At 55.8% G+C, this 54094-nt stretch carries 68 protein-coding genes and 1 pseudogene (1 of these 69 cut by a window edge); 16 read left to right on the top strand and 53 right to left on the bottom strand.

The features are described from left to right. On the top strand, positions 1–1057 hold the 3' portion of the coding sequence (locus WBY09_RS07595; RefSeq protein WP_197145309.1) for an NnrS family protein. It extends 176 nt beyond the left edge of the window; 1057 of the gene's 1233 nt are visible here — the last part of the coding sequence; its start codon lies beyond the left edge, outside the window; its stop codon occupies positions 1055–1057. Between the two features lie 11 nt (positions 1058–1068). On the opposite strand, the gene WBY09_RS07590 is transcribed toward WBY09_RS07595, so the two are convergent. From WBY09_RS07590 to amrS, 3 genes are all read right to left on the bottom strand, one after another. Then, a complete protein-coding gene (locus WBY09_RS07590; RefSeq protein ID WP_197145310.1) occupies positions 1069–1533 on the bottom strand; it encodes a GNAT family N-acetyltransferase in 465 nt (154 codons plus the stop codon). Positions 1534–1645: 112 nt separating this feature from the next. Further along, a complete protein-coding gene (locus WBY09_RS07585; protein WP_197145311.1) occupies positions 1646–2044 on the bottom strand; it encodes a (R)-mandelonitrile lyase in 399 nt (132 codons plus the stop codon). 49 nt (positions 2045–2093) lie between these two features. Further along, complete coding sequence (gene amrS / locus WBY09_RS07580) at positions 2094–3191, bottom strand: AmmeMemoRadiSam system radical SAM enzyme (RefSeq protein ID WP_197145312.1); 1098 nt, start codon at positions 3189–3191, stop codon at positions 2094–2096. A gap of 117 nt (positions 3192–3308) precedes the next feature. On the opposite strand from amrS, the gene WBY09_RS07575 reads away from it, so the two are divergent. Beyond that, the gene (locus WBY09_RS07575; protein ID WP_064780535.1) at positions 3309–3815 is read left to right on the top strand and encodes a hypothetical protein; all 507 of its coding nucleotides are present in this window, start codon (positions 3309–3311) and stop codon (positions 3813–3815) included. Next, a complete protein-coding gene (amrB, locus tag WBY09_RS07570; RefSeq protein WP_286793015.1) occupies positions 3812–5275 on the top strand; it encodes an AmmeMemoRadiSam system protein B in 1464 nt (487 codons plus the stop codon). Before WBY09_RS07575 ends, amrB begins: the two co-directional genes overlap by 4 nt. On the opposite strand, the gene WBY09_RS07565 is transcribed toward amrB, so the two are convergent. Both WBY09_RS07565 and WBY09_RS07560 read right to left on the bottom strand, forming a co-directional pair. Next, positions 5234–5737 carry a GNAT family N-acetyltransferase gene (locus tag WBY09_RS07565; protein ID WP_286793011.1) on the bottom strand — a complete coding sequence of 168 codons (504 nt, stop codon included), beginning with the start codon at positions 5735–5737 and terminating at the stop codon, positions 5234–5236. The two genes, amrB and WBY09_RS07565, sit on opposite strands and share 42 nt — an antisense overlap. A 73-nt stretch (positions 5738–5810) precedes the next feature. After that, the gene (locus WBY09_RS07560; RefSeq protein ID WP_063087068.1) at positions 5811–6212 is read right to left on the bottom strand and encodes a rhodanese-like domain-containing protein; all 402 of its coding nucleotides are present in this window, start codon (positions 6210–6212) and stop codon (positions 5811–5813) included. A gap of 105 nt (positions 6213–6317) precedes the next feature. Here WBY09_RS07560 and ftrA point away from each other — a divergent pair, with 105 nt between their 5' ends. The 3 genes from ftrA (at position 6318) to cysQ (ending at position 8837) form a co-directional block, all read left to right on the top strand. Next, positions 6318–7376 (top strand): transcriptional regulator FtrA, encoded by a 1059-nt coding sequence (gene ftrA / locus WBY09_RS07555; RefSeq protein WP_336232393.1) that lies wholly within the window; start codon positions 6318–6320, stop codon positions 7374–7376. 166 nt (positions 7377–7542) lie between these two features. Further along, positions 7543–7926 carry a DUF2750 domain-containing protein gene (locus tag WBY09_RS07550; RefSeq protein WP_008892232.1) on the top strand — a complete coding sequence of 128 codons (384 nt, stop codon included), beginning with the start codon at positions 7543–7545 and terminating at the stop codon, positions 7924–7926. Positions 7927–8021: 95 nt separating this feature from the next. After that, on the top strand, positions 8022–8837 hold the full coding sequence (gene cysQ, locus WBY09_RS07545) for a 3'(2'),5'-bisphosphate nucleotidase CysQ (protein WP_286793002.1): 816 nt from the start codon (positions 8022–8024) through the stop codon (positions 8835–8837). A gap of 28 nt (positions 8838–8865) precedes the next feature. On the opposite strand, the gene WBY09_RS07540 is transcribed toward cysQ, so the two are convergent. Both WBY09_RS07540 and WBY09_RS07535 read right to left on the bottom strand, forming a co-directional pair. Beyond that, positions 8866–8994 (bottom strand): hypothetical protein, encoded by a 129-nt coding sequence (locus tag WBY09_RS07540; protein WP_336232389.1) that lies wholly within the window; start codon positions 8992–8994, stop codon positions 8866–8868. 171 nt (positions 8995–9165) lie between these two features. After that, positions 9166–10332, bottom strand: coding sequence for an MFS transporter (locus WBY09_RS07535; protein WP_286791416.1), 1167 nt, complete (start codon positions 10330–10332; stop codon positions 9166–9168). 270 nt (positions 10333–10602) lie between these two features. Here WBY09_RS07535 and WBY09_RS07530 point away from each other — a divergent pair, with 270 nt between their 5' ends. From WBY09_RS07530 to WBY09_RS07520, 3 genes are all read left to right on the top strand, one after another. Then, positions 10603–11598, top strand: coding sequence for an L-threonylcarbamoyladenylate synthase (locus tag WBY09_RS07530; RefSeq protein WP_286791419.1), 996 nt, complete (start codon positions 10603–10605; stop codon positions 11596–11598). 12 nt (positions 11599–11610) lie between these two features. Further along, the gene (locus tag WBY09_RS07525) at positions 11611–13023 is read left to right on the top strand and encodes an FAD-binding oxidoreductase (protein WP_286791421.1); all 1413 of its coding nucleotides are present in this window, start codon (positions 11611–11613) and stop codon (positions 13021–13023) included. 62 nt (positions 13024–13085) lie between these two features. After that, positions 13086–13835 carry a DUF4336 domain-containing protein gene (locus WBY09_RS07520; RefSeq protein WP_286791422.1) on the top strand — a complete coding sequence of 250 codons (750 nt, stop codon included), beginning with the start codon at positions 13086–13088 and terminating at the stop codon, positions 13833–13835. A 57-nt stretch (positions 13836–13892) separates the two neighbouring features. Here WBY09_RS07520 and WBY09_RS07515 read toward each other — a convergent pair whose 3' ends face one another. The 7 genes from WBY09_RS07515 to WBY09_RS07485 form a co-directional block, all read right to left on the bottom strand. Further along, positions 13893–14744 carry a 5'-nucleotidase, lipoprotein e(P4) family gene (locus tag WBY09_RS07515; protein WP_336232388.1) on the bottom strand — a complete coding sequence of 284 codons (852 nt, stop codon included), beginning with the start codon at positions 14742–14744 and terminating at the stop codon, positions 13893–13895. Positions 14745–14915: 171 nt separating this feature from the next. Next, on the bottom strand, positions 14916–15230 hold the full coding sequence (locus WBY09_RS07510) for an acylphosphatase (RefSeq protein ID WP_063087058.1): 315 nt from the start codon (positions 15228–15230) through the stop codon (positions 14916–14918). 39 nt (positions 15231–15269) lie between these two features. Next, positions 15270–15653: a DUF1244 domain-containing protein gene (locus tag WBY09_RS07505; protein WP_008892221.1), complete on the bottom strand. Its 384-nt coding sequence runs from the start codon at positions 15651–15653 to the stop codon at positions 15270–15272. Continuing rightward, positions 15646–16380: an HAD family hydrolase gene (locus WBY09_RS07500; protein WP_197145325.1), complete on the bottom strand. Its 735-nt coding sequence runs from the start codon at positions 16378–16380 to the stop codon at positions 15646–15648. The genes WBY09_RS07505 and WBY09_RS07500 overlap by 8 nt, the downstream gene beginning before the upstream one ends. Positions 16381–16661: 281 nt before the next feature. Further along, complete coding sequence (locus WBY09_RS07495; RefSeq protein WP_197145326.1) at positions 16662–17345, bottom strand: hypothetical protein; 684 nt, start codon at positions 17343–17345, stop codon at positions 16662–16664. An 80-nt stretch (positions 17346–17425) separates the two neighbouring features. Then, positions 17426–19426, bottom strand: a complete 2001-nt coding sequence (gene accC, locus WBY09_RS07490) for an acetyl-CoA carboxylase biotin carboxylase subunit (protein WP_197145327.1) — start codon at positions 19424–19426, stop codon at positions 17426–17428. A 21-nt stretch (positions 19427–19447) separates the two neighbouring features. Beyond that, entirely contained in the window at positions 19448–20980 is a 1533-nt protein-coding gene (locus tag WBY09_RS07485; protein ID WP_197145328.1) for an acyl-CoA carboxylase subunit beta, read from the bottom strand. Positions 20981–21330: 350 nt separating this feature from the next. Between WBY09_RS07485 and WBY09_RS07480 the strand changes: the two genes are divergently transcribed. Continuing rightward, positions 21331–22296 carry an ABC transporter ATP-binding protein gene (locus WBY09_RS07480; protein ID WP_197145329.1) on the top strand — a complete coding sequence of 322 codons (966 nt, stop codon included), beginning with the start codon at positions 21331–21333 and terminating at the stop codon, positions 22294–22296. Positions 22297–22321: 25 nt separating this feature from the next. On the opposite strand, the gene WBY09_RS07475 is transcribed toward WBY09_RS07480, so the two are convergent. Both WBY09_RS07475 and WBY09_RS07470 read right to left on the bottom strand, forming a co-directional pair. Next, entirely contained in the window at positions 22322–24493 is a 2172-nt protein-coding gene (locus WBY09_RS07475; protein WP_197145330.1) for a diguanylate cyclase domain-containing protein, read from the bottom strand. Positions 24494–24800: 307 nt separating this feature from the next. Beyond that, on the bottom strand, positions 24801–25514 hold the full coding sequence (locus WBY09_RS07470) for an ATP12 family chaperone protein (protein ID WP_252723936.1): 714 nt from the start codon (positions 25512–25514) through the stop codon (positions 24801–24803). A gap of 283 nt (positions 25515–25797) precedes the next feature. Between WBY09_RS07470 and WBY09_RS07465 the strand changes: the two genes are divergently transcribed. From WBY09_RS07465 to WBY09_RS07455, 3 genes are all read left to right on the top strand, one after another. Continuing rightward, positions 25798–26820 (top strand): ABC transporter substrate-binding protein, encoded by a 1023-nt coding sequence (locus WBY09_RS07465; protein WP_063087050.1) that lies wholly within the window; start codon positions 25798–25800, stop codon positions 26818–26820. Between the two features lie 98 nt (positions 26821–26918). Then, complete coding sequence (locus WBY09_RS07460; protein WP_197145333.1) at positions 26919–27704, top strand: ABC transporter ATP-binding protein; 786 nt, start codon at positions 26919–26921, stop codon at positions 27702–27704. 18 nt (positions 27705–27722) lie between these two features. Continuing rightward, a complete protein-coding gene (locus WBY09_RS07455; protein ID WP_008892212.1) occupies positions 27723–28493 on the top strand; it encodes an ABC transporter permease in 771 nt (256 codons plus the stop codon). A 78-nt stretch (positions 28494–28571) separates the two neighbouring features. Here WBY09_RS07455 and WBY09_RS07450 read toward each other — a convergent pair whose 3' ends face one another. Beyond that, positions 28572–29396: a dienelactone hydrolase family protein gene (locus WBY09_RS07450; protein ID WP_336232387.1), complete on the bottom strand. Its 825-nt coding sequence runs from the start codon at positions 29394–29396 to the stop codon at positions 28572–28574. Positions 29397–29677: 281 nt separating this feature from the next. Between WBY09_RS07450 and WBY09_RS07445 the strand changes: the two genes are divergently transcribed. Continuing rightward, positions 29678–30292, top strand: coding sequence for an HAD family hydrolase (locus WBY09_RS07445; protein ID WP_063087047.1), 615 nt, complete (start codon positions 29678–29680; stop codon positions 30290–30292). Between the two features lie 25 nt (positions 30293–30317). Here the strand turns inward: WBY09_RS07445 and WBY09_RS07440 are convergent, their stop codons facing one another. Continuing rightward, on the bottom strand, positions 30318–30791 hold the full coding sequence (locus tag WBY09_RS07440) for an SRPBCC domain-containing protein (protein WP_336232386.1): 474 nt from the start codon (positions 30789–30791) through the stop codon (positions 30318–30320). Further along, entirely contained in the window at positions 30778–31476 is a 699-nt protein-coding gene (locus WBY09_RS07435; protein ID WP_336232385.1) for an HAD-IA family hydrolase, read from the bottom strand. The genes WBY09_RS07440 and WBY09_RS07435 overlap by 14 nt, the downstream gene beginning before the upstream one ends. A 230-nt stretch (positions 31477–31706) precedes the next feature. Between WBY09_RS07435 and WBY09_RS07430 the strand changes: the two genes are divergently transcribed. Next, complete coding sequence (locus tag WBY09_RS07430) at positions 31707–31973, top strand: hypothetical protein (protein WP_063087045.1); 267 nt, start codon at positions 31707–31709, stop codon at positions 31971–31973. A 94-nt stretch (positions 31974–32067) separates the two neighbouring features. Here the strand turns inward: WBY09_RS07430 and WBY09_RS07425 are convergent, their stop codons facing one another. The 5 genes from WBY09_RS07425 to WBY09_RS07405 all read right to left on the bottom strand — a co-directional run bounded on the left by WBY09_RS07425 (position 32068) and on the right by WBY09_RS07405 (position 36439). Beyond that, a complete protein-coding gene (locus tag WBY09_RS07425) occupies positions 32068–33171 on the bottom strand; it encodes an RluA family pseudouridine synthase (RefSeq protein ID WP_336232384.1) in 1104 nt (367 codons plus the stop codon). Beyond that, positions 33168–33560: a fluoride efflux transporter CrcB gene (gene crcB / locus WBY09_RS07420; RefSeq protein ID WP_336232383.1), complete on the bottom strand. Its 393-nt coding sequence runs from the start codon at positions 33558–33560 to the stop codon at positions 33168–33170. The genes WBY09_RS07425 and crcB overlap by 4 nt, the downstream gene beginning before the upstream one ends. 130 nt (positions 33561–33690) lie before the next feature. After that, entirely contained in the window at positions 33691–34221 is a 531-nt protein-coding gene (locus WBY09_RS07415) for a DUF1499 domain-containing protein (RefSeq protein ID WP_336232382.1), read from the bottom strand. 180 nt (positions 34222–34401) lie between these two features. Next, positions 34402–35007, bottom strand: a complete 606-nt coding sequence (locus tag WBY09_RS07410; RefSeq protein WP_336232380.1) for an FMN-dependent NADH-azoreductase — start codon at positions 35005–35007, stop codon at positions 34402–34404. Positions 35008–35125: 118 nt separating this feature from the next. Further along, complete coding sequence (locus WBY09_RS07405) at positions 35126–36439, bottom strand: replication-associated recombination protein A (protein ID WP_336232379.1); 1314 nt, start codon at positions 36437–36439, stop codon at positions 35126–35128. A 206-nt stretch (positions 36440–36645) separates the two neighbouring features. Between WBY09_RS07405 and WBY09_RS07400 the strand changes: the two genes are divergently transcribed. Further along, positions 36646–37863 carry an MFS transporter gene (locus WBY09_RS07400; protein WP_336232377.1) on the top strand — a complete coding sequence of 406 codons (1218 nt, stop codon included), beginning with the start codon at positions 36646–36648 and terminating at the stop codon, positions 37861–37863. A gap of 67 nt (positions 37864–37930) precedes the next feature. Here WBY09_RS07400 and WBY09_RS07395 read toward each other — a convergent pair whose 3' ends face one another. The 29 genes and pseudogenes from WBY09_RS07395 to tuf form a co-directional block, all read right to left on the bottom strand. Further along, complete coding sequence (locus tag WBY09_RS07395; protein WP_008892199.1) at positions 37931–39388, bottom strand: DegQ family serine endoprotease; 1458 nt, start codon at positions 39386–39388, stop codon at positions 37931–37933. Between the two features lie 188 nt (positions 39389–39576). Beyond that, positions 39577–40008, bottom strand: coding sequence for a 50S ribosomal protein L17 (rplQ, locus tag WBY09_RS07390; RefSeq protein WP_008892198.1), 432 nt, complete (start codon positions 40006–40008; stop codon positions 39577–39579). A gap of 197 nt (positions 40009–40205) precedes the next feature. After that, entirely contained in the window at positions 40206–41222 is a 1017-nt protein-coding gene (locus WBY09_RS07385; protein ID WP_008892197.1) for a DNA-directed RNA polymerase subunit alpha, read from the bottom strand. A 123-nt stretch (positions 41223–41345) separates the two neighbouring features. Then, a complete protein-coding gene (gene rpsK / locus WBY09_RS07380; RefSeq protein ID WP_008892196.1) occupies positions 41346–41738 on the bottom strand; it encodes a 30S ribosomal protein S11 in 393 nt (130 codons plus the stop codon). Between the two features lie 15 nt (positions 41739–41753). Further along, positions 41754–42122: a 30S ribosomal protein S13 gene (gene rpsM, locus WBY09_RS07375; protein ID WP_008892195.1), complete on the bottom strand. Its 369-nt coding sequence runs from the start codon at positions 42120–42122 to the stop codon at positions 41754–41756. A 119-nt stretch (positions 42123–42241) separates the two neighbouring features. Further along, the gene (locus WBY09_RS07370; protein ID WP_008892194.1) at positions 42242–42886 is read right to left on the bottom strand and encodes an adenylate kinase; all 645 of its coding nucleotides are present in this window, start codon (positions 42884–42886) and stop codon (positions 42242–42244) included. A gap of 30 nt (positions 42887–42916) precedes the next feature. Beyond that, on the bottom strand, positions 42917–44263 hold the full coding sequence (secY, locus tag WBY09_RS07365) for a preprotein translocase subunit SecY (protein ID WP_336232375.1): 1347 nt from the start codon (positions 44261–44263) through the stop codon (positions 42917–42919). An 80-nt stretch (positions 44264–44343) separates the two neighbouring features. Beyond that, positions 44344–44829 (bottom strand): 50S ribosomal protein L15, encoded by a 486-nt coding sequence (gene rplO / locus WBY09_RS07360; RefSeq protein ID WP_008892192.1) that lies wholly within the window; start codon positions 44827–44829, stop codon positions 44344–44346. A gap of 29 nt (positions 44830–44858) precedes the next feature. Next, positions 44859–45053 carry a 50S ribosomal protein L30 gene (gene rpmD / locus WBY09_RS07355; RefSeq protein WP_007091489.1) on the bottom strand — a complete coding sequence of 65 codons (195 nt, stop codon included), beginning with the start codon at positions 45051–45053 and terminating at the stop codon, positions 44859–44861. Between the two features lie 6 nt (positions 45054–45059). Next, positions 45060–45635, bottom strand: coding sequence for a 30S ribosomal protein S5 (gene rpsE / locus WBY09_RS07350; protein WP_008892191.1), 576 nt, complete (start codon positions 45633–45635; stop codon positions 45060–45062). An 11-nt stretch (positions 45636–45646) separates the two neighbouring features. After that, positions 45647–46000, bottom strand: a complete 354-nt coding sequence (gene rplR / locus WBY09_RS07345; protein ID WP_008892190.1) for a 50S ribosomal protein L18 — start codon at positions 45998–46000, stop codon at positions 45647–45649. A gap of 11 nt (positions 46001–46011) precedes the next feature. Next, positions 46012–46545, bottom strand: a complete 534-nt coding sequence (gene rplF / locus WBY09_RS07340; protein ID WP_008892189.1) for a 50S ribosomal protein L6 — start codon at positions 46543–46545, stop codon at positions 46012–46014. 12 nt (positions 46546–46557) lie between these two features. Next, entirely contained in the window at positions 46558–46956 is a 399-nt protein-coding gene (gene rpsH, locus WBY09_RS07335) for a 30S ribosomal protein S8 (protein WP_008892188.1), read from the bottom strand. Between the two features lie 12 nt (positions 46957–46968). Continuing rightward, positions 46969–47274, bottom strand: a complete 306-nt coding sequence (rpsN, locus tag WBY09_RS07330; RefSeq protein WP_008892187.1) for a 30S ribosomal protein S14 — start codon at positions 47272–47274, stop codon at positions 46969–46971. A gap of 13 nt (positions 47275–47287) precedes the next feature. Continuing rightward, the gene (gene rplE / locus WBY09_RS07325) at positions 47288–47827 is read right to left on the bottom strand and encodes a 50S ribosomal protein L5 (protein ID WP_008892186.1); all 540 of its coding nucleotides are present in this window, start codon (positions 47825–47827) and stop codon (positions 47288–47290) included. Between the two features lie 11 nt (positions 47828–47838). After that, positions 47839–48156, bottom strand: a complete 318-nt coding sequence (gene rplX / locus WBY09_RS07320) for a 50S ribosomal protein L24 (RefSeq protein ID WP_008892185.1) — start codon at positions 48154–48156, stop codon at positions 47839–47841. Beyond that, on the bottom strand, positions 48156–48524 hold the full coding sequence (gene rplN / locus WBY09_RS07315) for a 50S ribosomal protein L14 (RefSeq protein ID WP_008892184.1): 369 nt from the start codon (positions 48522–48524) through the stop codon (positions 48156–48158). Before rplN ends, rplX begins: the two co-directional genes overlap by 1 nt. A 34-nt stretch (positions 48525–48558) precedes the next feature. Further along, a complete protein-coding gene (gene rpsQ / locus WBY09_RS07310; protein WP_008892183.1) occupies positions 48559–48792 on the bottom strand; it encodes a 30S ribosomal protein S17 in 234 nt (77 codons plus the stop codon). 26 nt (positions 48793–48818) lie between these two features. Beyond that, positions 48819–49019, bottom strand: a complete 201-nt coding sequence (rpmC, locus tag WBY09_RS07305; protein WP_008892182.1) for a 50S ribosomal protein L29 — start codon at positions 49017–49019, stop codon at positions 48819–48821. Between the two features lie 6 nt (positions 49020–49025). Next, on the bottom strand, positions 49026–49445 hold the full coding sequence (rplP, locus tag WBY09_RS07300; RefSeq protein WP_008892181.1) for a 50S ribosomal protein L16: 420 nt from the start codon (positions 49443–49445) through the stop codon (positions 49026–49028). A gap of 12 nt (positions 49446–49457) precedes the next feature. Next, positions 49458–50144 (bottom strand): 30S ribosomal protein S3, encoded by a 687-nt coding sequence (rpsC, locus tag WBY09_RS07295; protein WP_008892180.1) that lies wholly within the window; start codon positions 50142–50144, stop codon positions 49458–49460. Next, positions 50144–50524 (bottom strand): 50S ribosomal protein L22, encoded by a 381-nt coding sequence (gene rplV, locus WBY09_RS07290; RefSeq protein WP_008892179.1) that lies wholly within the window; start codon positions 50522–50524, stop codon positions 50144–50146. The genes rpsC and rplV overlap by 1 nt, the downstream gene beginning before the upstream one ends. Before the next feature lie 2 nt (positions 50525–50526). After that, positions 50527–50805 carry a 30S ribosomal protein S19 gene (gene rpsS / locus WBY09_RS07285; protein WP_008892178.1) on the bottom strand — a complete coding sequence of 93 codons (279 nt, stop codon included), beginning with the start codon at positions 50803–50805 and terminating at the stop codon, positions 50527–50529. 16 nt (positions 50806–50821) lie between these two features. Next, positions 50822–51649 (bottom strand): 50S ribosomal protein L2, encoded by an 828-nt coding sequence (rplB, locus tag WBY09_RS07280; RefSeq protein ID WP_008892177.1) that lies wholly within the window; start codon positions 51647–51649, stop codon positions 50822–50824. Positions 51650–51653: 4 nt separating this feature from the next. Further along, a complete protein-coding gene (locus WBY09_RS07275; RefSeq protein WP_008892176.1) occupies positions 51654–51956 on the bottom strand; it encodes a 50S ribosomal protein L23 in 303 nt (100 codons plus the stop codon). Continuing rightward, on the bottom strand, positions 51953–52573 hold the full coding sequence (gene rplD / locus WBY09_RS07270; protein WP_336232374.1) for a 50S ribosomal protein L4: 621 nt from the start codon (positions 52571–52573) through the stop codon (positions 51953–51955). Before rplD ends, WBY09_RS07275 begins: the two co-directional genes overlap by 4 nt. Positions 52574–52578: 5 nt before the next feature. Continuing rightward, positions 52579–53295 (bottom strand): 50S ribosomal protein L3, encoded by a 717-nt coding sequence (gene rplC / locus WBY09_RS07265; protein WP_008892174.1) that lies wholly within the window; start codon positions 53293–53295, stop codon positions 52579–52581. Positions 53296–53311: 16 nt separating this feature from the next. Further along, positions 53312–53620 carry a 30S ribosomal protein S10 gene (rpsJ, locus tag WBY09_RS07260; protein ID WP_008892173.1) on the bottom strand — a complete coding sequence of 103 codons (309 nt, stop codon included), beginning with the start codon at positions 53618–53620 and terminating at the stop codon, positions 53312–53314. A 120-nt stretch (positions 53621–53740) separates the two neighbouring features. Then, a pseudogene (tuf, locus tag WBY09_RS07255) lies at positions 53741–54094 on the bottom strand (elongation factor Tu); the annotation flags it as partial.

Below are 54094 nucleotides of genomic sequence, written 5' to 3'. Positions count from 1 at the left end.
ATCATGGTGGCATGCCCATGAAATGATTTTCGGATTTGGCGGGGCGGCCATCGGGGGGTTCTTGCTGACCGCGATTGCCAACTGGACAAGTCGCCCACCGATTTCCGGTGCCATGTTAATGGCGTTAACCACAAGCTGGCTGATCGGGCGGCTGGCGATTGGGTTTGGCGAACATTTGGACCCGGCTTTGACGATTGTCGGGGCGCTGGTTTATTTCATCTTCCTGCTTGCCCTTGGTGTACGCGAACTGGTAGCTGCGCGGAATTACCGCAATATGCGGGTTCTGGCCGTCATTTCCATGATCGCGCTGTTTGACGGATTGTTTGTCGCCGCCTGCCTTGATGTCATCGCCCTTGATCCGGCCATGCTGTATCAAACGGCGATTCTCGCGATCATCTTGCTGATCGGCTTGATCGGCGGACGGGTCATCCCCGCCTTTACACGCAACTGGATGCAGCGCGAACAGATCAATGCCCCGATGCCCAGCATGTTTGGCCGATTTGACATGGTGTGTCTGGCCAGCATTGCGCTTGGCATCGTTGCCGTGATCCTTGATCCGGCGGGGATGATTGCCGGTTCTGTGTTGCTGTTTTCCGGGATTGCACATGCCATCCGTTTGATGCGATGGCGCGGCGTGCATAGCTGGCGCGAACCGATCGTGATCATGCTGCATCTTGGCTATTTCTGGGTGCCTGCCGGGCTTGTCCTGCTTGGTGTTGCGATCCTTTGGCCTGATGTTATGAGCAGCCGCGATGCCCTGCATGCGCTTACCGGCGGGGCGATGAGTTGCATGATCATTGCCATTGCCGGGCGGGCCGCCCTTGGTCATACCGGGCGTGAAGTGCGCGCAGGTTGGGCCTTGAACAGTGCGTTTGGGCTTATCTGGGTTTCGACCGTATTGCGTGTCATGGTTGGTTTTGCCGGATCGGGCTATGTCACTATTCTGGCAATTGCGACCCTGATGTGGATTGGCGGGTGGCTGGCGTTTTTGATGGGTTATGCGCCAGTGTTGCTGGGACCGAGCCAAAAGAAAACGCGCGGCATTCCGGTGCGGTAAAGCAAGGCGACCTAGCCAAAATCAAACAGTGAAAGCGACGGGTTGGATTTGATGTATTCGACTTCGTCGTTTTCGATATCGCCGGTGGAGTGCCAGCCGTGGCTTTCATAAAAGCCGTGCGCGCGGTTTTCCGGATTGGCCCCGGTGGTAAGCGAGATGTCATTACATCCCTTGGCAAACAGCCAGTCTTCGGCGGTGCGCAGCAATGCCGCCCCCACCCCGCGGCCTTCAAATTCCGGATCGACAAACAGCGCCCACAGTGTTGCTTCCTTGGGGATGGCAATGGCGAAGCCCGCGGCAGAGCCATCGAGATCGGCAAGCCAGATGCCGTATCCCTGTTCCAACCATTTGCCAAAGGCGGCCTTGGTGATGCCGCGTTCGGCCAGTTCGGAGGCGGAAAGGTGGTTTTCACGCACGCGGCTTCGGATGGCAAAAATTGCCCCTACATCGCCCAAACGGGCTTTGCGAATTTTCATCCCGGCCACTGCGTGTGCTTTCTTTCCAACCACGTCAAACTGTGCGGCAATTTAGCGATGTGACGCCGTAGTGCCAGTAAAAAATGCCAGCCAAAACGATCACCCCGCATACTTATTGGCCGAGATAATCCGCATCCGTCACGGGCTCCAACCAATCGACCGGGGAGCCATTGAGCTTTTCCTGAATAGCGATATGGGTCATCGCGGTTTCGGGACCGGCCCCGTGCCAGTGTTTTTCACCCGGTTCAAACCAGACGATATCGCCGGGACGGATTTCCTCAATCGGGCCGCCTGCGCGCTGCGCACGGCCAAATCCGGCGGTGACGATAATGGTCTGGCCCAGCGGATGGGTATGCCATGTGGTGCGTGCGCCCGGCTCGAACGTCACATTGGCGGCGGCCACACGGGCAGGATCAGTCGCACTGATGATCGGTTCGATGCGAACCTGTCCGGTGAAATATTCCGGGGATCCGACCGTTGAGGCCTGCGATCCGGCGCGTTTGATTTCCATGACGTTCTCCCTGTGGAATTATGGCTGAAGTCTTGTTGGCTCTGACTGCTTAGTTGCCGGCCATCAAGCGGACCGGTTGGCGTTTGGGGCCCCATGCTCCGGGTTTGGCCTGAAACACACCGGCACAATGTGTACCACAGCTTTTGCAAGCCCCCTGCGCATCAAGGTTCCAGTCAGAAAGCTGATACCAGTCACGGCCAATCAGGATGTCCCCGCAGCCGTGGCAAAAGGTGCTGCTGTGGGTTTTGTCATGAACATTGCCGACATAGGCATAACGAATGCCGTTTTCCATGGCGATCTTGCGCGCACGCACCAGTGTTTCCGGCGGGGTGCGGGGCGTATCCATCATTTTCCAGTCGGGATGAAAGGCCGAAAAATGCATCGGCACATCGGGGCCAAGTTCATCATGCACCCATGACGTCATTTCGTGAAATTCCGCGTCGCCATCATTCTCGCCCGGGATGACAAGGTTGGTCAGTTCCATCCAGACCCCGGTTTCGTGGCGCAGATATGTAAGCGTTTCCAGAACGTCACCCAGATGCGCCGAGCATAGCTGATGATAAAAGCGATCCGTAAACCCCTTCAGATCGACATTGGCGGCATCCATGTGGCGGAAGAACTCCTCGCGCGCCTTGTCGCCAATGTAACCCGCGGTAACCGCCACGGTGCGCAAGCCCATTTCGCGGCAGGCAATGGCGACATCGACGGCATATTCAAGGAAGATCACCGGATCATTATAGGTAAATGCCACCGCCGAGCAGCCATGCGCCTTGGCGGTTTTGGCGATCATTTCAGGGGTGGCGAGCGAGGAAAGCTTGTCCATCTCGCGCGCTTTGGAGATTTCGTAATTCTGGCAGAACTTGCAGGTCAGATTACAGCCCGCCGTGCCAAACGACAGGATCGGGGTGCCGGGCAAAAAGTGATTGAGCGGCTTTTTCTCGATCGGATCAATGCAAAAGCCCGAGGATCGACCCCACGTCGTCAACACCATCTGATCGCCTTGCCGGGCCCGGACAAAACACAAGCCCCGCTGCCCGTCCTTTAACTTGCAAAAGCGCGGGCAGACATCGCACTGAATGCGGCCATCATCGAGATGGTGCCAGTAACGTCCGGGCACGGTGTCGGTGTTGATTGCGGGATCAGTCATCAGCTTTTTCCCAATGCAAAGCTTCCTCTTTGAAAATCTAGTCCTGATCGCTATCTTTTTCAAAAGATAGCAGAGAAAGCTCCTGATGCGATGACCATATAACTTCGGACCAAAACATTGGATATTTTAGGAAGTTTCCTTTCCGGCGACCCGAAAAAAGTTTGGTTGGCCAGTAACGCGATTAGGGAGTTACGTGACGAAGATGAGCTCCGTAAAATTTCAGAACACTTGAAAAAGATAAGAAAAGAGACAAAACACGTTTTCAAAGATGGTGGCCCTGGTTTGTTATCCAATTCTTACCACCTGAATTTCGCGCTGGAGAAATTAAGATTCATCAAAGAAGCTGCCGGTTGCCAATGCGAACTTTATCCTAACAACATGTTTTTCAACCCGAATAAAGAAGCTGACAAAGGCTTTGTTGTTATCACTGATAAACTAGAAGACGCCCTAAATTGGACCGCGGACTATAAATGCGAATGTACAAGCTGCGGCAATAAGTTCCACGTCCATCAGGGTGAGTATCACTATACGTGGTACGATTGGACCAACTTGAATCCGCGTGTTCGACATACCTCGGAAACATTGCTTCAAAAGGTTTTTAAGTACGTCAAAGGAAGGCTATGACCATCATCCGCCCGCCTGCTGTTGCCGGGACGTTTTATCCGGCCGATGCCGATATCTTGCGCAGCGAGATTGACGGGTTGATGGATGCGGCCCTGCATTCGGATGCTGTGTCGGGGGATGCGCCGCCCAAGGCGATCATTGTGCCGCATGCGGGATTGATGTTTTCGGGTGCGATTGCGGCGCTTGGCTTTGCCACCGTTCGGGCGCTGAAGGATACCATCAAACGCATTGTGATCATTGGCCCGGCGCATCGCATGGCGTTTCAGGGGATTGCGCTGGCGCGCGCCGATCAGTTTGCCACACCACTTGGCAATCTGCGCTGCGACCTGCCGGCGCTGCAAAAGGCATTGGCGTTGCCGCATGTTCAGATGCTGGACGACGCACACACGCTTGAGCATGGGCTTGAGATCGAATTGCCGTTTATCCAGCGCCTGTTTGGCGAGGGTGCGGACATCGGCATTGTGCCGCTTCTGGTCAGCCGGTGCAGCCCGCGTCAGGTGCATGAGGTGATCGAGAAGCTTTGGGGTGGGCCGGAAACCCTGATCGTGATTTCATCGGATCTGTCGCATTTTCATGATTATGACACCGCGAAAAAGATGGATAACCGCACCCGCGCCATGATCGAGAATTTCGATGCCGAGAATATTGATACAAACGATGCCTGTGGCGCGCTTCCGGTCGCGGGTATGCTGATTGCGGCACGCAATCGCGGCATGAAGATCAAGACCCTTGGCATGCGCAATTCCGGCGATATCACGGGCGATAAGTCGCGCGTTGTCGGCTATGGTGCCTGGGCGGTTTATGACGCGAAGGCTGCGAATATGCAGGGCGACGGCGAGGATGATTTTACCAAGGCGACCGAACATCTGATCAAGACGCATGGGGCGGAGATGCTGGGCCTGTGTCGGCAATCGATCCTGCATGGGCTTGAGACCGGGGCACCGCTTTCGGTTTCGCCCAATGAGTTTGGTCCGGCACTTGCGGCACCGGGGGCGTGTTTTGTGACGCTCAAGAAAGCCGGGCAGTTGCGCGGCTGTATCGGGTCGATCATGGCCCATGCGCCGCTTGCCACCGATCTGTGCGAAAACGCGTTCAAGGCAGCGTTCCGCGATCCGCGCTTTGCCGGGCTCGGCCGCGATGAGATCACTGATGATCTGGAGCTTTCGATTTCAGTGCTGTCGCCACCGGCGCCGTTCCCGTTTGACAGCGAGGCCGATTTGATCGGCAAACTGACGCCGTTCGAAGACGGAATTATTTTGTCTGATGGCAATCGCAGGGGCTTGTTCCTGCCACAGGTTTGGGATCAGTTGCCCGAGCCGAAGGACTTTTTGGCACAGCTTAAGCGCAAGGCAGGGCTTCCGATGGATCACTGGTCGGCCAATATGCGGGCCGAGCGGTTTATCACGCGCGGGATATCGTCACGCGATATCCAGGCAAGCGGGTTCTGGTTCGCCCGCTGAGAGGTCTTTGACCGCCAGAGAAAAGCGGAATTTTGATTTCGCCACCGCGCCAAGGCGTTCATAAAACCGGATGGCCCCCGTGTTCCAATCGGGTGTTTGCCATTCCATCCAGCCAAGGTCATGATCGGCGGCATAGCGCGCAGCAGCCTTCATCAGCAGGCCCCCGATCCCGTCCCCGCGGCACGTTGGCGCCAGATACAAACAATCCATATGCAGATAGTCCGCGGCGTTCCATGTCGAGAATTCGCGCGCGGCAGACAGATAGCCGATCAAATCGCCCGCCCGATCGGCGACGAGGACAAGGGCCCGCGCAGCATCGCCAAAAATACGTTTTGGCAGTGCGGAACGGAGATTTTCCCGGTCAACACTTGCGCGTTCATAGGCCGCATGATCGGCGATCAGATTGATCAGCGCATCCAGATCGCCGGGGTGAACCGGCCTTATGACAGTGTCGTGTGGCACGCGGGTTTACCTTTTCGTACATCGGCAAAATGGAAATACCCCGCCGGATGTCATCACCGGCGGGGCATCATCATCAATCCTTGCCGGTCACAAGGCTGAAGCCCTCGTCGATCCAGCCGGTGATGCCGCCGATCATCAGCTTGACCGGAAGACCAAGCGCCGACAGACGACAGGCCGCCTTGTTTGCGCCGTTGCAATGCGGGCCTGCGCAATAAACAACAAAGGTCTTGCCGGTCGGATATTCTGCCATGCGGCGTTCGGTCATCTTGCCATGCGGCAGGTTCAAGGCACCTTCGATATGGCCGCTTTCATAAAGGGCCGGCGAGCGCACATCGAGGAGAATGAAATCATCCGCACCCGCCTGAAGCGATGCATGGGTATCCCAGCAATCGGTTTCAAACGCCAACAAGGCGTCGAAATGCGCACGCGCAATGTGGGACGGGGCTGGCGGGACTTCGTTAATGTAGCTGGTCATGTTCGTTCTCCATCAAATTGATGACGCCGATATTAGGCCTTGCCCGATTTTGCAAAAGTGACCAAAATGCCATTATTCAGTAATTTTTCGCCAAAGTGACGACGGATGCCCCAAAGCGCCCAACAAGCCGACACCCAGCCGCACGAACCCAATCATCATGTGCCCAATCATCATGTGCCCAATCATCATGTGCCCAATCATCATGTGCCCAATCATCATGTGGTTGTTCTGGCCTATGACGGGCTTTGCACCTTTGAGTTCGGCATCGCGCTTGAGATCTTTTCCCTGCCGCGACCGGAGTTTGATTTCCCGTGGTATCGGTGCTCCATTGCCGGGGTTGATCCGCATATTCGGGCCATGGGGGGCTTTTCTGTCGCGGTTGATGCCGGGATGGAACTTTTGGAGGAGGCGGACACCATCATCATTCCGGGCTGGCGCGGCGCGGATGCGGTGCCCGAACCGGCACTGCGCGACGCCATTTTAAAGGCACATGCACGCGGATGCCGGATCGTCACGATCTGTTCGGGGGTGTTTGTTCTGGCCCATGCCGGGATCTTACAAAATGGCCGGGCGACGACGCACTGGCGCTATATCGACAAATTCCGCGCGATGTTCCCGGAAACCGAAATTGTCGATGATGTGCTTTATGTTGATCACGACAACATCATTACCTCTGCTGGCAGCAGTGCGGGGATTGATGCCTGCCTGCATGTCATCCGGTCCGACCATGGCGCGCAGGTGACCAATACCGTGGCCAGACGGCTTGTCATGCCGCCGCATCGTGATGGCGGACAGGCGCAATATGTCGAGGCCCCTATTCAGGAACGCCCCGGCAAATCGATTGCCGCCGTTCTGGATTGGGCGCGGGAGAACCTTGATCAGCCGATTGAAATCAATGACCTTTCGCGTCAATCGGGTTTGAGCCAGCGCACTTTCTTGCGCCGGTTCCGCGATGGCACCGGCCTGTCGCCACTGAAATGGTTGCGCCGGGAACGTATTATCCGGTCGATGAAACTGCTTGAGGAAACCGACCTTGCGCTGGTCGATATTGCCGAGCAATGCGGGTTTCAATCGCTTGAGACATTTCGTATCGCCTTTCGCGATATCGCCGGAACGCCACCGGCGAGCTATCGCAACCGTTTCAAGCTGCGACAATCGGCTTGATCGCAACATCAAAAAAAGAAGGGTCGCTGCCCCGCCTGAAACGTAAAGCAGGCCTTGCAATGGATCACACGTCCCCACATATGCGCGCAAAGCGGTTTATCCCGTGTGGGGCTTTATCGAAGAATATCCGCCCGCACGGCTTTTGGAACCAACAGGATTAAAGATGATGGCAAGCAGCACACAGATTGACACGCGCTACGCCGACTTCATTCACGAAGTCGCCGAATGGGAAGGTGTTTGGGCGCTTTATCATAATGGCTGGTTGCTGCAAACAACCGCGACCGGCGAGAAATACTGTCCGATCTTCGCCACCCGCGAAGAGGCACAAAGCTTTGCCGCCAGCATCCAGAGCGACCATGTCCCAAGTGCGATCACGCTGGTTGAACTGACCGAAAGCGTGATGATGCAGTGGCGCGCCGAAGAGGTCATGGCCGGCATCTGCCCGACCCCGGCCAAACCGGCCATCGTCGTCACCCTTGATCAGCTCAGCGATGATATTATGGCAGCCCTTAAGGACGTCATGGACGAACGGTTCGGCACGCAAAGCTGAAAACACGTACGCGGTATAAGGCCGGACTGGACGTTACGGGCAAAATTCCCTATTCCCGTGGGATAGTTAGTTTTATCCCGAGAAACGAGAGTGCCATGACCGTTGCCCTGCCCGCCAATGCCGATGCCCTTGAAAACGGACTGATTGAAATTGCCCGCAAGGCAGGTGCTGCGATGATGGCAATCTATCAGACCGATTTCGAAATCCGGGCCAAGGATGACGCCAGCCCGGTGACCGAGGCCGATGAAGCGGCAGAGGCCGTGATCCTGCCAGGGCTTCGCGCGCTTACTCCCGATATCAAAATCGTGTCCGAGGAAAGTGCCGCCAAGGGCGATGTGCCCGATGTGAATGGCGACACCGATTTCTTCTGGCTGGTGGATCCGCTGGACGGCACCAAGGAATTCATCAAACGCAATGGCGAGTTCACGGTCAATGTGGCCCTGATTGCCAAAGGGAAACCGGTTCTGGGCGTGGTCTATGCCCCGGCAATCGACAAGCTTTATTACGGTGGCCCGGATGGTGCGAAACTGATCGAAGGCGACGTTGCCCCCAAAATCACCGCGATTTCGGTGCGCGACATGCCCGAGGACGGCGTTGTCGTTGTCGGATCGCGATCGCACGGCGATCCCGAGGCGATGAAGGCCTTTCTGGGCGACCTTGCGGTCAAGGAACTGCGCCCGGCGGGAAGCTCGCTCAAGCTTTGTCTGGTCGCGGCCGGTGAAGCCGACCTTTATCCCCGCCTTGGCCCGACCATGGAATGGGATATCGGGGCGGGCCATGCGGTTCTGCTTGCTGCCGGCGGCGTGGTTGAGAATATGGACGGATCAGGATTCGTTTATGGCAAGGCCGATTTCCGCAACCCGTTCTTCATCGCGCGCAGCCCGAGCGTGCCGGTCAAATACGAGAACTGATCCTTCGCAAAGCGGGATCAAAGGCGAATTACAAAGCCGCATCAGCAGCTTGCCGATCCCGCGTTGCAATACAGATCAGATCGACATTTTTCGGGAAAGCTTGAAACTGCTCCACCCCGCAGTTTTCTTGACTTTCAGGACATTTTGCGCTATCCATTCCTTATCGCCACACAGAGTGTAGGTGACGTAAATAGCCGCCGGAATCACGGCGACGCGGTCCGATTTCACCACCGCGGGGCGAAACCGGGCTAGAGCGTAAATTGGAGCCGCCATTTTTATGGCGGCTCTGCGCTTTTTGGGGCGGTGTTTAATTGCCGAAGCCCCGTAGCTAGCTCTGACGACGCAGCATCAAAAGCCCGATCGACAGCCCCGCAGCACCCAGCACCAAAACAGGCAAGGCCCAGCTTCCGACCATCACCAGAAGCGATGTCCCCGCCGACGGACCAACAATCGCGCCCAGCGTATAGCTTTGCGAGACAATCACCAGCACGCCGACCTGATATCCCTGCCCGCGCCCGCTGGCGGCAATCAGGACAGCCGCGGTGTAAAGCCCGGCAACAGCAACGCCCAGCATGAACTGGATGGACGCGGCGATCACGCCATATCCCGCCAATGCCATTGGCACAGCCCCGATCAAAAGCAGCCCGAAACACAGAGAGGCCAGTTTGGTTGGCCCGGCCTTGTCAGAGATATAACCCACCAGCGGCTGACACACGGTTCCACCGAAGACAAATACCGCCGCCATCCACAAACCGGCGTCGGCAAGCCCGGTATCGCGTTGGGCCTGAAGTGGTAAAACCGACAAAAAGCAGATTTCAACAAACCCCGCGACCAAGGCGATGACCACCAGATCCCAGTTATCCATCCAGCGCCGCAGTGCGGCCCCGGCCCCCTTGCCTGTGGACGCCATTTCGATGGTCGGCAGGAAAAACGCACAGACAAGCGCAATCGCGCCTGCCAACACCGCCAGTCCTGACATGGCGAAGGCATCATCACCCAACCAGCCGATCAGGATGGGGCCAAGAACGATCCCCAGCCCCATCAGGGTTTCGTGAAAACCGACAACACGACCGACCTTGTCGCGGGGTGCCAGTTGCACAATCAGCCCGTCACAGATCACCCAGCGCAGGATCAGGCCGACACCGGCAAACAGTGTTGCCGGCAGAACCCAAACCGATTGCGGCGCATACATCACAACCGCAATCAAAAGACAGAATGACGCGCTGCTGATCAAAAGCGGGATCACCGGATGGGTTTTGCGCAGGATGGCGGCGACAAAAAATCCGCCAACCAGATCGGCAATCCAGTACAGCGACAGCATCATACCGCCATGTTGTTCGCCCAGCCCCGCATTGGTCAGCGCCAGCGGCAACAAGGTATCGATCACCCCGATCTGGATCACTTGCGACACAAAGGAGGCAAGATTGACCAAACCCAGCGACATCGCCGTTCCAGGCGGGATTGATATTGATTTCAAAAACAGTCTGGCTGGCATGAAAGGCCCTCCTTGCGATGCTTGGCACCGTTCGGGGACCTGACACGGGTGTCTGGCGACAGGTCGAAAATCGGATTTGCAGGCCTTGACACTCACCAAGTGCGAACCGCGTTTTTGTCGCAGTTCTTCCTGTCGGTGGCCACGTTAATTCGAAGCAGCAGAGCTTTCAATCCACATTCGCACAATTTTCGGTTGTCGATGTTGCAGCTTGTCATTCGGGGTCATCATCGCTAGGTATCTCATAGCGCTATATTTTTCATGGAATGCTTGATGTCCCCGGCTTTGACCATCCGTCCCTATTCCGAAGGTGCCCTTAGTCAGGCAGCAGCGAAGCTGCGCGCCGGTGAGCTGGTGGCCTTTCCGACCGAGACGGTGTACGGGCTTGGGGCGGACGCAACCAATGCCGATGCGGTGGCGGGGATTTATGCCGCCAAGAACCGGCCAAGCTTTAATCCGCTGATCAGCCATTTCCCCGACCGCGATGCAGCGGCCAAGCATGCATTATTTGATGCGCGCGCCGATAAGCTGGCCGCGGCATTCTGGCCGGGTGCGTTGACACTGGTTCTGCCCCGCCAAGCAGACAGTGATGTTTGTGATCTGGTCACAGCCGGTCTTCCCAGCATTGCCGTGCGGGTTCCGGCCCATCCGATGGCGCGTGAATTGTTGCGTGCGGTGGGCCGCCCGGTTGCGGCCCCGTCTGCCAACCGGTCTGGCAAGATCAGCCCGACCACCGCCGCCCACGTTGCGCAGTCGCTGGGTAATGCGATTGGCATGATCCTCGATGGCGGGCCGTGCGGGGTTGGGCTTGAAAGTACGGTGATTGACCTGACCACCGATCGGGTGGTGATGCTGCGCCCCGGCGGGGTGACAGCCGATCAGGTTTCGGAACTGCTGGGTACGGATGTTGTCATGGCGGAAAGCGATGACACCGCGCCCAAAAGCCCCGGCATGATGACCAGCCATTATGCGCCGGGCCTGCCGGTGCGGCTTGACGCCACTACCGCCGATCCGAGCAAGTACGGCCATGAGGTCCTGCTCGGTTTTGGCGATTGCAATACCAAGGGGTTTGATGCGGTGTTATGGCTCTCGAAATCGGGCAATGATATCGAGGCCGCCGCCAATCTTTTTGCCAAGCTGCATGAAGCCGATCAGAGCCACTTTGCCGGAATTGCGATTGCACCGATCCCGGACAAAGGACTTGGCATTGCGATCAATGACCGTCTGAAACGCGCGAGCGCCCCGCGCGCGCCACATGATGCCACGTAAAGGAACAGCGCCATGTCGTTCCTGCCAGAAGCCGCACTTGATGAATTAAAGGACCTGCTGGGCCCCAAGGGTTTCAGCATGGAAAGCGACGTTCTGGCCGCCCATAATGCTGAGGCGCGTGGCAAGTTTGAAGGCCATGCCGAAATCATCCTGTTTCCGGCCAGTACCGAGGAAGTCGCCAAGGCAGTTGCCATTTGTGCCGCCCATGACATCGCGATTGTCCCGCAAGGCGGCAATACCGGACGCTGTGGCGGGACGGTTGCCGATAGCAAACAGGTCCTGATCAACCTTAAGCGCATGAACCGCGTCATCGAGATTGACGAGCGTGATTTTACCGCCACGGTCGAAGCCGGTGCGATCCTGCAAACCATTCAGGAAGCGGCTGCAGAACAAGATCTGCTTTTCCCGCTCTCGCTGGGCGCCGAGGGCACATGTCAGATCGGTGGCAATCTTGCGACCAATGCCGGGGGATTGAACGTTATTCGATACGGCAATGCGCGTGATCTCTGCCTTGGGCTTGAGGTCGTATTGCCCGATGGCACGGTGTGGAACGGCTTGTCCAAGCTTCGCAAGGACAATACCGGCTATGACCTGCGTGATCTGTTTATCGGCGCGGAGGGCACGCTTGGCATTATCACCAAGGCGACGCTAAAGCTTTATGCCCAGCCAAAACACATCGCCACCGCCTGGATTGCCGTGCCGTCGCCGGAATGCGCGATTGACTTGCTTGCACTTGCGCGCCGCCATACCGGCGATGCGATTGCGGCGTTTGAGCTGATCAGCAGTTTTGCCCATGATCTGTCGGTGACGTATCTTAAGGGCCTGACGCGTCCGCTTGCGACCAAGACGAACTGGCATGTCTTGATCGAGCTGACATCGTCGCGCCCGAAGGATGATCTGGAAACACTTCTGGTCGATCTGTTGGCGCAGGCGGTTGAGATCGGGCTTGCGACGGATGCCACCCTTGCCCAGTCCGAGGCACAGCGTAAAAACCTGTGGGCGATCCGCGAAGGCATCCCCGAGGCACAAGGCTATGAAGGCGGATCGATCAAACATGATGTATCGGTGCCGGTTTCAAAGGTTGCCGATCTTTTGAAGCGCGGCATGGCGAGTGCGGATGCGCTGATACCCGGCATTCGCCCCTGCCCGTTTGGCCATGTTGGCGATGGCAATATCCATTTCAACTTCACCCAGCCCGCCACCATGGACAAGCAAGCCTATCTTGCGCAGTGGGAAAGCCTGAATACTGTCATTCACGACATTGTTGCCGAGCTTGGCGGATCGATCAGTGCGGAGCACGGCATCGGGCAGCTTAAGCGCGATGAGCTTGCGCATTATGCCAGTGTGGAAAAACTGAAATTGCTGCATGCGATCAAGGCAGCAATTGATCCAGATGGCAGGCTTAATCCGGGCAAGGTTGTATAATCACCGCTGTCGCCACCCTGCCCGTACCTGCGTCCCCCGCCTAAAAGATGGAAGATCGCCCCATGTTCTCTGTCGAGACCTATGCCCCGCTTGATCACGCCAAACCGATTGCCGAGAATATCTGGATCTTTGACGGTCCGGTGATCGGGTTTCAGTATGCTGGCCTTAAGCTGCCCTTCCCGACCCGGATGACGGTTATCCGCCTTCAAAGCGGTAAACTGTTTGTCCATTCGCCGATCCGGCTCAATGAAACGCTTAAGGCCGAGGTCGATGCGCTGGGCGAGGTTGCCTATCTGATTGCGCCCAACACCATCCATTACGCCGGTGTGCCCGACTGGCAAAAGACCTATCCGAATGCAAAGGCGTTTTGTGCACCCGGTGTGATCAAACGCGCCAAGTCGGTCGGGATTACGGTCAATTTTGATGCGGAGCTTGCCGATACGCCGGAGTCTGAGTGGGCCGGTGAGATCAAACAGGTTCTGGTGCGCGGCAGTTATTTGAACGAGGCGGTGTTTTTCCATCCCGCGTCCAAAACCCTGATCCTGACCGACCTGATCGAAAACTTCGAAGCGCCTAAAATCAAAAGCCCGATCTGGCGGTTTATGGTCAGGCTGTTTGGCACCATGGCCCCGCATGGCAGCACGCCGCGTGACATGCGCCTGACCTTTGCCGGGTATAGGGAAAGCGTGCGCAAGGCAGTCCACACCATGATTGGCTGGAACCCAGACTATGTCGTTCTGGCGCATGGGCGCTGTTATGACACCGATGCCGTGGCGGAGATTAAGCGCGCCTTTTCCTGGGTGTTGAAATAGTAAAAATGCAAGGGCGCCCCGGTCGGGACGCCCTTTAACGTAAGTACGCGGCAAGGGTTACTCGGCCGGGCCTGCCCACGGGGTCATGGCATTGAGTTTGTCCTGACGGCGTTCGTCGCCGGACTTGCCCCAATCGCCACCGAAGGCTGCTTCTTCCCAGGAACCGTAGCTCGGGTTGGGCAGCATGAACCAGCGTTCGCCCCAGTAATTGCCGTATTTTTCCATGACTTCGAGACGTTCAGCAATCGAGCCATCGATTTCATCAGTGAAGTCACCGAAATTGTCACCAAACTGCATGATCACGCGATAGTCTTCGGCCACAGCAGCCCGGCGCGGGGTTTTGTTAGAGCCCCATTCTTCGACTTCGCCGCGCAGCATGACATGCTTTTCATCCGCGTATGGGAAGCCATATTTCTTGAGGTTTTCGATGGTGGGTTCTTCTTCCGGTGCCTTGCGGTTCGAAACATAGAAGACTTCAACACCGCGGGTGGCTGCCGCCTTGGTGAATTCCAGCGCGCCCGGGGTCGGGGTGGAAATCATGTCGTGCACAAAGGCTGCCCAGGTTTTGGAGCTGTAATGGGTTTTGTCGGTGACAACCCATGCCTGATAGGCGGAGTTATCCAGAACGGTTTCATCAACGTCCAGAATGACTGCCGGTGGCTTGGTCATATAGTTGCCGTCCTGCTCGAGCGCTGCGGTCCAGCTGTGATCGCCAATGGCGGCATCGAGCAAACGGGTCGCACCGGCATAGACCGACATGGCGGTCGTTTTGTATTCGACCGAGGTCTGCAGCCACAGCGTGCCGTTCAGGCCGTCATTCTGTTCCGGCTCGGCCTGTGCGCCGAATGCGCAAAGCGCACTGGTCGCAACAATGGCAGCAACGCCAAATGATTTTGCGATAAAGGTCATGTGTAGTCTCCCTGTTGATTTCCCGACGCATTGCGTCTGACCATGCAGTCAGGATTTCATAACCATGCCACCGCAGTGCGATAAAGAAAAAGCCTTTTTCCAGAATCAATTGGAAAAAGGCTTTTGCAATCGGTTTAACAAAGCCGCCAACGCCTTGACGCACACTCTGTTTCAGGCGGTTGGGCGCTTCTCGAACGTGGCAAAGCCATCTTCAAGCGCCGGTTCTTCGTGAATGCGATCAACGCGCGCATGGGTCGGGCCATCGTGACAGGCGGTGATCATGGATTGCACCACCTTGGCCGGGCCGCAAAAGACCGCCTCGACCGAGCCATCATTGCGATTACGCACCCAGCCGGTCAGATCGCGTTTGCGGGCTTCTTCGACGGTCCAGGCGCGATACCACACACCCTGCACCCGGCCTTCGATCCGGGCGTGGACGGCGATGTTGCCATCCCCCGTTGACGGGTCGGGGCTTGTATCGGTCATGATCGGGCCTCCTACCTTGTCGATGGTTTTATCCCGGGCTTATTTAGCGCCGGGGATCTTGGCATGCAGGTGGGCGGTGTCCTGAAACTTCTGTTTCTGTTCATCCGACGCCGGCGCCTGATGATTATCCTTCCAGGCGTCATAGGTCATGCCATAGACGACTTCGCGCGCCCCATCATAATCCATGGCGACACCGCGTTCGCGGGCGGCTGCCAGATACCATTTGGCCAGACAGTTGCGGCAGAACCCGGCAAGGTTCATCAGATCGATATTCTGAACATCCTTGCGATCCTGAAGGTGCATGACAAGGCCACGAAAGGCAGCGGCTTCGAGTTCGAGCTTGGTTTGCGGATCAAGATCGGCCGCCGGGCCGTTGGCCAAGACGGCCTCGGTGGACATTTCAGAACCGGCGCAATCAGACATGTTCCATACTCCCGCTGGTCTTTTCGTTTTCGAGTTTTTCGATAATTCCGGGCACATGGGCAATGCTTTCAGCCGTGATGACCTTGTCATTGTCAATCTCGGTCTGATCGACCATTTCATGGACCCAGGTGATTTCATATGGAATGTGGATCGCGGTCGCGCCACACGCAAGGACCGGCAGAATATCGGATTTCATTGAATTGCCGATCATGATCGCCTCTTCGGGATCGACGCCATAGCGGCCAAAGATGTTGCGATAGGTCAGCGGGTCTTTCTCCGAGACGATCTCGATCCCGTCAAACAGGTCCTCGAACCCGGAGCGATCAATCTTGAGCTGCTGGGCGATCAGATCGCCCTTGGTAATCAGGACCACCTTGTAATTCGGGTGCTTGGCATATTGCTTGAGCACTTCCTCGGCCCCGTCAATGATCCGGGTGGGCGCGCGCAGCATGGATTTGCCGGTTTCGGCCAGTTTGTGGATATCCTCGGCGCTGATTTTGCGATCAGACAATTCGATCGCGGTTTCAATCATCGACAGGGTAAAGCCCGTCACGCCATAGCCATAGATGGAAAGGTTGGCCAACTCGGCCTGATAGAGACGATCATCAACCTGTTCGGGATCAACATAATGTCCCAGCATTTCGCGAAGCTGCACATGGGCTTGGCGGAAAAGTGGCTCGTTGTGCCACAGGGTATCGTCGCCATCAAAAGCAATCAGCTTGTACATTCTTAAGCCTCGTTTCTTGTTATTGGATGGCCGCAGGCACGTTCAATGCGTTGGCAGTCAACCTCGATGTTCACAGGGTATTACGGCCTCAATTCACGACCATATGGCAGTGCAAACGCCCCGTAAAGCCCCGTTATCTGTATTTAATATGCGTGAAACGGATCGGAAAGGCCTTGAAAACACAAGTGTTTGAACAGGTTATAGAAAAGGCGCTGCCGGGATAACCGGACAGCGCCATATTTGGAGCATTCAACTTCTGATCTAGGCTTCAACAATCTCGCCTACGCCAAGCGGATTGGAGAATTTAGCGTGTTTGGACCAACCTTCGCCTCTCCATCCTCACTTAGGTTCACAACCCTTAACAAACTCAACAGTCCAGGCCAGCGAGCCATTTCACCACCACCTCGAGGCTCTTCTTCGTGTTTCCAAGCTTTCGGATGACACCAAAAATGCACTGCATGGATACCGCTCTCCATTGCAATGTTGAGTGCGTTCTGCACAACCTCAAGGTATTCTTCTTCAGTAACTTCTGCTGAGACAGGTACTCTAGGCATTACAAACGTCAAACTCGCTTGCAAGTCAGCACCTTGATTCTTGCATGCATCAAGATCACCCTCCAAGAACCAACCTTTGATCGTGCCATCTCTAGTACCTGGCACAAGCAGCCGCTGCTTTGCTTCTATCTCCACAGTTCGTTGTCCCCGTTTTTGACAGATGTACAGATCACAACGGCCGTCGTTCTCTTCTTCCCCCACGTACTTCTTCGTCACATACTCTTCCATCGAAATCAAACCTGACTGCCAGCAGGCTGCTTGAAGGAAAGAAATGGTGGCACGTTCATTGAAATAATGAGGGAGCTCCTTCCACTTGAAGGCTTTCCCATACTGTTCTAGGTTTTTTGAAAACTGCTCAAAAGCGGGTTTCAAAAAACTCAATTCGCTTGAAAAACGCGATACCTGCCGCACAAATTCCCCCCTAAATAGAAATGCCGCGACACATTTAAAACATGTCGCGACACTAATGTCCCGTATTTATGAGGGGATGCTTATTCGTCTTTTTCGAACTCGATGATGATGGCATCGACCGAGAGGTTAGCGCCCTGCTCGGCGTGGATCTTTTTGACGACACCCTTGCTTTCGCACTTCAGGACGTTTTCCATCTTCATGGCTTCAAGAATGCAGAGCTCCTCGCCTGGCTGGACGGTCTGGCCTTCCTCGACCGAGACCTTGACCAGCAAGCCCGGCATTGGCGAGAGCAGGAAGTTTGACATATCCGGCGGGGCCTTGAACGGCATCAGTTTTTGCAGCTCTGCCACGCGTGGCAGCATCACCTTGAAGTGGCGCTGAATGCCGTTAGCGGCGAGTTTGTACCCCACCCCTTCGATATCGATCTGCACACAGACCGGGGCACCATCGATTTCGCCAACGAACAGCGGATCGCCGATCTTCCAGTCCGAGACCACGCCATAGCTGCGATCACCGATGGCGACAATGTAATCGCCGTTAACACCATCGAACTCGATATCGAACGGGGTATGGTCATCCCCGCAAACCGCGACCCAGCTTTCGGCGATTTCAAGCGGATGGTCACTGACCTGACCGGTGATGCCGGCATTGCGTTCGGCGTGGCGTTGATTGATGTAGGCCGCGACCACGATCAGGGTAGCCGGATCATCGTTGGGCAGATCATCGGCCGAGAAACCATCCGGGTATTCTTCGGCGATGAAGTTGGTGGTGATGTTGCCATCCTGGAAGCGTTTGTTGGCCATCACAGCGGCCAGGAACGGGATATTGTGCGAAATGCCACGAATGTAATAGGCATCAAGCGCGCGACGCATTTCGCCAATCGCCTGATCGCGGTTTTCACCATAGGTGATCAGTTTCGCGACCATCGGGTCATAGAACATCGAAATCTCGCCGCCTTCATAGACGCCGGTATCTACACGTACGGTGTCGGATTCCGCAGGCGGCTGATAACGCACCAAGCGCCCCGTGGACGGCAGGAATTCGCGGAAGGGATCCTCGGCATAGACGCGGGTTTCCATGGCCCAGCCGGTCAGTTTGACGTCATCCTGCTTAAGCGTCAGCTTTTCGCCATCGGCGATCTTGATCATCCATTCGACAAGGTCCTGACCGGTGACAAGTTCGGTCACCGGATGTTCGACCTGAAGCCGGGTGTTCATTTCAAGGAAGTAGAAGTTCTTGTCCTTATCGACGATGAATTCGACCGTCCCTGCCGAGCAGTAATCCACCGCACGTGCCAGTGCCACAGCCTGTTCGCCCATGGCTTTTCGGGTCGCGGGATCTATAAAGGGTGACGGGGCTTCTTCGACGACCTTCTGGTGGCGGCGCTGGATGGAGCATTCGCGTTCACCAAGATAGATCGCATTGCCGTGCTTGTCGGCCAGCACCTGAATTTCAATATGGCGCGGTTCTTCGACGAATTTTTCGACAAAGACGCGGTCATCGCCAAAGGAGCTTGCGGCCTCTGACGTTGCACGTTCGAAGCCTTCGCGGCATTCGGCATCGTTGCGCGCAATACGCATGCCCTTGCCGCCACCGCCAGCGGATGCCTTGAGCATTACCGGGTAGCCGATATCATTCGCGATCTTGATCGCCTCGGCGGTATCCTTGATCACCCCCATATAGCCCGGCACGGTCGAAACACCGGCGTCAGCCGCGATTTTCTTAGACGTGATCTTGTCGCCCATGGCGGCAATCGCACCATTCGGCGGGCCGATAAAGGCAATACCGGCGGCATCAAGCGCCTTGGCGAAAGCCTGGTTTTCCGAGAGGAAGCCATAACCGGGATGGACGGCCTCGGCGCCTGTGGATTTGCAGGCCTCGATGATGTTTTCGATGATCAGATAGGACTGATTGGACGGTGCCGGACCAATACGAACGGCCTCGTCGGCCATCTGGACATGAAGGGCGGCCTTGTCGGCATCGGAATAGACCGCAACGGTTTTGATGCCCATTTTGCGGGCTGATTTGATCACACGGCAGGCGATTTCACCGCGGTTGGCAATCAGGATCTTGCTGAACATTTTTCTGTCTCCCAATTTGTCTTACAGCGGAATGTTGCCGTGTTTCTTTTCAGGGTTCTTGGTGTCCTTGTTGCGCAGCATGCCAAGCGCCTTGCAAACGCGACGGCGTGTGCCATGCGGCATGATGACATCATCAATGAACCCCTTGCGGCCCGCGACAAACGGGTTGGCGAATTTTTCGCGGTATTCCTCGGTGCGGGCTTCGATCTTTGCCGGATTGTCCATATCCGCACGGAAGATGATTTCCACCGCCCCTTTTGGCCCCATCACCGCAATTTCGGCGGTCGGCCAGGCATAGTTGACGTCACCGCGCAGATGTTTTGATGACATCACGTCATAAGCGCCGCCGTAAGCCTTACGGGTAATGACGGTGACCTTGGGCACGGTCGCCTCGGCATAGGCATAAAGCAGTTTCGCACCATGTTTGATGATGCCGCCATATTCCTGTGCGGTGCCCGGCATGAAGCCCGGCACATCAACGAAGGTGACAATCGGAATGTTATAGGCATCGCAGAAGCGCACGAAGCGTGCGGCCTTTTTGGAACTGTCGATATCAAGGCAACCGGCCAGAACCATCGGCTGGTTGGCGACGACACCGACCGTGCGGCCATCCATGCGCGCCATGCCGATAATGATGTTTTTGGCGTAGTCGGCCTGAATTTCAAAGAAGTCGCCCTCATCGACGATCTTGGTGATCAGTTCCTTCATGTCATAGGGCATGTTGGGGTTTTCTGGCACCAGGGTATCGAGCGAGAAGTCATCGCGATTGATCGGATCTTCGCAGAGGCGTGCGGGCGGGTCTTCCTTGTTGCACAGTGGCAGGAAGTCCATGAAACGCCGGGTCTGAAGCAGCAGGTCGACATCATTGTCAAAGGCCAGATCAGCAACACCCGACACACTGGTGTGGGTCGATGCCCCGCCCAGCTGTTCGTGGGTGACTTCTTCGTGGGTGACGGTTTTGACCACATCCGGACCGGTCACGAACATATAGGAGCTGTCCTTGACCATGAAGATGAAGTCGGTCATGGCCGGGCTGTAAACCGCCCCACCGGCACACGGCCCCATGATCAGGGAAATTTGCGGGATGACACCGGATGCCTCGACATTGCGCTGGAAGACATCGGCGTAACCCGCCAGGCTTTCAACACCTTCCTGAATACGCGCGCCGCCCGAATCATTAAGCCCGATCACCGGTGCGCCGACCTTCATCGCCTGATCCATGATCTTGGCGATCTTGCGCGCATGCGCACCCGAAAGTGCGCCGCCGAAAACGGTGAAATCTTGAGAGAATACAAAGACCAGACGGCCGTTGATCGTGCCATGCCCGGTGACAACACCGTCGCCGGGAATGCGGTTTTCGGTCATGCCGAAATCGACGCAATCATGTTCGACAAACATGTCCCATTCTTCGAAGGAGCCTTCGTCAAGCAGTACATCAAGGCGTTCACGCGCGGTGAGCTTGCCCTTGGCATGCTGATTATCAATGCGGCGCTGGCCGCCGCCCATGGCAGCTTCGGCGCGCTTCGCTTCGAGTTTGGCGACAATATCCTGCATGTTGCGTTTTCCTTGCTGTGATCGGCCTTCTGGCACTTTTCGGCCCGGTATGCGCGTCTGGAGAATGAAATAGCATTATTCGGTACTGGAATGCCAATTATTTTTACTGTTCTGACAGAGCTCCAGAATAATCCCTAAACGCCTGATTTCCCTAACGTCATTTCGATATATCCGTGCGGGCTGAACTAAAGTCTAGAGCAGCATGGCCGCCCGTCCCCGCCGCTGGATCATTTTGATGCGCAAGACGTTGGCATTATGGTGCACACTGTATCCGCCCCTGATCCGGGGCACCCAGAACACGTACACCAAGCATACCTTTATCGCCTTCGTCACCACAATCGATTGAGCCCATGTTTAAATTCAGCCCGCGCAATCCGGAAAAAACCGGCGACGACCGACCTGCTTCGTCCCTATGGGGGTATGTCTGGCGCATGAGTGGTTGGCATCAGGTTGTGGTGTGCAGCCTTGCGGTGCTGGTCGCCGCCCTTGGCATTGCACCGATCGAGCTGCAACGCCGGATTGTCGATAACGCCATCACACCACAGAACTTTGATCTTTTGATCACTCTGGCCGCCCTTTATCTCGGCCTGATTATTGTCCATGGCGGGATCAAGTTCGTGCTTCGGATTTACGAAGGGTGGCTGAGTGAAAGTGCGATCCAGTATAACCGCAAGCACTTAACGCGCCTGCATGCCCATAACGAGGCCGGCAGCCAGGATGAAAGCAACGGGCGTGCGGTTTCGATCATCGGGTCCGAGATCGAAAAGCTTGGCGGGTTTGTCGGTGATGGCCTGTCACAGCCGGTGGTCAATAGCGGGATGCTGATCTTTGGCCTTGGCTATATGATCAGTGTCGAGCCGATGATTGGACTTATTGGCGTGATCGCCCTGATCCCGCAGGTCGCCCTTGTCCCGGTCATTCAGAAACGCATCAATGCGCTTATTGAAGCCCGCGTTGAGAAGATGCGCGATGTCAGTGACGAACTTTCGGAAATGTCGACCGACAAGGATGACGACGAACAGCTTCGCCCGATCAATAAAGGCATCACTGCATTGTTTGACAACCGCATGCAGCTTTTCGTTTTGAAGTTCGGCATGAAGTCGCTGATCAATCTTTTGAATGCGCTGGCACCTATTTGCGTGCTGTTTGTCGGTGGTTACCTTGTGATCCAAGGCCAGACATCGGTCGGTATCATCGTCGCCTTCATTTCAGGCTTTGACCGGATGTCATCGCCGATGCGTGAATTGCTGTCCTATTACCGGGTGGCGGCACAAGCAGCCGTGCAACACAAGATGATCGCGAAGTGGATGCAGTAGGCCTGAGAACGACCGCCAATCTTACCTAGCAGTCCTGACTTTGCGGGTTCAGGGCGTATCGGCCGCACAGTTCCCGATCAAGGGCACCGCATTCGTTGCAGCCGCCTTCGACATAGAAGCAAAAACGGTTACGCCCGCAATTCTTGGCGCGATAAAGCGCCTTGTCGGCATCGCGATAGATTGAGTCCGGCGTTCCGTTATGATCGGCACAGGTCGAGATGCCGATACTGATGCCAACATGGACTTCGTTGCCATCAATGATCAGGGGACGTGACACTTCCTCGATAATCCGTTGGGCCGGAATGGCGGCATCGCGGACATCATCCATCAATGGCAGGACCACGGCGAACTCATCGCCGCCAAGACGGGCGACGACATCGGCTTCGCGGCAATTGCGTTTGATGATTTCGGCGACTTCGACCAGAAGCTTGTCCCCGACCGGATGGCCAAACGTGTCATTGACTTTCTTGAAGCGATCAAGATCGAGCAGCAGCAAAACGATACTTTTTTCAAAGCGCCGGTTGATCTGAATGATCTGCGACAGCATTGAATTGAACTGATAGCGATTGGATAGACCGGTCAGTTGATCGGTCTGGGCAAGCCTGCGAATTTCGGCTTCGACCGCCTTGGTCGGCGTGATATCGGCATGGGTGCCCGACATGCGCAGCGGATTGCCATCCGCATCCCATTCCACGACCTTGCCGCGATCAAGAACCCATACCCAGCTGCCATCCTTGTGACGCATCCGGCATTCGCACTGATAGTGATCGGTTTCCCCCCGGAAGGTGCTTTGCAACGCAGCGTCGGACTTTTCGAGGTCTTCGGGATGGCAATATGCCAACCATGTGTCGATGCTTACGGGACCAAGTTCGTCGAGCGTGTAACCAATGATTTCGGCCCAGCGTTCGTTAAACCGGGTTTCGCCGGTCTGAACGTTCCATTCCCATGTGCCCGCACTGGTGCCCCAGATGATTTCATCAAGACGCTGGCGTTCCTCGGCCAGTTTGCGGTTGGCATCCTTGAGCATGCGTTCGTAATGTTCGCGCTCGGTAATATCGACATTGGTGGTGTGAATGTATTTGCGTTCATGCAGCTCTATCAGGCCGGCATGCACCTGCATCTTGCGGATTTCGCCATTCCCCAGGCGATGTTGAACGACAAATGACAACGCGCCATGTTCGAGAACCGCACTGACATGCCTGTGCATGGACGGTGCGCCATCAACATCAAGGTCCGGGATCGTCCGACCAACAAGACCGCCATCGGCAAAACCATAAAGTTCTTCTGCTGCGCGGCTGGCATCAACAATCTGGCCATCTGCCGGATCGACCAGAATGTTGATCGCAGTTGTGTTGCTAAACATCTGGCGATACAGCAGTTCACGTTCGCGGAAGGCGACTTCGGCCTGTTTGACATCGTTAATATCGGCGAATGAAACGATCACGCCGTCAAAGGTGCCGGTCTGTTCATTATGCAGGGGTTCTGCGTTAACCCGGATCCAGGCAAATTCGCCATTGGGGCGATTGACCCCCAACACAACGCCATATTCGCGGTCACCGGTTGCAAGGACCCTTTTGCCGGGAAGCTCATCACGGGTCAGCGGCACACCATCTTCGCGCACAAAGGTGCACGGCGTTTCGGGCACGGTCTTTCGGCAAAGTTCGTCGCCCGTGAGACCAAGAATCTCAAGCGCAGTATTATTGAACTCCACCACTGTACCGGCGGCGTCATGCACAACCACCCCCTCGGCAAGGGAGTTAAGAAGGCGCTTGTGCAGATTGCCGCCTTTTTGCAGCGTGTGACTGGTGCCATCCGATGAACAGAGCGTTTGCGTCGGACCAAGGCGCGTCAAGCATCCCGACGTCACAACATCGCCACTGGCCAATTCGTGGATCGTCGCGCAATCTTCGACCGTGATCCAATTGCCATCTTTATGGCGCAAACGGAAGGTTAGCCGCTGGTTGGCATCATTTGTGGCCTGTTGATTTCGGTGCTGCGCGAACAGCGCGACATCATCGGGATGAAGCAAGGATGCCCAACCCTGTGTGCGATCAAAGTCGCTATCGGCCGGGTCGTAGCCAAGCAGTTCAAAAACGCCTGCGCCGAAATAGTTCCGTGACGGGGTCTTGCGGAAAAACTCATAGAGAACCGGCGCCGCACCGGCAGCGCAAGCGTCAGTTCCTGTCTGTTTGGTCAAGTTTACCGACAAATTCATCCCGTCGCCGTACTGGCGTCTCCTTCAGGAAACCAAAATAAACGATACCAATGTATAGGTATTTATTTATACCTATTGAAAATTGATGCAAAGCAGATTCTGCAGCGAAGACGTGAAATCGTTTCCCCGATCGAGCTAACTTATTGAACTGAAGCCCCGTATCGACAATCCCTTCAAAAGTAGAACACCGATAAACAGGGCTCCGGCATGCACAGGAAACAGGCATAAAAAAAGGAGCAGTTACCTGCTCCTTTGTATGGGTCATGGCGTTTGCGCGGCCAGTTGCGGGTTAGCCCAGCAACTCCAGATAACGTCCGGCGGCCAAAAACTCTGCCCGGTGACGGTCGAGACGGGCGATGGCCTCGGCATCGTCGCCCCACTTTTCCATCGCGTAGCCTTCGTCAAGGATCGAGGCTTCAAACGCGGTTGTGGTGTCAAGCTTGCGGTTCATCACGGCAAGACCAATGATCACGGAACCTGAAATCGTCGTCAGACTGTGCAGGGCTGTCAGGTAATAGTCGTCAAAACCTTCGACATGATCCTGCAAGCGCAGCAATGCATGGTCTTCCTGGGTGATCGGCATCACACCTTCGGTGACCGTTAGCACCACCCCCAGATGGTCTTTTGACCAATCGAGAAGCGGCTGCCATGTCTTGGCCTGACGTTCGATCAGGTCTTCGGGGAAGGATGCGCGATAGCACAGCAAATCCGATCGGCCATAGCCGGTCAGCTCAGCAATCACCGCATCGCGGTTGGGCCGCACCCGGTCAATCGCGGTCGCGGCAAGCTGCATGATCGGCATGGTGGAAGGCTGGACTTTTTCGCCCTGTGCGTCCCATTCCGCCGCGATTTCACGCGCAAGTACTTCGGATGGCAGCACAAAGTCCGCCTTGGCCGGGGTTTTCACCGCACGACCATCAAGAAGCACGCGCCAGCCGGCCCCGGTTTCATCGGCGCTGGCATCGGCCTTTTTATAGAAACGTTTGATCGATTGTGTAAGCATGACCGCCATATGCCCAAAAGCAGCGGATTGCGCAAGTGATTTGCCACATAATTTGCCAGATAAAGAGCGCCAATTGAGCGATTATCAAGAATTTCTGTATAATTTTTGATCAAATTGCCCCATTGACCAAATAATAAACACCCTTACTCTGCTGGGCGAAGGTTACAAAACCGCGACAAAGCGGGCGCACAGGCGACATGGCATGACCATTGCTAAGTGCGCATTGGATTTATCAGGTGGCTGGATTGTTTCATCGATCCGCATTCAGGAGGCTTCTTTAGACATGACCACGTTTACGAACCGACTTTTGGGGGCTGCTATCGGGGCGGCCGTTGCCCTTGGCGCGCATGCGGCCCTGGCAGATATGGCGATCAAATTCTCGCTCGACTGGAAATACGAAGGTCCGGCGGCACCGTATCTTCTGGCCAAGAAGAACGGTTATTTTGAGGAAGAAGGCCTTGATGTCACGATTGACTCGGGCAACGGTTCGGTCGGTGCTATCACCCGTGTTGCCAGCGGCGCGTATGACCTTTCGCTTGCTGACATCAACTCGCTGGTGGAATTCAACGCATCCAACCCGGATCGCGCCATGAAGTCGATCTTCATGGTTTATGATCGCCCGCCGTTTGCGCTGTTCATGCTGAAAAGTTCCGGCATTACCAAGCCGGAAGACCTGGTTGGCAAAACCCTTGGCGCACCGGTCTTTGACGCATCGCGCAAACTGTATCCGGCCTTTGCATCGGCCACCGGTCTCGACCTTGATGCTGTGACCTGGGAAAGCATGGACCCGCCGCTGCGTGAACCGATGCTGGTGCGTGGTGATGTGGATGCGATTTCCGGTCACTATTTCACCTCAATCCTGAACCTGCAGGCGCAGGGTGTTGCCAAGGATGACCTGACCGTCTTTATGTACAAAGACTTTGGCATGGACTTCTATGGCAACGGCATTCTGGCATCGCCGGACATGATGGAAAACCACCCGGAAGAAGTTAAAGGCTTCCTGCGTGGTGTGGTCAAAGGCTGGGCGGCGGCGATTGCCGATCCGCAGTCCGCAATTGATGCCCTTAAGGAAGTTGATCCGCTGATCAACCCGGATCTTGAACTGCAGCGCCTGCAGATGGCGATTGATGAAAACGTCGTCACCCCGGCAACCCTTGAAGAAGGCATGGGCCTTGTCAAAGCCGACCGTATGGCCAAGGCCATCGATCAGGTTGCCCTGGCTTTCGGGTTTGAGAACAAGCCGTCTGTTGATGACATCTATACCGATGAATTCATGCCGTCTGCCGAAGACCGCATGCTGAAGTAATCATCTTATGAAGCGGGGCAGTCGGATTTTCTGACTGCCCCGTTTTCCATGACAGAGAAACAAGAATACGAACAGGCCAAGCAGGGGGAATAACTGCAGTGTCCAAAAGCTTCGTCGAACTCAACGACGTCAAACTTCGCTATAGTGAAGGCGATGAACTGGCGCTTGAAACCACCAACATGAAGATCGACAAGGGCGAATTTATCGCCGTTGTCGGCCCGTCGGGGTGTGGCAAGTCATCCTTGCTGAAACTGGTTTCCGGCCTGATGCCGCCATCCGAGGGCAATGTCATTGTCGATGGCAAGGAAGTTTCAGGGCCACTCAAGATTGTTGGCATGGCGTTTCAGAACCCGACCCTTTTGCCGTGGCGCACGACCCTTGATAACGTTCTGTTGCCGATGGAAATCGTCAAGCCGCACCGCAACCGCCTTCGCAAACATCGCGCGGAATATGAAGAACGCGCGCGCAAGCTTTTGGCGACCGTCGGGCTTGAAGGCCACGAAGACAAATACCCGTGGGAGCTTTCAGGGGGCATGCAGCAGCGTGCATCGCTGTGCCGGTCATTGATCCATGAGCCGGATCTTTTGATGCTCGACGAGCCGTTTGGTGCGCTTGATGCCTTCACCCGTGAAGAGCTTTGGGACATCTTGCAGAACCTTTGGATGATCAAGCCGTTCACGGTTATTCTGGTCACCCATGATTTGCGTGAGGCGGCCTATCTTGCCGATACCATCTATGTGATGTCCAAACGCCCGGGTAAAATCCTTGTGGAGCGCAAAAACACCCTGCCCCGCCCCCGCGATCAGGAAACCACCTTTACCCAGCCTTTCACCGATCTTGTCCACGAATTGCGCAGTCACATTCGTGACGTGCGAGAAGCATAAGGAAGGGCGGGAAAAGTCATGAAAAAGAAATTGAACCTTCGCAAAGCAACGCCGTGGCTAAGCGCCATCGGGCTTTTTGTGCTGTGGGAATTGATTGTACGGATTTTCAACATTCCGCCTTATGTCCTGCCGACCCCGTCTGAAAGCATTATTGTCGGCTGGCAGTTCCATGAAGCGATCTGGATGCATGCCTATCACACGCTTTATACGACACTGGCGGGCTTTGCCATTGCCGTGGTGTTCGGGGTTGTGCTGGGTGCGCTGGTCGGATCAAGCCGGGCGATCTATGACGCGGCCAACCCGCTTTTGGTCGGGTTTAACTCTGTCCCCAAGGTCGCCCTTGTCCCGGTTCTGGTGATGTGGTTTGGCATTGGCACCGTGCCGGCGATCATCACGGCGTTTTTGATTTCGTTCTTCCCGATTGTGGTCAATGTTGCCACCGGCCTTGCCACGCTGGAGCCGGAATTGCGCGATGTGTTGCGGTCGCTTGGCGCGACACGGCGTGACATCCTGATCAAGGTCGGTTTCCCGCGGGCGATGCCGTACTTCTTTGCGTCCCTTAAGGTTGCGATCACGCTGGCCTTTGTCGGGTCGGTGATTTCGGAAACTGTCGCATCGAACGTTGGTGTTGGTTATTTGATGTTGTCGGCGTCGTCGAAATTCAACATGCCGCTGGTGTTTGCCGGATTGCTGGTGATCGCGGTGATGGGCATTGCGATGTATGAAATCTTCAACGTCATCGAACGCCGGTCGACCAAATGGGCAAATCGCGGAAATCCAACGAATTAAACCCATAGAACCCAATCATCAGACAAATAAAAAGGCCGGGAAACCCCGGCCTTTTTTTGATCATACAATTGGCGATGATCAGCTGAGATGTTCGTCAAAGAAGGCCATGGTGCGTTCCCAGGCCAGCATGGCGTCTTCGCCGTCATAGCGCCCACCGGTCGGGTTGGCAAAGGCGTGATCGGCGTCATACCAGAAGAACTGGTAATCGGTCTTGCCAGCAATACGCAGCGATTCTTCAAAACCTTCGACCATTTCCCGGTTGATGTTTTTATCAAGGGTGCCGAAATGGCCCATGATCGGCGCATTAAGCGTTGCGACCTGTTCCGGCGTCTTTTTGACGTTGCCGTAATAGATCACGGCTGCGTCAATATTGGCGGCGAGTGCTGTATTGAGCGACCAGCCACCGCCAAAGCACCAACCGACCGAACCAACCTTGCCGGTTGAGTCCTTGTGACCGCGGAGGAATTCGACCGAGGCCTGCAGCTTGCGGGTCGCAACCGCCGGATCCATCGATGACATCAGGGAACGCGCCCCATCCGGCGTGGTGGCAGGCGGTTCACCATACAGATCAACCGCAAGGGCAATATAGCCCTGCTTGGCATATTCAGCCGCCACCGCGCGAATATGGTCATTAAGCCCCCACCATTCGTGGATCAGAATGACCGTCGGTGCAGGCAGGGTGGCCGGCATGGCGACTTCGGCGACCATTTCATCGCCTTCTGGCGTGGTGATGGTCACTTTATCAAGGCCGTGCCCGGCCGCATGGGCCAGCATCGGGTCGGCAAGAATAACAGCCAAAGGCAGGGCAACTGCGCCCTTCAGAAACAGTCGGCGTTCTTCATCGGTTGCCTTGGGCGGCGGACCGAGATGTTCGTGGGAGCCACATCCGTCTAGCGTACACATGTTCTAGCCTCCTCTGATTCCTGTTTTCGGGTTTTCCCGTATCACCATCATTTGCGACGGCACGCCCGGTTGGCAAATGACATTCCTGTCATCTGGCCTGCCATCTAGCCCGTCAGCTACATTCAGACGCGACCGCATTTCATTCAGGTTTGTTTACGGTGCCAATCGCAACAAGGATCATGATAACACAGCGCTCAGTCCTTTAACTGCTGCTTGCACCAATGGACGTCCCCTGCTTAAAAGGGGCACCCAACAGCCACAACCCGCCAGATGGAGAAGACATGCGCGATATTGAAACGGTTTTGTTCGACCTTGGCGGCGTTCTTGTCGACTGGGATCCGCGTTATCTGTATCGCAAGATGTTCAAGGACGATGCCGAGATGGAGCGTTTTCTGGCCGAGGTTTGCCATCCGCACTGGAACCATCTGCATGATCAGGGGATGTTGAGCTTTGCCAATTCCATCCCCGACCTTCAGCACCGCTATCCGCAGCACCATGACGAGATCGCCGCATGGCAGGAACGCTGGCCGGAGATGCTAAAAGGGGCGATTGATCGCACGGTCGGGATTCTTGAAGACCTTAAAAAACGCAAAAAAGTGCGGCTGTTTGCCCTGACCAACTGGTCGGCAGAAACATGGCCACATGCGTTGGAACGCTTTGAGTTCCTTGATCACTTCGAAGATATTCTAGTGTCTGGCCAGGAAAAACTCGCCAAGCCCGATCCGCGCATTTTTGATCTGGCGATTTCACGCTTCAAACTTAACCCGCGCGAAACCCTGTTTATCGATGATAGCGAACGCAATATTCAGCAGGCACGCGAACTGGGCTTTATCACCCACTGGTTCCGCGATCCGGTGAAATTGCAGCGTGAATTGATCGAGTATCAGCTGTACTGATCAGCGGACCGACATCAAAGCTGCCCTAGCGGCGCTGGCGCAGGTAATTGCCGAAGCATTCGCCAAAGGCAAATTCCCAGCCCTTGAGGTAGCCTTCGCGAAGGGCTGGCGCGATTTGGCCGACATTTTCCCATGCCTTGTGCTCCAACCGGATGACACAGCGACCAAACTCGTTAAGGTCAAAGGAGACCTCAACGAGGGTAAAGTCGCCAGCATTCCAGCCCGGATGCCAGGTAAAGGACACATGTTCGCCCGGTTGCCAGCTTCGTACCCGCCCCCACGGGATATCATCCTGCCCCTTGGCGCGTTCGATGATTTCGCCGCCGACACCGTCATTGAATTCGACCGTGATGCAGTCCTTTTTTGAGATCGAATGGGTATCGGTCGGCCACCATTCGCCAAAGCCCGATGTGAAAGCGGTAAACGCGTCATCGGGATCGACGGCCAGGGTCAGCTCAAAGCGGATTGGGGCAAGGTCGGGATTCTTAAGCGGCGTCACGGTCAATTTCCCAAATCGTATCAAGGGCAGCGGTCAGCTCATCAAAGTGGCTGATGACGGCGTGCGCACCTGATTTATGCAGCGTATCAACATCATGATAGCCCCAATCAACCCCGATGGCGATCATGCCAGCCGCCCGGCCCATTTCGATGTCATAGCTGGTATCGCCAACAATCACCGCATTGGGCGCATCGACCCCGGTTTCTTCAAGGGCCGCCATCAACATCGCGGGATTGGGCTTTGACGGGTGATTGTCACAGGTCTGAAGGGTGACAAAGCGGCCTTCAAGTTCGTTGCGCGCCAGCACCGCATCAAGACCCCGGCGGGCCTTGCCGGTTGCCACACCGCTTAGCCATTTACGGCCATCGATTTCCAACAGAACTTCGTGCACACCGGGGAATAGCGGTTCGTGGAAATCGGGGGTCTGGCGCAGGGTGAAGAATGCGGTTTTATAGGCCGCTGTCACGGCTGCGATGATGTCCTCATCCACCCGCGCCGGGCTTGCCAGCTTTGTGATGGCTTCGGGCAGGCTCAGACCAATGATGGTGCGCGTGTTTTCCAGCCCCGGACAATCCAGACCGTGCTGCGCAAAGGCATGATCCATGCAATGCGCAATGGCGTGCTGGCTGTCGACAAGGGTGCCGTCGCAATCAAAAATCACAAGTCTAAGCGGATCAGTGGTCATGTGGGGTCTTTCATCAAAAATTTGGAACGCGGAGACTAATCGAAAGCGTTTCAAAGATCGAGTCTCCCGCGGTTGTATTGCCGTGCATTTTTTGTGCTGTGCGGGAAGCAACAGAAACCACAAGTGAATTTTGTATTACTGTCTAAGCGGTGCAATGCGCGCTACAATTGAATTCTGGCCTACAGGGTCCTGCCCGACAGAGGCAGGCTCTCTGCGACAGGAGGCAGACCATGCTTACACTTCGCGACTGCATCGACTTCAGCGACCTCACCGAGGAGGAAGTGCTGGCTATTGCCGAGTGCGAGCATATTCCTTTGGTCACCGCCCTTGAGGAGGGTGAGTGCATGGTGCATACCAAAAACGGCCGTAAACAGCTTGCCGTGATGATCAAGGGCCAGGCCGAAATGTGTGAACGCATGGGCAATACGGTTCATGCCCAACACCTGAACCGGGTCTATGACGCCTTCATGAGACGTTTCGACAGCAAAAATACCTAGTACAGACTGTGTCCCAACGCCGTTTGATCAGGAGGACGAAAAAGCCGACGCAATGCGTCGGCTTTTCGGTGTCTGGTGCTGTTTGGGAAGCACCCTATTTCTTGCGTGCACGCGACGGCTTTGCCTTTGGCTTGGGCTTTTCTTCCTTTTCGCGGTGAATTTCCGGGGTCAGGAATTTGGTCGGCGTTTTCGGATCGAAGTTCAGCTTTTTGAGCGTTTCGGCGAAATGTTCCGGCACGGGTGCCTCGATCACGACGCGATGGCCGGTCACGGGATGCGGGAAATCAATTGCACGCGCATGCAGATGCATCTGATTGGACAGGCCATCAATAAACGCCTTGGGCCCACCATATTTGCCATCGCCCAGGATCGGGCATTCGATAGCCTCGCAATGGACGCGCAACTGGTGCGTACGACCGGTCAGCGGTGACAGGGCAAGCCATGCGGCCTTGCGCCCGGCGCGATGAAGCTGACGGAAAACAGACTGGGCCGATTTCCCGAGCTTCTCGTCGATGACCATTTTCTCCCCGCCCTTGCCAGCGATTTTGGCAAGCGGGGCATCAATCATGCCTTCGCGTTCCGCAGGCGCACAGGTGACGATCGCCCAGTAAAGCTTGCGGGTCGATTTATCCTTGAACGCCTTGGTCAGCGCATGGGCCGCCGATGCCGAACGGGCCAGCAACAACACACCACTGGTGTCCTTGTCCAGACGGTGGACCAGCTTCGGGCGTTCCTTGCTATCAAGCTTCAGCGCATCAAGCATGCCATCGACATGAACATTGGTGTTGGTCCCGCCCTGCACGGCAAGGCCGGCGGGCTTGTTGATTGCCAGAACCAACTCGTCATAGAAAATGACGGAATCGCGCAGTGCCTGCAGCTCTGCCTCGGTCGCATCGGACTTGGCGGGGCCAGCGTGTTTGCGTTGCTGGACTTCAGACGGGTTATAGCCCGAACCATCTTCGCCCCATGGGCCGGTACCACCACCGGACATGACCGGCGCAGGTGGTACACGGATTTCCTGGCCCGGCTCAACACGCTGATTGGCCTTGGCACGTTTGCCATCGACACGGATCTGACCGCCACGCAGGAATTTCTGGACCTGACCAAATGTGAATTCGGGACAGTTGCGCTTGAACCAGCGATCGAGCCGAATGTCGGCCTCGTCTGCTTTGACCTTGCGCAGAGTGACACCACTCATTGCAGAATACCCCTTACTAGCGCGATTGCGCCAAACAATGCCGAAATACCGACCACCACGGAAACACCAACATAAAGGGCGGCAAGCCCCATATTGCCCCGTTCATACAAGGTCGCGACATCCAGCGAGAACGTCGAAAAAGTTGTAAACGCCCCCAGAAAACCGGTCACAAGGAGTGCGCGCGTTTCCAGCCCCATGGATAGCTTCAGGGCGGAAACCTCGATCAGCACCCCCATCAGGAACGAACCGACGACATTGACCGTCAAGGTTCCCCAGGGAAATCCAGTACCCATCACAGAACCGATCATGACGGAAACACTGTGACGCGCAACGGCACCAATGGCACCGCCCAAGGCAATGGATGCGATTAACAACGGTGAAAATTGCATGGCGCGGAACCTATTCCCTCAGTCCTGAAATGTCACGTGTGAATACGGCATGGGCCCATGCCAGCCAAGGGTATCAAACACCATGGCCGACGGATGATCAATCGCATTGGCCTTGTCGGTTTATACCGGTTTATTGATTTTGTCCCATGCGGGCTTCGACATCGGCAAGCCAGGCCCGTGTGCGTTTTTCATTTTGCCCGAAATCATCGCGGCCATAGACCGATTGGGCGAACAAACAGAAAGCCACATCATTGCCAGTTTCCGGCAGTATCAACTCGATCTCGACCCAGTCGGGAAAACGAAATACTGCCGAGCGTGCCAGGAAATAAAGGCGACCGGCCTTGCCACCCGAAACATCGGTCATCAACGTCATGCCGTGATCCGGGGCGGTTTCGATCAAGACTTCCGTCAGGGTCGTGACCGATGCTGCAAAAGACGGACTTTGCATGGCGCGGTCACTGTCAGGCAGGCGACCGGCCGGACAGGCAAGGAAGAAATTCGGCACATTCGGAAGGTCGGCATCGCGCCCGAAGGTCATATTGGGGGGATCGCCAGCGGGCAACATATGATCCATCAGCCCGGTAAAACGGACCGTTACGAAAATGCCTGCCAGTACCAGCAGTCCCCAGATTGCAACCATCGCCAGCCGTTTCAATGACACCACCTGCCCTTTTGCGAACTCCGATACATTAACCACAAAAGGTTAAGAATCAAAATGCCCGAACGGGAGGGAACCGTCGGGCATTTCGGGAAACACGCCCGTCAATCAGCAAACCAAGGGGGGGGGATATGGAAATTCGCTGATCGGCGGGAATGTATCGGGGTTTTTGAACCGGGATGCTTAGGCAGCGGCCGGCAGCTTGGCAGCTTCGACATTGGCAATTGCCTTGGCCATGGCTTCTTCGGCGTTAACACCAAAGCCAGACGCTTCGACGATTTCGACATCGGTGATGCCGATAAAGGCCAGAACCTGTTTGAGGTACGGGGTCGCGAAATCAGCCGGGCTATTGACCGGAACGCCACCGGTTGCAGAAACGATATAGGCCTTCTTGCCTTCGACCAGACCAACCGGGCCGTTTTCGGTGTAGTTGAAGGTCACACCAACGCGGGCAATCAGATCAACCCAAGCCTTAAGGGTCGAGGGGATGGAGAAGTTGTACATCGGGGCACCGATGACAAGAACATCAGCATCCATAATCTCGGCCACCATCTTGTCAGATGCGGCGATCACTTTTTTCTGAGCTTCTGAACGGTTTTCAGCCGGGGTGTAATAGGCACCGACGGTTTCGCCGGTGATCGCTGAAACGACTGCTTCGTTGGTGTCACGTTCGATAACGGTTGCCGAAGAATCCGCGGCTTTGATGCGGTCGATCAGTTTGAGGGCGATCTGGCGGGAGTTCGAGTTCTCACCATTCACAGATGCGCTAACATGCAGAACTTTAGTCATTTTCAGTCTCCGAGTCCGGGTTTGTTTGTTACCCTGAACTTACGCCAGCCAAACCGATCTGTTTAGCCAGAGACTCTTCACCAGATTGTTTCCATTTTGGAACCTAAATAACCGTCGGTTATTTATTGTCGCCTTTCTTTTGACGCTCTGCGCGCAGGCGATCGAAATATTCGACGCGTTTTTTAAGATCGCGTTCAAAGCCGCGTTCAACCGGCTCGTAGAAATTTTGCCGACGCATGCCTTCGGGGAAGTAGTTCTGGCCCGAAAAGCCATCTTCCTGATCGTGGTCATAGGCATAACCCGTGCCATAGCCGATATCCTTCATCAGCTTGGTCGGGGCATTAAGGATATGGGAGGGCGGCATCAGCGACCCGGTATCGCGCGCAATCTTCAGCGACTTTTTATAAGCCGCATAACCAGCATTGGATTTCGGCGCGAGGGCGAGGTAAATCACCGCCTGTGCCAGGGCCAGTTCGCCTTCGGGGCTGCCAAGGCGTTCGTATGATTCCCACGCCCCGATGCAGAATTGCTGGGCCTGCGGATCGGCAAGGCCGATATCTTCGACCGCCATGCGGGTCAGTCGGCGGGCGACGAATTTGGGATCTTCGCCCCCGGCCAGCATCCGGTTAAACCAATAAAGGGCTGCGTCCGGGTCGGAACCCCGAATGGATTTATGCAGTGCACTGATCAGGTTGTAATGGCTGTCATCGCCCTTGTCATAGATCGGCATACGCTTTTGCACGGTGCGGGCAAGCTCCGCCACGCCAAGCGGGCCATCATCTTCGCTGGGCGGCAGAGAAAACAGTTCCTCTGCCAGGTTCAGGCAATAACGCCCATCGCCATCGGCCATGGCGCGCAGGGTTCCGCGTGCTTCGGGCGTGACGGGCAGCTCAAAGCCCATTTCCTTTTCGGCACGTACCAAAAGTTCTTCAAGGCCCTGATCATCAAGACGCTTGAGCACCAGCACCTGACAACGCGAAAGAAGTGCTGCGTTCAATTCAAAAGACGGGTTTTCTGTGGTCGCGCCGATCAGGGTGATGGTGCCGTCTTCGACATAGGGCAGGAAGCTGTCCTGCTGGGCCTTGTTGAAACGGTGTATTTCATCGATGAACAATAGCGTCGCCCCACCGGTGGAACGCCGCGCACGGGCGCGTTCAAACACCTTGCGCAGGTCGGCAACGCCAGAAAAGATCGCCGAGAGCGGTTCAAACGCCATATCGGCAACATCGGCCATCAAACGCGCCAATGTCGTTTTGCCACAGCCCGGCGGCCCCCACAGGATCACCGACGGCACGCGGCCGGTCTTGATCATGCGGGTGATCGGGCCATCATCGCCAAACAGATGCCCCTGGCCCACCACTTCATCGAGTTTGGCGGGGCGCAGTCTGTCGGCCAAAGGGCGCGTGACCTGACTTTCAAACAGGGAAACCATGCTGGAACAATACGATGTTGGTTTTTGGGGCGTCTTGACCGGAAAGTAACACGCAGATGACATTGATGACAGACGAAACATCGTCGATTGACGCTGGCATATGTGACGCATAGCTTTCAGGCTTGTTTCCATCCAAGCAACAAAAAGAACACGTTCGTGACGCTTGTTTTTGCCTGCCTGCCCGACCTTGACTGTCGGTGCCTGCCATGACGTCGACTTCGCATGGTACGCCCGCCAAACTGCCGATTGTGATCGGGTTGGGCACGGGACAGACCCTTGCATTTGGCACCACGCTGTATCTGCCGGCCATCCTGGCAGAGCCGATGGCAATTGAGCTTGGCATTCCACCGGGTTGGGCGTTTGGCGCGTTTTCACTTGCGCTGGTGTTTGCAGCGTTGCTCGGCCCCAAGGCCGGGGCGCGGATTGATCAGTTTGGTGGTCGCACGGTGCTGGCGGTGTCCAGCCTGATCTTTGCCGCGGGTCTTGCGATGCTGGGCGCGGCCGATAGCCTGACCATGATGTGTATAGCGTGGTGCGTCATTGGTGTTGGCATGTCGATGGGGCTTTATGAATCGGCCTTTGCCACGCTGAGCTGGATTTATGGCCATGATGCACGCGGCCCGATCACCGGCATTACCCTGATTGCCGGATTTGCCAGCACGATCTGCTGGCCGATTACCGCCGGGATCGAGGCCGAATTTGACTGGCGCACGGCGTGCTATTTCTGGGCGGCGATGCATATTGTTCTGGGCTTGCCGCTTAATCTGTTACTGATCCCGCGCACCAAGGGTGACGCGCATACGACGGCAGAACACGAAACACCCAAGGCGGCCCCTGCCCCGACGAAGCTTTCACGACAGGATATCTTCAATATGCCGATGATCCTTCTGGCGATTGTGTTTGCCGCCAGCTGGTTTACCGCAACGGCCATGGCGGCCCATTTGCCGCGCCTGTTACAAATTTCGGGGATGGATGCTGCCGGTGCGCTGATTGCGGCGTCGCTTGTGGGGCCAGCACAGGTTGCGGGCCGGTTGGCCGAGTTCGGGTTGCTGAAAAAGATGCATCCGCTGATTTCATCACGGCTTTCTGCCCTGACCCATCCGGTGGGGGCGGTGTTGCTTTTGATCTTTGGCGGGCCGGTCGGAATGCTGTTTACCAGCCTGCACGGGATCGGCAATGGCATTCTGACCATCGCCAAGGGGACCTTGCCATTGGCGATCTTTGGTCCGGTTGGTTATGGCGCCCGGCAAGGTTATATCATGGCACCATCACGCTTTGCGCAGGCGGCAGCCCCGTTTGTCTTCGGCCTTTTGATTGATGATTACGGGCAATATGCGATTTTACTGACCATCGTGCTTGGCCTTGTCACCTTTGCCGCCCTGATGCTGCTGCGTCATCGCCCCGCACCCGGCAATGCCGCCTGACCAAGATACAAAAAAGGCGCGCACCACACAGGTCCGCGCCTTTGCTTTTGGCTATCAGGCCTGAGGCCTACAGGGTGAAATCACCGGTCAGGACTTTGCCATCGCGTTTGACGGAAATCTTCCAGTCGCGGCTGCGTTCACCGGCACGGACGACTTCCTTGAAGCGCGCGACCGTATCAATCGGCTGTCCATTGACCTCGACAATATAGTCACCGGCCTGAAGACGGGTGCGGCGTGCGAGGCTATCGCGGGCAACAGCCAGGATCATCACACCTTCGCTAAGCGTATCGATGCCCAGTTCATCGGCCAGTGCCGGGTTCATGTTGGCGATTTTGGTGCCGCTAAACGGGTTGCGGCCATCAATGATGCTTTCGTCACGGGCGGGAATTTCCGGTGCTACTTCCAGCGGCATGGCAAGGATGGTCTCGGCCCCGCGCCGCAGGACTGACAGCTTTGCCTCGCCATTCAGCTCAAGCGTTGCGATACGGAATTTAAGCTCGTTCGGGTTATCCACGGCCAGGCCGTTGACAGCGATGACAACATCCCCTGATTGCAAGCCGCCGCGCTCAGCGGGGCTTCCGGCACGAACCTTGTTGATCAGGACACCATGCGGGCGATCCAATTCAAGCGAGGCCGCCAGATCGGCCGTCACCGACTGCCCGGCCGCACCCAGCCACGGACGACGCAGATCGCCACTGATCAGACCGCGCATCACCACCTTGACCATATTGGCCGGAACGGCAAAGCCGATGCCGTTCGAACCGCCGGACTTGGTAAAGATCGCCGAGTTCACCCCGATCAGGTTGCCATCAATATCGACCAATGCCCCGCCGGAGTTGCCAGGGTTAATCGCGGCATCGGTCTGAATGAAGGATTGATAATCCTGACCGGTGACACCGGCACGCGCCAATGCCGAAACAATGCCGCTGGTCACGGTCTGCCCGACACCAAACGGGTTACCGATGGCAAGCACAAGGTCGCCAACCTCGACCGCATCAGAGTCGCCAAACGGAATGGCCGGTAGTTCGTTATCAACATCGCGCAGTTTGAGGACGGCAAGATCGGTGCGTTCGTCCGAACCGACCAGATCGGCATCAAATTCGCGGTTGTCATGCAAGACGACGCGAATCTCGCTGGCGCCATCAATCACGTGATGGTTGGTGACCACCGTGCCATTGCCGGAAACAATCACACCGGACCCGAGCGAGCGTTCAACACGCTGGCGCGGGGCGCCAAAAGCACCGCCGAAACGATCGCCAAAGAACTGTTTGAAGAACGGATCATTGAAGAACGGCGTGCGCTGGCGTTGTTCGACGACCTTCTTGGTGTAGATGTTGACAACCGCCGGGGCGGTTTGTTTGACCAATGGCGAAAGCGACATCTTGATGTCCGCCTGGCTTGACGGCAAACGCCGGTCCAGGGTGGCTTCATCGCTTTGGGCATGGGCCAGATTGCCTGTGCTTGAAATCGTCGCGAGTCCGATTATGGCAAAGGCGACAATCTTTGAAATCCATCTTGCCTGCACGTCACACTCTCTCTGTTGGTTTGCTTGTTCGCGGTCCTGTGACCGACAAAGACTTGTCATCAATTAGGGAAACTAGACCTTACGCGCAACCTTGTCGGAAATATGAAATTTCTGAAATTTAGCCAAAAGAAAACGGGCGACACCGAATGGCATCGCCCGTTTCTGTTTCTTAAAGGCCGAAGCGTTGCTTATTCAGCAGCTGCTTCTTCGCCTTCGCCCTCTGCTTCGAGGCGAGCACGGTCTTCCGCGCCTTTTGCATCGGCGTTGCGATCGACAAGTTCAATCACAGCAACCGGAGCCGCATCGCCATAACGGAAGCCAGCCTTGAGAACACGGGTGTAACCACCAGCGCGCTCTTTGTAGCGGTCAGCGATTTCGCCGAACAGCTTGGCAACGACTTTGTCATCACGCAGGATCGAAATGGCCTGACGGCGTGCATGCAGGTCGCCCCGCTTGCCCAGCGTAATCAGTTTTTCGACATACGGGCGAAGATCCTTGGCCTTCGGAAGAGTGGTTTTGATCTGCTCGTGGGTGAGCAGCGAAACTGCCATGTTGGCAAACATCGCCTTACGATGGGACGAAGTACGATTAAGCTTACGGCCTTGCATACCGTGACGCATGGTAACTCTCCTTAATAGCCTGGCTTCGCTCACGAAACCGATTGTAAAACCGCGCCGCCACCCTGATCACTTTTACAGAAAGGCCAGGTTATGCACGTGCGGTGTGGGCAACAAGCCCGCCGGATGCCCAAACAACTGGGGTCCCCGGTTTGGAACACGAATGTTCCGATCTCGGCCCGAAGGCCGAAGACCCGTTCTTAGAACGGATCTTCGAACTTGCGCGCAAGTTCTTCGATGTTTTCCGGCGGCCAACCGCCGACTTCCATACCAAGATGCAGACCCATCTGAGCCAGTACATCCTTGATTTCGTTCAGCGACTTACGGCCGAAGTTCGGCGTACGGAGCATTTCTGCTTCGGTCTTCTGAACAAGATCACCGATATAGATGATGTTGTCGTTCTTCAGGCAGTTAGCCGAACGTACCGACAGCTCAAGCTCGTCAACCTTACGAAGAAGGTTACGGTTGAACGGCAGTTCGTCTTCTTTCTTCTCTTCGACAACCGCTTCCGGCTCTTCGAAGTTGACGAACAGCGACAGCTGGTCCTGAAGGATACGGGCAGCAAGTGCAACCGAATCTTCCGGGGTCAGTGCACCGTTGGTTTCAACGGTCAGCGACAGCTTGTCAAAGTCGGTATCCTGACCAACACGGGTGTTTTCCACCTTGTAGGCCACTTTACGGATCGGGCTGAAGATCGCATCGATCGGAATAAGACCAATCGGCGCATCCGACGAGCTGTGCGAGCTGGCTGCAACATAGCCTTTACCGTTATCAACGGTGAATTCGATGTTGAGCGTAGCACCATCGTCAAGATGGCAAAGCTCGAGATCCGGGTTAAGGATTTCGATATCCGCACCGGTTTCGATCTGACCTGCGGTGACGGCACCAGGGCCGGTCGCCTTCAGAGCCATTTTCTTCGGACCTTCAGCATGCATGCGCACGCCCATGGTCTTGATGTTCAGGATGATGTCGGTGACATCTTCACGCACACCCGGGATCGACGAAAATTCGTGCAATACACCATCGATCTGGATCGCGGTAACTGCCGAACCCTGGAGCGACGACAGCAGAATGCGACGCAGCGCGTTACCCAGAGTCTGACCAAAACCGCGCTCCAGCGGTTCTGCCACGATCGTACCAATACGGCTGGCATCAGTACCCGGAGTAACATCAAGCTTCGTCGGCTTAATCAGTTCCTGCCAGTTCTTTTGAATCACGAGACCCACCTTCGCAACTGGAGCCTATGGAAAGGAGGGCAATAAACTTGCCCCCACGAGAAACGCGAAGAGGCCCGGTCATCCCGGGCCCAAACGCGGGGTCGTCCGCAAGGATCGACGCGATTAGACGCGACGACGTTTACGCGGACGGCAACCGTTGTGCGGAATCGGCGTTACGTCTTTGATCGACGTAATGGTGAAACCGACAGCCTGAAGCGCACGCAGTGCAGATTCACGTCCCGAACCCGGGCCTTTAACCTGTACTTCGAGGGTTTTCATACCGTGTTCAGCAGCTTTTTTACCTGCGTCTTCGGCAGCCATCTGTGCAGCATACGGAGTCGATTTACGCGAACCGCGGAAACCCATACCACCAGCGGTCGACCAGGAAATGGTATTTCCCTGTACGTCGGTGATGGTGATCATGGTGTTGTTGAAGGTCGCGTTTACGTGCGCGATACCGTTCGTAATGTTCTTGCGCTCGCGGCGACGCACGCGAGTCTGAGGAGTCTTCGCCATTGTCGTTCCCCTACCTTACTTCTTCTTGCCAGCAATCGGCTTAGCCGGGCCCTTACGGGTGCGAGCGTTGGTGTGGGTACGCTGACCGCGTACCGGGAGACCGCGACGATGACGCAGGCCGCGATAGCTGCCCAGGTCCATCAGACGTTTAATGTTCATTGCGGTTTCACGACGGAGGTCGCCTTCGACGGTGTAATCAGCGTCGATGACTTCACGAACCTTCAGAACCTGGTCATCAGAAAGCTGATGAACGCGGGTTGCGGATTCGATGCCAACCTTTGCGCAAATTTCTTTGGCTTTAGCCGGGCCAATACCGGTGATGTAGGTAAGCGCAATCACGACACGCTTAGCGGTCGGGATGTTTACGCCAGCAATACGAGCCACTATGTGAACTCCTGTTTCCTGTTAACAAACCCAGGGGCAGATCCGGTAGGGTAGGACGCTGCAAAAGCGGGCCAGCATTACTGCCAACCCGCCAGCAAAAAAACGCCCTGCCCGGGAAATTACCCCAGGATGGCTTCAATCTCGCGCGTAACTTGGTCGATTTCAGCCATCCCGTCAACTGTTTTCAGCTTACCGACCTTTTCATAGTAAGGAATGATCGGTGCTGTCTGCTTGTGATAAGCTTCCAGTCGCGAAGTGACCGTCTCGGCATTGTCGTCCGCACGGCGTTTAAATTCGGTGCTGCCACATACGTCACAGACACCTTCCTTGGCGGGTTTCTGGAACTCGTCGTGATAGCCCTGCCCGCATTTCGCGCAGGTATAGCGACCAACAATACGGGCCACCAATGCTGCATCGTCAACACGCAGTTCAATCACATAATCAAGTGCCAGTCCCTTGGATTCCAGCATCTCGTCCAGGGCTTCTGCCTGGGCGGTCGTGCGAGGGAACCCGTCCAGAATGAAACCACCCTTGGTATCATCCTGGTCAAGTCGTTCGGAAATCAGACCGATCATCAGATCGTCGGATACGAGCTGGCCCGCGTCCATGACTTCCTTTGCCTTCTGCCCCAGTTCCGTGCCAGCAGCAACCGCCGCGCGGAGCATGTCGCCCGTCGAGAGCTGGATCATGCCGCGTCCTGTTTCAAGACGCTTGGCCTGGGTACCTTTCCCTGCGCCGGGAGGGCCAAGAAGGATAATATTCATCGTCTTCCCCCTGAATGCGGTGGTCGCTTGTTAGCGGCGGCGACCACGCAGTTTGGATTTCTTGATCAGGCCTTCATACTGATGAGCCAGCATATGAGACTGAATCTGCGCAACGGTATCCATGGTTACCGTGACAACGATCAGGAGGCTAGTCCCACCAAAGTAGAAGGGAACAGACCATTCCGCGATCAGAAGTTCCGGCAGGATACAGACGAATGCGAGATACGCTGCACCGATCACCGTCAGACGGGTCAGAATGAAATCCAGATAGTTGGCTGTATTTTTACCCGGACGAATGCCCGGAATAAAGCCACCATGTTTCTTCAGGTTGTCTGCCGTATCTTCCGGGTTGAAAACAACCGCGGTGTAGAAGAAGGCAAAGAAGACAATCAAACCGATATAAAGCGCAATATAAAGCGGCTGACCACGGCCAAGCAGCGCAGTTGCAGTCGTCAACCATGCCGGGGCATCAACACCGGTGGTGAACTGGGCAACCGACAGCGGCATGAGCAGCAGCGAGCTTGCGAAGATCGGCGGAATAACACCGGCAGTGTTGATCTTGAGCGGCAGGTGCGAGCTCTGACCTTCCATGACCTTCATGCCGACCTGGCGTTTCGGGTACTGGATCAGAACGCGGCGCTGCGCACGTTCAACAAAGACGATGAAGGCGATAACCGCAACTGCCAGAACGATGATTGCAACGATAACCAGTGCAGAGATCGCACCGGTACGACCCAGTTCAAGGGTACCCGCAATCGCGCTTGGCAGACCGGCAACAATACCGGTGAAGATGATCAGCGAAATACCGTTACCAATGCCGCGCTGGGTGATCTGTTCACCAAGCCACATCAGGAACATGGTGCCACCAACAAGGGTGATCACAGCGGTAATGCGGAAGAACATGCCCGGATCCACAACAGCAGCACCGGTCGAACCGGTCATGCTTTCAAGACCAACAGCAATGCCCCATGCCTGCACTGTTGCAATCAGCACCGTCAGATAGCGGGTATATTGATTAATCTTTTTACGACCCTGCTCGCCTTCCTTCTTGAGTTGCTCAAGCGTTGGCGAAACAGTCGTCATCAACTGAATAATAATCGAGGCCGAGATGTACGGCATGATATTCAGCGCGAAGATCGTCATACGACCCAGCGCACCACCGGCGAACATGTCAAACATGCCCAGAACGCCACCCGCATTCTGACGGAAAATGTCAGCAAGAATAGACGGGTCGACACCAGGAACCGGAATATAGGTTCCAAGACGGTAAACAATAAGCGCGCCCAAAGTGAACCAGATACGCTTTTTAAGCTCGGTTGACTTTGAAAAAGCGGACCAATTCAGGTTCGCGGCAAGCTGCTCGGCGGCCGATGCCATGCACTCATCTCCCAATACACATAAACTGGAGGGTCCGGTCCCGTGTACTGGAACCGGACCCTCTCGAAGTCAATTTAGGCTTATTCTGCGGATTCTGCAGCAGCGACCGGAGCAAGAACCTTGACCGAACCACCAGCTTTCTCGACAGCTTCAACAGCTGCTTTGGAAGCACCGGAGATTTCGATGTTCAGTTTCGCTTTCAGTTCGCCTTTGGCAAGAAGACGCAGACCGTCTTTCTGCGGACGAGCCAGACCTTTTTCCGCAAGAACAGCGACGGTGACATTTGCACCTTCTTCAAGAACGCCGTTATCAACAGCAGTCTGAAGGGTACCAAGGTTCACAACGCCGAACTGTTTCTTGAACGGGTTTTTGAAGCCGCGTTTCGGAAGACGGCGATAGATAGGCATCTGCCCACCTTCGAAGCCATTGATGGCTACACCCGAACGGGACTTCTGACCCTTCTGACCTGCGCCAGAAGTTTTGCCTTTGCCCGAACCGATGCCGCGACCGACGCGGGTGCGCGCCTTGCGGGCACCCGGGTTATCGGCGAGTTCGTTGAGTTTCATCGTTCAACACCTTTTCGATCTGGGGTCAATCAAGCCTCGTCCACACGGACGAGGTGTTTGACCTTTGCGATCATACCGCGAACAGCCGGAGTATCTTCCAGCTCACGAGTCCGGTGCAGTTTGTTCAGGCCAAGACCAACAAGGGTCTGGCGCTGATCAGCCGGACGTCCGATCGGCGAACCCGTCTGGGTAACGCGTACGGTCGCTTTTTTCTTAGCAGCCATATCGAATTACTCCTTTTCGAGAACGGCGGCAGCAGCCGAACCGCTATCGCGACGGGCAACGACGTCACCGACTTTCAGGCCACGCTTAGCAGCGACCTGACGCGGGGAAGCACCGTTGACCAGAGCGTCAAGGGTTGCGCGGATCACGTTGTGCGGGTTGTTCGAACCGGTGCATTTGGACACAACGTCCTGAACGCCCATGGTTTCGAAAACCGCACGCATCGCACCGCCTGCGATGATACCGGTACCAGCCGGAGCCGAGCGAAGGATAACCTTGCCTGCACCGAAATGGCCCTGCGTATCATGGTGAAGGGTACGGCCTTCACGCAGCGGAACGCGGATCATGTTACGTTTAGCAGCTTCGGTGGCCTTACGGATCGCTTCCGGAACTTCACGGGCTTTACCCGTGCCGTATCCGACGCGACCGCGCTGGTCACCGACAACTACCATTGCGGAGAAAGCAAAGCGACGGCCGCCCTTAACGACTTTCGCGACGCGGTTGATACCAACCAGCTTGTCGACGAGTTCGTTTTCTTCACGGGCTTTCGGCGCCTGCTGCTGTTGATTCTGGTTACGTGCCATGGTCGTGCTCCTTAGAAGTCCAGACCGCCCTCACGGGCGGCATCGGCCAGAGCTTTCACCCGGCCATGGAACAGATACCCGCCACGATCGAAAACGACCGTTTTCACACCAGCTTTGACTGCGCGCTCGGCAATTGCCTTGCCAACCAGAGCAGCGGCGTCGGCATTGCTGCCTTTCGCCTTCAGATCTTTCTCCATCGTCGAGGCAGCCACCAGGGTGGTGCCTTTGACGTCGTCGATGATCTGAGCATAGATGTGGGCGTTCGAACGGTGCACGCTGAGGCGCGGGCGACCGGCCGCTTTCTGGCGGATCGCAAAACGAACGCGACGCTTGCGGCGTTCGAATAGGCTTCTCACGTTTTTCATCGTGCCTGTCCTTACTTCTTCTTGCCTTCTTTGCGCAAGATATACTCGCCTTCGTAGCGGACACCCTTGCCTTTGTAAGGCTCCGGACCGCGCCAGCCGCGTGCATTCGCAGCGAACTGACCAACGAGTTGTTTATCTGCGCCAGAAATGGCGACGAGGGTCGGCTTTTCAGCAACGACGTTAAGACCCGCAGGGATCTCCATTTCTACGTCATGTGAGAAGCCAAGCTGCAGAACCAGGTTTTTGCCCTGAACCTGCGCACGGTAACCAACACCGGTGATTTCCAGTTTCTTGGTGAACCCTTCCGAAACCCCGGTAACGAGGTTCGCGATATTGGCACGGGTGGTACCCCAGAGGGCACGTGCGCGCTTGCTATCGTTTTTAGGTTTCACGAAGATCTGGTTATCTTCCTGAGTGACGGATACGTCCGAGGTCAAAGCCAGGTTAAGCTCACCGAGCTTGCCTTTTGCGCTGATCTGCTCTTCGGTCAAGGTGATGGTAACGCCGTTAGGCACGACCACCGGGTTTTTTCCTACTCGCGACATCGTTGGCCCTCCTTAGAATACCTTGCAGAGGATTTCGCCGCCGACATTCTGCTCGCGAGCCTCCTGATCCGATAGAACCCCTCGCGGAGTGGACAGGACTGCGATGCCCAGACCGTTATATACCTTCGGAAGATCTTTGATCTTCGAATATACACGACGACCCGGGGTCGAGACGCGGTCGATCTGCTTAATCACGCCATCACCCTCAAAATATTTGAGTTCGATGGTGATTTCGCTGACGCCCTTGCGAATTTCATTAACATTGTAACCGCGGATATAACCTTCGCGCTGGAGAACATCCAACACACCGGTACGCAGTTTCGAAGCCGGCGAAACGACGCTGGATTTACCAACGCGCTGGCCGTTACGGATACGCGTGAGCATATCACCGACTGGATCAGTCATCGACATGTGATGTCCTCCTTACCAGCTCGACTTCACCATGCCCGGGATCTGACCACGTGAAGCAAGTTCACGAAGCGCGATACGGGACAGGCGGAATTTGCGATAGACACCACGCGGACGACCGGTGATCTGGCAGCGAATACGCTGACGGATACGAGCCGAGTTACGCGGCAGCTGGGCGAGTTTCATCACAGCAACGATACGATCCTCAGGGGTCGTCTCGCGATTTGCGATAACCGCTTTAAGGGCGGCACGCTTGGCAGCATATTTTTTTGCCAGGCGTTCACGTTTGAGTTCACGCTCTACAGCGCTTTTCTTGGCCATGGGCCAACCTCCGTTAGTTTCCGAACGGAAGATCAAAGCCCTTAAGAAGGGCGAGAGCTTCATCGTCGGACTTAGCCGTGGTACAAATGATGATATCCATCCCGCGAACAGAGTCGACTTTGTCGTACTCTACCTCAGGAAAGACGAACTGTTCTTTCAAGCCCATGGCAAAGTTGCCACGACCATCGAAAGATTTTTTGTTCAGGCCGCGGAAGTCACGAACGCGCGGCAGCGCGATGGTGACCAGGCGGTCCAAGAACTCAAACATACGGTCGCGACGCAAGGTCACTTTACAACCGATGTTCATACCTTCACGCAGCTTGAAAGCCGCAACGGACTTTTTCGCTTTGGTGAAGACAGGCTTCTGACCGGTGATAGCAGCGAGATCCGCAGCAGCACCTTCCAGCTTCTTACGATCCTGGGTGGCGTCGCCGACACCCATGTTGATCACGATTTTCTCGAGGCGCGGAATCTCCATGGTGTTCTCGTAGGAGAACTCCTTCTGGAGTGCGTCACGCACCACTTCTTTGTAATGTTCGCGCAGGCGCGTCATTTTTCCGTCCCTCAGTTGTCGATGACTTCGCCGCTGAGCTTCGCTACGCGAACCTTGCGACCATCATCGAGGGTCTTGAAACCGACGCGGGTCGGCTTGTTTTCTTTCGGGTCAACAATCGCGACGTTGGAAACAGCAATTTTTGCTTCCTTTTCGACGATGCCACCAGCATCAGCACCGGTCGGGCGCTGGTGACGTTTCACCAGGTTAATGCCCGAAACCAGAACTTTGTTCTCGGTCGGGAAAGCGGCGAGAACTTCGCCGGTTTTCCCTTTGTCTTTACCCGTCAGAACAACGACGCGATCGCCCTTTTTAATCTTGGCAGCCATTACAGCACCTCCGGAGCGAGCGAAATGATCTTCATGTAACCTTTAGAACGAAGTTCACGGGTTACCGGGCCAAAAATACGCGTGCCGATCGGCTCGCCGTTCGCATTAATGAGAACGGCAGCGTTGCGGTCAAAGCGGATCGCCGAGCCATCGGCACGACGAATTTCCTTTGCGGTGCGAACGATGACAGCTTTGTGAACTGCACCCTTCTTTACGCGACCGCGCGGAATGGCTTCCTTGACGGAAACCACGATAACATCACCAACGTTGGCGGTTTTGCGCTTCGAGCCGCCCAGCACCTTGATGCACTGGACGCGGCGAGCGCCGCTGTTGTCGGCGACGTCCAGATTGGACTGCATCTGGATCATGGGTTTACCCCTTGACTATGATTGGGCTGAGGACTCACTCCTCGACCACTACTTCCCAAGACTTCAACTTCGAGATCGGTTTGCATTCGCGAATGCGAACAACGTCACCCGTTTTGAAGCGGTTCTCTTCATCGTGCGCGTGGAATTTCTTCGACTTACGCACGTACTTTTTATACAGCGGGTGCATGACCTGGCGCTCCACTCGGACCACCACGGTCTTGTCGTTTTTGGTCGAAACGACTGTCCCCTGCAATACACGCCTCGGCATGTGTGTCTACTCCTCTGCGTGTCCAGTTAGGCCGCGGTTGCACCCTTCTCGTTACCGAGAAGGGTTTTAATGCGGGCAATATCACGACGGACCTGGCGGACCCGCGCAGTGTTCTCGAACTGCCCCGAAGCCTGCTGGAAACGCATATTGAACGATTCCTTACGCAGGTCCAGAAGCAGCTGCTTCAGTTCGTCAGCGCTTTTAGCGCGGAGATCAGCAATTTTCATCACTAATTACTCCCCTTCACCAAGACGGGTGACAAACTTGGTCTTGATCGGCAATTTTGCCGCTGCCAGCTCGAAAGCTCGGCGTGCAAGATCCAACGGAACACCGTCGAGTTCAAACATGATCCGACCCGGTTTAACGCGTGCCGCCCAATATTCAGGCGAGCCTTTACCTTTACCCTGACGGACTTCGGCAGGCTTCTGCGAGACCGGGAGATCCGGGAAAACGCGAATCCACACACGGCCTTGACGGCGCATGTGGCGGGTGATCGCGCGGCGAGCCGCTTCGATCTGACGCGCCGTTATACGCTCCGGCTCCATGGCTTTCAAGCCATAAGCGCCGAAATTAAGTTCGGTACCACCCTTGGCTTCGCCTTTGAGGCGGCCTTTGTGGGCTTTGCGGAACTTTGTACGTTTCGGAGAAAGCATATCGGGATCTCCTTACTTACGACCGGAACCAGCCGACTCGAGAGCGCGACGCTCAGAAGCCAACGGATCATGTGCCATGATTTCGCCCTTGAAGATCCAGACCTTCAGACCGCAAACACCGTAGGTGGTGTGTGCTTCCGAAGTGCCATAATCAACGTCCGCACGCAGGGTATGCAGCGGAACGCGACCTTCACGGTACCATTCGGTACGGGCGATTTCAGCGCCACCAAGACGACCAGCAGCATTAATACGAATGCCACCGGCACCGAGACGCATTGCGTTCTGAACCGAGCGCTTCATAGCGCGACGGAACGAAACACGGCGCTCAAGCTGCTGGGCGATGTTGTCAGCGACCAGCTTGGCATCGAGTTCCGGCTTGCGGATCTCGATGATGTTAACCTGCACTTCGGCATTTGCCAGTTTCTGCAGATCGTTCTTGAGCTTCTCGATGTCCTGGCCTTTTTTCCCGATCACAACGCCCGGACGAGCGGTGTGGATCGAAATGCGGGCTTTCTTCGCCGGACGTTCGATAATCACCTTCGATACACCCGCCTGTTTCAGACGGTCGAAGATGAAATTGCGGATCGCGAGATCTTCGTGAAGAAGACCAGCGAAATCGGCCTTGTTGGCGTACCAGCGGGAATCCCAGGTACGGTTAATGCCAACGCGCAGACCGATCGGATTAATTTTCTGACCCATTACTCGGCCTCCTCACGTTCGCAAACGACGATGCGCATGTTGGAGAAAGGCTTAATGATTTTGCCAACACGACCGCGTGCACGGGCGCGCCAGCGCTTCATTACGAAGGCCTTACCAACAGATGCCTCTTTAATATAGAGACGGTCAACATCGAGCTGATGGTTGTTTTCGGCATTAGCAATTGCCGATTCCAGCAGCTTTTTGACGTCCTGCGAAATGCGTTTATTGGAGAAGGTCAGTTCTGCCAAAGCAGCTTCTGCCTTCATACCACGAATCGACTCGGCGACGAGGTTGAGCTTACGCGGGGAAATGCGTACTGCCCGGAGCGAAGCCGCGGCCTCGTTATCCGCCAGCCGACGGATGTCAGCTTTCTTACCCATCGTTACTTCCTCTTCGCCTTTTTGTCGGCCGCGTGACCATAGTAGGTACGGGTCGGCGAGAATTCACCGAACTTGTGACCAATCATATCTTCGGTCACGAGCACCGGCAGGAATTTCTGGCCATTGTAAACCCCAAAGGTGAGGCCTACGAATTGCGGCAGAATCGTCGAACGCCGCGACCAGGTCTTAATTACCTCATTCCGGCCTGAGGCACGGACAGTATCGGCTTTCTTAAGAAGGTATCCGTCAACAAACGGACCCTTCCAAACGGAACGCGCCATAGTCTAGCCTCCTCCGTTAGCTCTTGTGACGACGGCGCATGATGAGCGCGTCGGTCTTTTTGTTCGAGCGGGTACGTTTGCCCTTGGTAGGCTTGCCCCACGGCGTAACCGGGTGACGACCACCCGACGTACGACCTTCACCACCACCATGCGGGTGATCGATCGGGTTCATGGCAACGCCACGAACCGAAGGACGCTTGCCAAGCCAGCGATTACGGCCGGCTTTACCAAGGTTCGAGTTCTGATGGTCCGGGTTGGACACGGCACCGATGGTAGCCATGCATTCACCACGAACCAAACGTACCTCACCGGAGGACAGCTTAAGCTGGGCGTAACCCTGGTCCTTACCAACAAGCTGTACATACGAGCCTGCTGAACGTGCGACCTGACCACCTTTACCGGCTTTCAGTTCGACGTTATGGACAATGGTACCGACCGGAATATTCTTCAGCGGTGCGGCGTTACCCGGCTTAATGTCTACGCGTTCAGCGGCAACAACGTTGTCGCCGACAGCGAGACGCTGCGGTGCGAGGATGTAGGCCAGCTCGTCGTCGGAATAGCGAACCAGTGCGATAAACGCGGTACGGTTCGGATCATATTCCAAACGCTCGACGGTACCGACGACGTCAAACTTGGTACGTTTGAAGTCGATGAGACGGTAACGACGTTTGTGACCACCACCAATACGGCGGGCGGTGATACGACCAGTGTTGTTACGGCCACCTTTCTTGCGAAGACCTTCGGTCAACGCTTTGATCGGCTTGCCCTTGTGGAGATCAGAACGATCCACGAGAACCAGCTGACGGCGACCAGGAGAGGTTGGTTTAAACTTCTTCAAAGCCATTGTCTTAGATTCCCGTAGTCACATCGATGGACTGGCCCTCTTCGAGGGTCACCATCGCTTTCTTGAAATCGCTCCGACGACCGGAAATACCGCGAAAACGCTTGGTCTTTCCTTTTACCACAGAGGTATTGACCGCCTTGACCTTCACCCCGAACAGACCTTCCACAGCAGCCTTGATCTCCGGCTTGGTGGCGTCGATCGCAACTTTGAACGCAACGGCGTTGTGTTCAGAAATCAGCGTCGACTTTTCAGTGATATGCGGGGCGCGGATGACTTCGTACATCCGCTCTTTGCTGATGATCGTCATTTGAGACGTGCCTCCAACGCTTCGACCGCACCCTTGGTCAGCACCAGGGTGTCACGGCGCAGGATGTCATAGACGTTAGCACCAATCTGAGGGAGCACATCAACCTGCGGGATGTTGCGCGCTGCGCGTGCAAAACCTTCGTTGACCTGCGCACCGTCGATGATCAGTGCAGACTTCCAGCCGAGTTTATTGAAAACTGCGACCAGATTCTTGGTTTTGGCGTCCGAGAATTCCGCATTATCAAGAACGATAAGCTTACCGTCTTTTGCCTTGGCCGACAGAGCGGTTTTCAGCGCGAGTTTACGGAACTTCTTGGTCAGATCGTGTGCGTGGTCGCGAACGCGCGGACCGTGCACGGTACCACCACCACGGAACTGTGCGGCTTTACGGGAACCGTGACGTGCACCGCCACTCCCCTTCTGACGCACGAATTTTTTCGTGGTTGCGGAAACTTCGGACTTTTCCTTTACCTTGTGGGTACCGGCACGGCGTTTTGCCAGCTGCCAGTTCACCATGCGGTGCAGGATGTCACGACGTACTTCCAGACCAAAGATGTCTTCTGCAAGATCAATCTTACCGGACTTGGAAGCGTCAAGTTTGAGAATGTCGAGCTTCATGATGCTTATTCCTTATCCTCGGCGACAGCTTCTTCAGCGGCCGGGGCAGCACCCTTGAGCGCGGCCGGGAACGGCAGACCTTCCGGTGCAGCACGCTTCACGGCATCCTTGACAAGGACATAGGCACCCTTGTGACCCGGAACGGCACCATGCACCAGGATCAGGCCTTTGTCGGCGTCCGAAGACACGACTTTAAGGGACTGAACGGTTACACGTGCGGCACCGAGGTGACCAGCCATCTTCTTACCTTTGAAGACGCGGCCCGGGTCCTGGCACTGACCGGTGGAACCATGCGAACGGTGCGATACAGACACACCGTGCGACGCACGCAGACCACCGAAGTTGTGACGCTTCATCGCACCGGCAAAACCTTTACCGATGGACGTGCCGATTACGTCAACGTACTGACCTTCGACGAAATGGGTTGCAGCAAGTTCTGCACCAACTTCGATCAGGCCATCTTCGCTCACGCGGAATTCAGCAAGTTTGGCTTTCGGCTCAACCTTGGCTTTGGCGAAGTGGCCACGCATCGGCTTGGATACGTTTTTCACTTTCGCTTTGCCATAACCAAGCTGAACAGCGACGTAGCCGTCGGTGTCGTTGGTACGGTTGGCGACAACCTGAAGATCTTCGACCTTCAGAACGGTTACAGGAAGGTGGGAACCGTCGTCGTTGAAGACGCGGGTCATACCGACCTTCTGGGTAATAAGTCCACTACGCATTGCGGCTTACTCCCGATTAAAGTTTGATCTCGACATCGACACCGGACGCAAGGTCGAGCTTCATAAGAGCATCGACGGTTTGCGGGGTCGGGTCGACAATGTCGAGAAGACGCTTGTGCGTACGGATTTCAAGCTGTTCGCGTGACTTTTTGTTCACGTGCGGAGACCGCAGAACAGTGTACTTTTCGATGCGGGTCGGCAGCGGAATCGGGCCGCGGACCTCTGCGCCAGTGCGCTTCGCCGTATTGACGATCTCACGCGTGGACTGATCCAGCACGCGATGGTCAAACGCCTTGAGGCGAATGCGAATGTTCTGACTATCCATGTAATTATGTACCGGAGCCCTCAAAAGGACACCGGCCCCTCAACTGGAGTTGACGATTGCCGCAAAAGTGTTGCGGGCGGCTTACATAGCCGCCCGCTCCACAAAGATCAAGAGAAAAAATTATTCGATGATCTTGGCAACAACGCCCGCGCCGACGGTACGACCGCCTTCACGGATTGCGAAACGCAGACCTTCGTCCATTGCGATCGGTGCAATGAGAGTTGCGGTCATCTGAACGTTGTCGCCCGGCATAACCATTTCGGTGCCAGCCGGCAGCTCGATCGAACCGGTTACGTCAGTCGTACGGAAGTAGAACTGCGGACGGTAGTTCGAGAAGAACGGCGTGTGACGGCCACCTTCATCCTTGGTCAGGATGTAGGCTTCTGCTTCGAATTTGGTGTGCGGGGTGATCGAGCCAACGTGTGCCAGAACCTGGCCACGTTCGACGTCTTCACGTTTGGTACCACGCAGCAG

Origin of the sequence: Thalassospira sp. CH_XMU1458 (assembly GCF_037027205.1) — a bacterium.
GTDB lineage: Bacteria > Pseudomonadota > Alphaproteobacteria > Rhodospirillales > Thalassospiraceae > Thalassospira > Thalassospira tepidiphila.
Note: the sequence above shows the minus strand (reverse complement) of the source record. Positions and strands in the feature narration are given on the sequence as shown.

Bases quoted from the DNA above. Each gene is read 5' to 3' on its own strand.
- WBY09_RS07590 (WP_197145310.1), bottom strand. From the start codon at position 1,533: ATGAAAATTCGCAAAGCCCGTTTGGGCGATGTAGGGGCAATTTTTGCC.
- WBY09_RS07585 (WP_197145311.1), bottom strand. From the start codon at position 2,044: ATGGAAATCAAACGCGCCGGATCGCAGGCCTCAACGGTCGGATCCCCG.
- amrS (WP_197145312.1), bottom strand. From the start codon at position 3,191: ATGACTGATCCCGCAATCAACACCGACACCGTGCCCGGACGTTACTGG.
- amrB (WP_286793015.1), top strand. From the start codon at position 3,812: ATGACCATCATCCGCCCGCCTGCTGTTGCCGGGACGTTTTATCCGGCC.
- WBY09_RS07560 (WP_063087068.1), bottom strand. From the start codon at position 6,212: ATGACCAGCTACATTAACGAAGTCCCGCCAGCCCCGTCCCACATTGCG.
- ftrA (WP_336232393.1), top strand. From the start codon at position 6,318: ATGCCCCAAAGCGCCCAACAAGCCGACACCCAGCCGCACGAACCCAAT.
- WBY09_RS07550 (WP_008892232.1), top strand. From the start codon at position 7,543: ATGGCAAGCAGCACACAGATTGACACGCGCTACGCCGACTTCATTCAC.
- cysQ (WP_286793002.1), top strand. From the start codon at position 8,022: ATGACCGTTGCCCTGCCCGCCAATGCCGATGCCCTTGAAAACGGACTG.
- WBY09_RS07540 (WP_336232389.1), bottom strand. From the start codon at position 8,994: ATGGATAGCGCAAAATGTCCTGAAAGTCAAGAAAACTGCGGGGTGGAG.
- WBY09_RS07535 (WP_286791416.1), bottom strand. From the start codon at position 10,332: ATGCCAGCCAGACTGTTTTTGAAATCAATATCAATCCCGCCTGGAACG.
- WBY09_RS07530 (WP_286791419.1), top strand. From the start codon at position 10,603: ATGTCCCCGGCTTTGACCATCCGTCCCTATTCCGAAGGTGCCCTTAGT.
- WBY09_RS07525 (WP_286791421.1), top strand. From the start codon at position 11,611: ATGTCGTTCCTGCCAGAAGCCGCACTTGATGAATTAAAGGACCTGCTG.
- WBY09_RS07520 (WP_286791422.1), top strand. From the start codon at position 13,086: ATGTTCTCTGTCGAGACCTATGCCCCGCTTGATCACGCCAAACCGATT.
- WBY09_RS07515 (WP_336232388.1), bottom strand. From the start codon at position 14,744: ATGACCTTTATCGCAAAATCATTTGGCGTTGCTGCCATTGTTGCGACC.
- WBY09_RS07510 (WP_063087058.1), bottom strand. From the start codon at position 15,230: ATGACCGATACAAGCCCCGACCCGTCAACGGGGGATGGCAACATCGCC.
- WBY09_RS07505 (WP_008892221.1), bottom strand. From the start codon at position 15,653: ATGTCTGATTGCGCCGGTTCTGAAATGTCCACCGAGGCCGTCTTGGCC.
- WBY09_RS07500 (WP_197145325.1), bottom strand. From the start codon at position 16,380: ATGTACAAGCTGATTGCTTTTGATGGCGACGATACCCTGTGGCACAAC.
- accC (WP_197145327.1), bottom strand. From the start codon at position 19,426: ATGTTCAGCAAGATCCTGATTGCCAACCGCGGTGAAATCGCCTGCCGT.
- WBY09_RS07485 (WP_197145328.1), bottom strand. From the start codon at position 20,980: ATGCAGGATATTGTCGCCAAACTCGAAGCGAAGCGCGCCGAAGCTGCC.
- WBY09_RS07480 (WP_197145329.1), top strand. From the start codon at position 21,331: ATGTTTAAATTCAGCCCGCGCAATCCGGAAAAAACCGGCGACGACCGA.
- WBY09_RS07470 (WP_252723936.1), bottom strand. From the start codon at position 25,514: ATGCTTACACAATCGATCAAACGTTTCTATAAAAAGGCCGATGCCAGC.
- WBY09_RS07465 (WP_063087050.1), top strand. From the start codon at position 25,798: ATGACCACGTTTACGAACCGACTTTTGGGGGCTGCTATCGGGGCGGCC.
- WBY09_RS07455 (WP_008892212.1), top strand. From the start codon at position 27,723: ATGAAAAAGAAATTGAACCTTCGCAAAGCAACGCCGTGGCTAAGCGCC.
- WBY09_RS07450 (WP_336232387.1), bottom strand. From the start codon at position 29,396: ATGTGTACGCTAGACGGATGTGGCTCCCACGAACATCTCGGTCCGCCG.
- WBY09_RS07445 (WP_063087047.1), top strand. From the start codon at position 29,678: ATGCGCGATATTGAAACGGTTTTGTTCGACCTTGGCGGCGTTCTTGTC.
- WBY09_RS07435 (WP_336232385.1), bottom strand. From the start codon at position 31,476: ATGACCACTGATCCGCTTAGACTTGTGATTTTTGATTGCGACGGCACC.
- WBY09_RS07430 (WP_063087045.1), top strand. From the start codon at position 31,707: ATGCTTACACTTCGCGACTGCATCGACTTCAGCGACCTCACCGAGGAG.
- WBY09_RS07425 (WP_336232384.1), bottom strand. From the start codon at position 33,171: ATGAGTGGTGTCACTCTGCGCAAGGTCAAAGCAGACGAGGCCGACATT.
- crcB (WP_336232383.1), bottom strand. From the start codon at position 33,560: ATGCAATTTTCACCGTTGTTAATCGCATCCATTGCCTTGGGCGGTGCC.
- WBY09_RS07410 (WP_336232380.1), bottom strand. From the start codon at position 35,007: ATGACTAAAGTTCTGCATGTTAGCGCATCTGTGAATGGTGAGAACTCG.
- WBY09_RS07405 (WP_336232379.1), bottom strand. From the start codon at position 36,439: ATGGTTTCCCTGTTTGAAAGTCAGGTCACGCGCCCTTTGGCCGACAGA.
- WBY09_RS07400 (WP_336232377.1), top strand. From the start codon at position 36,646: ATGACGTCGACTTCGCATGGTACGCCCGCCAAACTGCCGATTGTGATC.
- rplQ (WP_008892198.1), bottom strand. From the start codon at position 40,008: ATGCGTCACGGTATGCAAGGCCGTAAGCTTAATCGTACTTCGTCCCAT.
- rpsK (WP_008892196.1), bottom strand. From the start codon at position 41,738: ATGGCGAAGACTCCTCAGACTCGCGTGCGTCGCCGCGAGCGCAAGAAC.
- WBY09_RS07370 (WP_008892194.1), bottom strand. From the start codon at position 42,886: ATGAATATTATCCTTCTTGGCCCTCCCGGCGCAGGGAAAGGTACCCAG.
- secY (WP_336232375.1), bottom strand. From the start codon at position 44,263: ATGGCATCGGCCGCCGAGCAGCTTGCCGCGAACCTGAATTGGTCCGCT.
- rplO (WP_008892192.1), bottom strand. From the start codon at position 44,829: ATGAAACTCAACGAACTCGCCGATAACCCGGGTGCCCGCAAGGCGCGC.
- rpmD (WP_007091489.1), bottom strand. From the start codon at position 45,053: ATGGCTGCTAAGAAAAAAGCGACCGTACGCGTTACCCAGACGGGTTCG.
- rpsE (WP_008892191.1), bottom strand. From the start codon at position 45,635: ATGGCACGTAACCAGAATCAACAGCAGCAGGCGCCGAAAGCCCGTGAA.
- rplR (WP_008892190.1), bottom strand. From the start codon at position 46,000: ATGAAAAACGTGAGAAGCCTATTCGAACGCCGCAAGCGTCGCGTTCGT.
- rplF (WP_008892189.1), bottom strand. From the start codon at position 46,545: ATGTCGCGAGTAGGAAAAAACCCGGTGGTCGTGCCTAACGGCGTTACC.
- rpsH (WP_008892188.1), bottom strand. From the start codon at position 46,956: ATGTCGATGACTGATCCAGTCGGTGATATGCTCACGCGTATCCGTAAC.
- rpsN (WP_008892187.1), bottom strand. From the start codon at position 47,274: ATGGCCAAGAAAAGCGCTGTAGAGCGTGAACTCAAACGTGAACGCCTG.
- rplE (WP_008892186.1), bottom strand. From the start codon at position 47,827: ATGACGCGCCTGCGCGAACATTACAAAGAAGTGGTGCGTGACGCACTC.
- rplX (WP_008892185.1), bottom strand. From the start codon at position 48,156: ATGGCTGCCAAGATTAAAAAGGGCGATCGCGTCGTTGTTCTGACGGGT.
- rplN (WP_008892184.1), bottom strand. From the start codon at position 48,524: ATGATCCAGATGCAGTCCAATCTGGACGTCGCCGACAACAGCGGCGCT.
- rpsQ (WP_008892183.1), bottom strand. From the start codon at position 48,792: ATGCCGAGGCGTGTATTGCAGGGGACAGTCGTTTCGACCAAAAACGAC.
- rpmC (WP_008892182.1), bottom strand. From the start codon at position 49,019: ATGAAAATTGCTGATCTCCGCGCTAAAAGCGCTGACGAACTGAAGCAG.
- rplP (WP_008892181.1), bottom strand. From the start codon at position 49,445: ATGCTTTCTCCGAAACGTACAAAGTTCCGCAAAGCCCACAAAGGCCGC.
- rpsC (WP_008892180.1), bottom strand. From the start codon at position 50,144: ATGGGTCAGAAAATTAATCCGATCGGTCTGCGCGTTGGCATTAACCGT.
- rplV (WP_008892179.1), bottom strand. From the start codon at position 50,524: ATGGGTAAGAAAGCTGACATCCGTCGGCTGGCGGATAACGAGGCCGCG.
- rpsS (WP_008892178.1), bottom strand. From the start codon at position 50,805: ATGGCGCGTTCCGTTTGGAAGGGTCCGTTTGTTGACGGATACCTTCTT.
- rplB (WP_008892177.1), bottom strand. From the start codon at position 51,649: ATGGCTTTGAAGAAGTTTAAACCAACCTCTCCTGGTCGCCGTCAGCTG.
- WBY09_RS07275 (WP_008892176.1), bottom strand. From the start codon at position 51,956: ATGACGATCATCAGCAAAGAGCGGATGTACGAAGTCATCCGCGCCCCG.
- rplD (WP_336232374.1), bottom strand. From the start codon at position 52,573: ATGAAGCTCGACATTCTCAAACTTGACGCTTCCAAGTCCGGTAAGATT.
- rplC (WP_008892174.1), bottom strand. From the start codon at position 53,295: ATGCGTAGTGGACTTATTACCCAGAAGGTCGGTATGACCCGCGTCTTC.
- rpsJ (WP_008892173.1), bottom strand. From the start codon at position 53,620: ATGGATAGTCAGAACATTCGCATTCGCCTCAAGGCGTTTGACCATCGC.